Here is a 56170-nt window from a genome sequence, read left to right as displayed (position 1 = left end):
CCACGCGCCTCTTCTTCAAGCAGGGCTATGCGGCCACAACAATGTCCGCGATCGCTGACGCGCTTGGCGGGTCCAAAGCCACGCTTTGGGCCCATTTTGCCGCAAAGGAAGATCTCTTCGCCGCCGTGATCGACAAGCACGTCGAAACATTCTCGCGCGATATCGACGAGGTACTGACCGGGCAGACGTTCTCCCCGGCCTCGCTGCGGCGGGCATGCCTGCGCTTCATCGACTGCCTGCAGAATGAAAATTCGATGCTCCTGTACCGGCTCGTGGTTGCCGAAGGGGAGCGTTTCCCCGAAATCAACGAGATGTTCTATGCGCGGGGGCCTTCGAAAATGCGCGCGTGCATCACCGAGTTCTTCGCCACCCGCTTTCGGCCCCAAGACGCGGAACGGCTGACGCAGGTCACCGTCGCTGCCGTGCTCGGCTACCGCTCGGACCTGCTGATCCGTCCCGGCGGCAGCGGCACGAAAACGCAGCACGAGGCCTTCATCGACAATCTGATGGCGCACCTGTCATTCCCGCCCGAAAAGGACGTGGCAGCAGGCTAGGACGTCTCGGCTCACCATCCGGCTTTCGCCCGGGCGATGCCTCCCGGGCGTTCCCATTCGGGATTGGACGCCCGAACCTCTGATCGGTCATCCTCCCCGGAGCAGGAGAGGACGAAGACCATGAGCGACGGTACATCCGCAGTGATCCGCGAAGCTCGCAAGGACTGGGCAACCGAACACCGCGAGATGTATCTCGCATCGGGCGGCGCGCACGGACACATCATGGACATCACGCCTGTGGGCGGTCGGTCCTTCGCTACGCACTGCCTCATCAAGTACACCGGTCGCAAGAGCGGGAAGGTCTTCATCACGCCCCTTTGCTATGCCGACATCGGCGGCGAGGTGGTGATCTGCGCATCCAAGGGCGGGGCCGACCATCACCCTGCCTGGTATCTTAACCTCCTCGATAGCGACATGGTGGAGTTCCAGATCGCCACTCAGGCTTTCCGCGGCACCTGGCGCGAGCCGCAAGGTACCGAGCGTGACAAGGTCTGGACCTTCATGACAGACTGCCACCCCTTCTACGCTGACTACCAGAAGGCGACGGACAGGGTTATCCCGCTGGTCATGATGAAGGCGCTCGAAGCGATCCCAGTCTTCAAGCTAAGCGATGCCACCGGCACGCGCCAGTACTGACCTTTCCGAAGAACCATGCCGCCCTGTCCGACGCCTTCGGCGCGTTCGACATTGACCAGCACGGCGGCAACCCGATGGACATCTTGCCTTGCGCGAGGCGCTCGCCGCCAGCGACATCCGCCGCCGGGTTCACGCGATGCACCACCTTAACCTCGTTCTCTACGATCCCGAAAGCGCCGCCCCAGTCGCTGGGAAAGCCGGCCTGACCGTCAGGAGAACAGCGCGCCGTCCCTGGAAACGGTTTCCACGCGACCGGCAATCCACACCTCGCCATCCGCTTCCTGCGAGCAGTGCACCAGCCCATTGGCGCCGGTCATGCGGCCTTGCGCGGCGACGTAGCTGCCGCTCGCCAGGTTCTGCGCGAAAAGGTACTGCGCCACTGCCGCATTGAGGCTGCCGGTGACCGGGTCTTCCACCATTCGCCCCGACGCGTCTGCGAAGAATGCCCTTACCTCGAACTGCGCGGTTCCTCCCGGAGCGCATGGCCCCAGAAGCGCGACGTCGGTGCCCGGATCCGCCCGCGAGGCAGGCTGGGCCGCCAGCACGGCATCCGACGACGCGAGGTGAAGCAGCTTCCAGCCCGGTCCGTTCGAGGCATGGACGCCAGCGACCAGCACCGCTTCATCCGCTCCGGTCAGCCGCAGCGTCTCCGTAAGATCGTCGGCATCAAGCGGGCCTGACCGGATCAGCGGCGGTGCACGGAACGCCAGGCGCCTCTCTTCGCGTTCGCGCACTTCAACCAGCCCGACGCCGCATTCCTGCACCACCTGGCCAGCGCGCTTCGGCACTCCGCCCGCGGCAAGCCAGGCATGAGCCGATCCCAGTGTCGGGTGTCCGGCGAACGGCAGTTCCCCCGCTGGTGGCGTTACCAGATCAAACCACGCAGCCAATGAGGGCAGACACACATGCGTAAAGTCATTCTCGCCGCCACTATGATGGCGCTCACCGTCCCGGCCATGACCGCCGTCACCGTTCCCGCCGAAGCGCGCGATCACCGCAAGTATCACCGCACCAGCGACGGCGTGCGTTACTGGCGCGGCAACGACGGCCGCTATCGCTGCAAGAAGAAGAACGGCACCACCGGCCTTCTTATCGGCGGTGTTGCTGGTGCCCTGGCCGGACGTGCGATCGACACCCGCGGCGATCGTACGGTCGGCACGCTTCTCGGTGCCGCGGGCGGCGCGGTGGTCGGCCGTGAGATCGATCGCGGCGGTTCGGGCTCGCGCTGCCGCTGATAGCGGCCTGCGTACTCAAAGTTCCCTGAGCGAAAAGCGCGTCGTCCAAGCGGACGGCGCGCTTTTTTGTGCCGAGGCGGGTCTTGGCAGCGCCTTGCAAGCGATGCCGTCGCCCGGGAGGCCATTGAACAGGCGCGGGTACGATGAACGATCTTGCTCGCAACGAGCCCTTCCATAGATGGCTCGCCTATGCTCCAAGAGGCTGATGTTCCAGCCGCTTGCGCCCCTCCCATCTACTTCCTTCCGGCAGGCACACGCGATCAGCCTTCCGGCTCGCCCCAGACCGCAAGGACTGTCCGGAGGCGAGCGAAGGGCAGCAAGGCAGGGCAAGCGATGAGCGCCATCGCCGCTCGACCTGCGATGCTGGTAACCGGCGGCGCGAAGCGGATCGGCGCGGCCATCGCAAGGGCTTTCGGCGAAGCCGGCTGGCACGTCATCATCCACTACGGCCGCTCGCGCGAGCAGGCGGAGGCGCTGGCGGCGGAACTGCCCAGCGCCGAGATCGTCTCTGCCGACCTCGACGACTGGATCGAAGGGCCCGCGATGGTCGAGGCGCTTGCTGCCAGGCTGGACGACTGGCGGGTTCTGGTGAACTGCGCCGGAGTATTCGACATCGACAGCGCACAGACGCTCGATCCCGATGTCTTCACCTCCGCCATGCGCGTCAATGCCGCCACACCGACAAGGCTGGGGCAGGCTTTCCTGGCGAGCGCCAGAGCGTTGGGCGGACGCCGGCTGATCCACGTCACCGACCAGAAGCTGCTCAACCCCAATCCCGATTTCTTTTCCTATACAATGAGCAAGCATGCGCTGGCCGCGACCATCCCGATGTTGTCGATGGCCCGTCTGGACAGCCGCGACCGTGTCTACGGCATCGCGCCCGGAGCCATTCTCGCCAGCCATGACCAGACCGAGGCGGAAGCCGAAATCTCGCATCGGATGAACCTGCTGCATCGCCGGGCAACGGCACAGGACGTTGCGGGCGCAGCGCTGTTCCTTGCCGGCGGATGGCTAGCAAGCGGCGAGACGCTTTTCGTCGATTCCGGCCAGCATCTGACCGCACAGCCGCGCGACGTGCTGTTCCTCGCCCGCCAGTAGACCCGGCGTGCTGAATGCGGGTTACGCAACCGGCCGGTCCCCAGCTTTGTGCATTTTGCAACACATGCCCCCTTGCGGCAGCCGCCCTACCCCCGCAGAAACCCCCAATGGCTATCCTTGACCGCTTCCTCGAACGTGGGGTTCGCCACGGCGTCCTCGAAGTCCTCCGCCCCGATGGCAGCCTGCGCCGCTTCGGCACCGCGACAGAAGGCTTCCCCCAGGTCCGCATCCGCTTTACCGACAAGTCGGCCGAGCGCCGCATCCTGCACGATCCGCGTCTCGGCGCTGCCGAAGCCTTCATGGACGGGCAGCTCGTGGTGGAGGAAGGCGACATCATGGAGCTCGTCGAGCTCCTGCGCGCCAATGCCCGCTGGGACCGGGGCGGCGAACTGAAGGAGAACTCACCGCTCAAGCGGGTGGGCGGAAAGCTCATCACTCTCGTCGACGGCATCAATCGGGCGGCCAGCGCCAAGAAGAACATCGCCCATCATTACGATGTGGGCAACGATCTCTATCGCCTGTTCCTCGATGCCGAGCACATGCAGTACTCCTGTGCCTACTGGCCCGATCGCGACATGACCCTGGAGCAGGCGCAGACCGCCAAGCTCGCCCACATCGCTGCCAAGCTGGCGCTTGAGCCCGGCCAGACGGTACTCGACATCGGGTGCGGTTGGGGCGGCATGGCGATCTATCTCGCCCGCAACTTCGACGTCAGGGTGAAGGGCATCACTCTCAGCGAGGAGCAGCTGGCGCTTGCCCGCGAGCGGGCGGAGGAGGCCGGGGTCGCCGACCGCATCGACTTCCAGCTGATCGACTACCGCGACCTTGCGGCGCGGGGCGACAAGTTCGACCGCATCGTTTCCGTCGGCATGTTCGAGCACGTTGGCCAGGCGCAGTTCGGTCGCTTCTTCCGTGACTGCGCCACGCTGCTTACGGACGAGGGCGTGATGCTGCTCCACACGATCGGCCGCATGGGCGGACCGGGATCGACGGACGCCTTCACGCGAAAGTACATCTTCCCGGGTGGCTACATTCCCGCGCTCAGCGAAACCCTCGCCGCAAGCGAGAAGGTTCGGCTGATCGCGACCGACGTCGAAACGCTACGGCTTCACTACGCCTTCACTCTGCGCGAATGGTACAAGCGCTGCGTGGCCAACCGTGACGCCATCGTGCGGCTTTATGACGAGCGTTTCTACCGCATGTGGATCTTCTATCTCTCCGGCGCGACGGCTGCGTTCGAGAGCGGGGGCATGTGCAACTACCAGATTCAGTACACCCGCAGCCGGCACGCCCTGCCCCTGGCGCGTGACTACATCGCAGAGAGGGAACGGCAGCTGGGCGGCGGTTGAACCGGCCCATTGCGGAACAGGCACCCCCCTGCTAACCGCCCGCCCGAAAGTTTCCTGGAGCCTGCCCCATGTCCGACAGCATCAAGAAGGTCGTCCTCGCCTACTCCGGCGGGCTCGACACCAGTGTCATTCTCAAGTGGCTGCAGGTCACCTACAACTGCGAAGTGGTGACCTTCACGGCAGACCTGGGCCAGGGCGAGGAACTGGAGCCCGCACGCGCCAAGGCCAAGCTGATGGGCCTGCCGGACGAGAACATCTACATCGACGACCTGCGCGAGGAGTTCGTGCGCGATTTCGTCTTCCCGATGATGCGCGCCAACGCCCGCTATGAAGGCGACTATCTTCTCGGCACGTCCATCGCGCGTCCGCTCATCTCCAAGCGCCTGATCGAGATCGCGCATGAGACCGGCGCCGACGCGGTGGCTCACGGGGCGACCGGCAAGGGCAACGACCAGGTCCGCTTCGAGCTCTCGGCCTATGCGCTCGATCCCAGCATCAAGGTCATCGCGCCCTGGCGCGAGTGGGACCTGACCAGCCGCACCTCGCTCATCGCCTGGGCCGAAGCGCACCAGATCCCCGTCCCCAAGGACAAGCGCGGCGAGAGCCCGTTCTCAACCGATGCCAACCTCCTGCACACCTCCTCCGAGGGCAAGGTGCTTGAAGATCCATGGGAAGAGACCCCCGACTACGTCTACTCGCGCACCGTCAACCCGGAAGACGCTCCCGATGCCCCCGAATACATCACCGTCGACTTCGAAAAGGGTGATGGCGTTGCTCTCAACGGGGTGGCGATGAGCCCGGCCGCGCTTCTTACCGCGCTAAACGAACTCGGCCGCAAGCACGGCATCGGCCGCCTCGACCTGGTCGAGAACCGCTTCGTGGGCCTGAAGTCGCGCGGCATGTACGAGACGCCTGGCGGCGAGATCTACGCCCGCGCCCATCGCGGTATCGAGCAGATCACGCTGGACCGCGGCGCAGCGCATCTCAAGGACGAGCTGATGCCCAAGTATGCCGAGCTCATCTACAACGGCTTCTGGTTCGCGCCCGAGCGCGAGATGCTGCAGGCGGCGATCGACCACTCACAGGCACGAGTGAACGGTACTGTCCGGCTCAAGCTCTACAAGGGCCTCGCCTCTGTCGTCGGGCGCAAGAGCCCCGATTCGCTCTACTCCGAGCGCCACGTCACTTTTGAGGACGATGCCGGCGCCTACGACCAGAAGGACGCCGCAGGCTTCATCAAGCTCAATGCGCTGCGTCTTCGCCTGCTGGCACGGCAGGGACACCACTAAGTCGTTCCCGAAAGCTTAACCGCATCCGGCGGCCCGTTGCCATTACGCGACGGGCCGCTTTCGCGTGGGTAGCGCCCGAGCGAGGTCGAAGGTAGGACGTCCGGCATCGTCAACGACGAAGCGGGGTTTTGCTTGAATATCCGTCGAACCGGCCGACTGGCCGCGCTTGCCGCCGCCATGACCCTCAACCTTGCGGGTCCCGTCCAGGCCGATTCCGGTATTCTCGCGGTGAACGCCGCTATTGCTCCAGAAGTTCCCGCATCCCTGCTTTCCGTTCCGCACGCCGCGCCGACGCTTGATCTGGAGCCGATCGCGGGCGGTATGGCGAGCTACTATGGACGTCACCTCAAGGGTGCACGCACTGCCAGCGGCCAGCGTTTCGATCCCGACGCGCTGACCTGCGCCCACCGGACGCTCCCTTTCGGCACCCAGTTGCAGGTGACCAATCCAGTCAACGGCGAAACCGTCGTTGTTACGGTGAACGACCGCGGTCCCTTTCACGGCAACCGCGTAATCGATTTGTCCGATGCCGCCGCCGAGGAGATCGGTATCCTCGCCCGGGGAAGCGGCAAGGTGGAACTCGCCATCCTCAACGACTGACCAGTAGCTCGGCCAATCCTCTCTGTTTTTGGGAGGTATGTCGGCCGGCGCAGCTCGGGAGGGGTGGGGGAAGCGCCGCGCCGGCCTTCACTCACGATAACCGCGAGAACGCCGATGCGTTCCCCGCATGCTTCCGCTTCGGCTCAGTCGTTTGATCCCGTCGGCGAACAGTTGAGCACAACCATGTGCAGGCCCATAGGGCAGCATTTTCCGGCCGACATTTCAGCCCTCACCTGCAAAAACTGATCGTCGCACCATTGGGCCGTATTTGCCCGGCCGCCTCATGACGGATCCGGGCGATCGCTGCCGCCCGGCCATTCGCTGCCGCCGTTACTTCGCCCAGCTTCCCAGAAGCGGCTTCAGGTACTGACCGGTGAAGCTGCGCGGTTCCTTCACCACCTCCTCCGGCGTCCCTTCCGCCACGATCTGGCCACCGCGCACGCCGCCCTCGGGGCCCATGTCGATGATCCAGTCGGCCGTCTTGATAACGTCGAGGTTGTGTTCGATGACAACCACGGAATTGCCCTGATCCACCAGGCGGTGCAGCACTTCGAGGAGCTTGCGCACGTCCTCGAAGTGGAGGCCGGTGGTCGGCTCGTCCAGGATGTAGAGCGTCTGTCCGGTGGAACGGCGCGCCAGTTCCTTGGCCAGCTTCACACGCTGCGCCTCCCCGCCCGAAAGTGTCGTCGCCTGCTGGCCCACCTTCACATAGCCCAGCCCTACTTCGTTCAGCATGTGCATGCGGTCGCGAATGGGCGGGACGGCCTTGAAGAACTCTTCGGCATCTTCGATCGTCATGTCGAGCACGTCGGCGATGGACAGGCCTTTGAACCTCACCTCCAGCGTCTCGCGGTTGTACCGCTTGCCGTGGCACTCCTCGCACGTGACGTAGACGTCGGGCAGGAAGTGCATCTCGATCTTGATGAGACCGTCACCCTGGCACGCCTCGCACCGGCCGCCCTTCACATTGAAGCTGAAGCGCCCCGGCTTGTAGCCGCGCGCCTGACTTTCGGGCAGGCCTGCAAACCAGTCGCGGATCTGGGTGAAAGCGCCGGTGTAGGTAGCCGGGTTGGAGCGCGGGGTACGGCCGATCGGCGACTGGTCGATCTCGATCACCTTGTCGCACTTCTCAAGACCCGTGATCCTGTCGTGCGCGCCCGCAATCACCCGCGCACCGTTAAGCTGGCGTGAGGCGCCCGCCTGCAGCGTGTCGATGGTAAGCGAGGACTTGCCCGAGCCCGAGACCCCGGTCACGCAGCAGAAAGTGCCGAGCGGGAACTTCGCGGTGACGCCTGTCAGGTTGTTGGCGCGCGCGTTCTCCACGGTCACGAAGTGGCCATTGCCCTTGCGGCGCTCTGCGGGCACCTCGATCCGGCGAGCGCCGTTCAGATACTGCGCGGTGAGGCTCTGCTTGCTTTTGAGCACCTGCTTGAGCGTGCCTTCGGCCACCACTTCGCCGCCGTGCACACCCGCGCCGGGCCCCAGATCGACGATGTGGTCGGCCGTGCGGATCGCGTCCTCATCGTGTTCCACCACGATGACGGTATTGCCCAGATCGCGCAGCCGCTTGAGCGTCTCGAGCAGCATGTCGTTGTCACGCTGGTGAAGGCCGATGCTGGGTTCGTCGAGCACGTAGAGCACGCCCGACAGACCCGAGCCGATCTGGCTGGCAAGGCGGATACGCTGGCTCTCTCCGCCCGAAAGCGTGCCCGATGTACGGTCGAGATTGAGGTAATCGAGCCCAACGTTGTTCAGGAAGCCCAGGCGCTCGTTGATTTCCTTGAGGATGGCGTGCGCGATCTGCTTCTGCTGGTTGCCGAGCCGCTCCTCCAGGCCGCCGAACCATGCAAAGGCATCCGCGACGGACAGGCGCGCGGCGTCGGCGATGTCGCTCCCGCCGACCTTGACGGAAAGCGCCTCGGGCTTGAGGCGCTTGCCACCGCAGGTCTCACAAGGCTGCGCAGTCTGGAACTTCGACAGTTCCTCGCGCATCCAGGCGCTGTCGGTCTGCACCATCCGGCGATTGAGGTTACCGATCACGCCCTCGAACGCCTTGTTGACGGTGTATTCCTTGCGCCCGTCCTTGAAGGTGAGCGGCACCGCCTTGCCACCGGTGCCGTAGAGGATCACCAGCTTGACCTCGCCTGGCAGTTCGTCCCACGGCGTCGTCAGGGCGAAACCGAAGTGCGCAGCCAGACTGGAGAGCACCTGCATGTAATAGGGGCTGGGTGGATTCGACTTGGCCCAGGGCACGATGGCCCCCTGCTTGAGCGTCAGGTGCTCGTTGGGAACGACCAGTTGCGGGTCGAACAGCAGCTTCTCGCCAAGGCCGTCGCAGGCCGGGCACGCTCCCTGAGGCGCGTTGAACGAGAACAGCCGTGGTTCGATCTCCTCGATGGTGAAGCCGCTGACGGGACAGGCGAACTTCTCGGAAAAGACGATGCGATTGGCTGGGAGGCCCGCGCCCTTCAGGTTCTTGCCCTGCTCGTCGTCCTCGCGCCCGGGAACGTTGCCGTCGGCCAGGTCGGCATAGGCCAGCCCTTCCGCCAGCTTGAGGGCCTGTTCGAAGCTGTCGGCAAGGCGGGTCTGGATACCCTCCTTCACCGCGATGCGATCGACCACGACCTCGATGTCGTGCTTGAACTTCTTGTCGAGCGCGGGCGCGTCTTCGATCGGGTAGAACTCGCCGTCGATGCGCACGCGGGTGTAGCCCGCCTTCTGCCACTCGGCCAGTTCCTTGCGGTATTCGCCCTTGCGACCGCGCACCACCGGTGCAAGCAGATAGAGACGCGTGCCCTCCGGCAGGGCCATGACGCGATCGACCATGTTCGACACGGTCTGCGCTTCGATCGGCAGGCCGGTGGCGGGCGAGTACGGGACGCCCACGCGCGCCCAAAGCAGGCGCATGTAGTCCCAGATCTCGGTCACGGTCGCCACGGTGGAGCGCGGATTGCGGCTCGTCGTCTTCTGCTCGATCGAGATGGCAGGCGAAAGGCCGTCGATATGCTCGACATCGGGCTTCTGCATCATCTCGAGGAACTGGCGGGCATAGGCGGAGAGGCTCTCCACATAGCGCCGCTGGCCTTCGGCATAGATCGTATCGAACGCCAGGCTGGACTTGCCCGACCCGGACAGTCCGGTGATGACGATCAACTTCTCGCGCGGGAGCGCGATGTCGAAACCCTTGAGATTGTGCTCGCGCGCACCGCGCACGGTGATGTGGGTAAGGCTCATGGAGGAGACGTGTTCCAGATTTGTTCGCACGCTTCAAGAGGCGCGGCACGGGTTTTGCGGTAGATGGGGTGCGATGTGCCGGAGGCAAGGCTTGCAAGCGCCGGGCGCGCATTGGTTTCCTCAGCATATCCACGCCCGGGCGCGATGGTGCATGGTACGTCGGGCACTTCATCGGGGCGTGCTGAAGGGGACGGGTCGGGGTTTCCGGAAGTCGAACTCGGAAACCTCGGTCGGCTGCTGCACGTTGATCCTGACAAATGCGGCCGCACCTCTGCGCCGCCTAGATCAGGAGAAAGCCATGCGCCCAATCCGAGAATATGCACCTGCCTTCGCTCTTGCCGCAGTTCTGGCGACTGCGCTTCCCGTTCCTTCACAGGCGCAAGACCGGGCGGAAAAGCCGGTGTCCAGCGCTCCCGAGCCCGGCGATCCGGAAACCCGGCGACAAATGCTCAATGCCCGGCAGGCTCAGGCCGCCCGGCAACAGGTTGAAGCCAATCGCGCGAGCCAGGCCCACCATGAGGCTGCGGTCGCGCTCAACGGAATGGCTCAGGAGCGCAACGACGCGCTCTACTCCGATGCCCTCACCGCCAATGCGCAGGCTCGCCAGCAATACCGCGAGACGCGCAAGCAGTGGGAACGCACCAACCCGTACTGCTGGAACGGCGATGCGGCCAAGTGCCCCGCCGATCCGCTTCCACCCGCCAGCGGCAGCTGACGCAAGGCCCGCCGGCCGCGGGGCGCAAGTTCCCCTTGCACCTTGCGGCCTGCGGGCGCCTTCTCATGTCAGGGCCGGCGCCAGTCCCGCCAGGGCGTGCACTATGATGGCGCCGGCGATCAGCACGCCTGCATAGCGGATCGCACGTGCCTGCCCCGGATCGATCCGGCTGCCCTCCGGCTTCTCCAGCCGAGCGGCAGCGGCCCGGATCAGCCGCGGCGCGTCGGCGGAAATACGTGACAGTTCAAGCAACACCGCTTCCATCCGGTCGGGCGCGGCAAGGCGGGTCAGGCGCGATGTCACGAGCCGGGCGCGTAGCGTTCCCAGCGCTTCGGACAGATCGAAGTCCGGCGCGATGCGCGAGAGCACGCCGTCCATCGTCACCATGGCCTTGAAGATAAGTACGAGGTCCGGCGGCAGCACCAGCCCTTCCTTGCGCAGCAGCGGAAAGAAGTCACCCACCATCGCGTTCAGCACCAGCGCTCCGCTGCCGTGGCGAGCGACAAGCCGCTCCGAGGCGACCAGCAGACGCTCGCGCGGCACCTCGCCCGCCTGCGACCACGAAGCCAGCATGTCTGCCACCCCGCCGGGGTCGTTGCTGCGAAGCGAGAGGATGAACGTCAGGAACTCGTGCTGGCGGCGCGGCGACACGAAGCCGACCGAGCCGAGGTCCAGCAGCGCCAGCCGGTCGCGCCCGCCGGGCTCCGCCGGGGGAAGGCACAGCAGGTTGCCCGGGTGCGGATCGGCATGGAACCGCCCGTTGACGAGCACCATCTCGAGGACGAGCTGCGCCCCGAGCTCGGCGATCGCGTCCGGATCAATCCCGCCGGCCCGCAGTGCGGCAGGCTCGCGAGGGGGGATGCCCTCGACATAGTCCATGACCAGAAGGCCGTTCGAAGAATATTCCCAATGGATGCGCGGCACCACCACCCGCCCGATCGGGGCGAGATCGGCGCGCAGCATGTCGGCATTGCGCCCTTCGTTGGTGAAATCCAGCTCGTCCAGGATCTCGCGACCCAGTTGCTCGATCATCGCGGTGGGCGTCATCCGCCGCACCATGTCGCTCCGAGCCTCGGCGAGAGCGGCAAGGTGGCGCAGCAGCCTCAGGTCGGCCTCCATCGCGCGGCGGATGCCGGGGCGGCGGATCTTCACCACAACCTCCGTCCCATCCTTCAGCGCGGCACGGTGAACCTGCGCGATCGAGGCTGCAGCCAGCGGCTCTGGATCGAAGCGGGCGAAGGCGGTCTCGGGTGGCTCCCCCAGAGCTTCCTCTACTGCAGGCCGTAACGCCTCGAAAGGGAGCCGCGGCGCGCTGCTCTGCAGGTGTTCGAAAGCGGTGATCCACTCATCGGCAAGCATGTCACGCCGGGTGGCGAGTATCTGGCCAAGCTTCACGTAAGTCGGCCCCAGCGCTTCGAGCGCGCGGCGCGTGCGGGTGGGCAGGTCGGCATCCTCGCCCACGTGACCGTCCACCCCCTGCACCGGGAGACCCAGCCGCATCAGCAACGAATCCAGGCCGAAGCGGGCGATCACCGCACTCGCCTCGGCAAGGCGCGCCCGGTCGCGCGCGGCAACGGTCATGGTCTGCAGGATCGTGGGCATCGTGACTCCTTGGTTTGGCAGGAGCAACCGGCATGGTCTTGGCCCGGTTCCGGGCGCGCTTGTGGAAAGCCGGCGTTCTCGCATTGGAGAGCCCGCGCGCCGCCCCTAGGCTGGCGCTCATGCCTGCCTTCCGCAATGCCCTTTCGCTCCTGCTCGCCGGAACGCTTGCCGCCTGCGGTGGCGGCACGAAGTATCGACCGGTCAGCGACGTACCGGTGCGTATCGGCGCTCCTTACAAGGTACGCGGGACCACCTTCGTCCCAGCCGCCCAGCCCGGCTATGACATGCTTGGCTATGCGACCTGGTACGGCAGCGAGAGCGGCAACCAGGTCGCGAATGGCGAGCGGTTCCGACCAAAGTGGATCACCGGCGCGCACAAGACCCTGCCGCTCCCCTCCTATGTCGAGGTGACGGCGCTCGACACCGGGCGTCGCATCCTTGTGCGCGTGAACGATCGCGGGCCCTTCGGCGATTCCCGGCGCCTGATAGACCTGTCCAGAGGCGCTGCGGAGCACCTTGGCATCCGCGACAAGGGCAAGGCGGCCGTTCGGGTGCGCGTGGTGGAGCCTGCAGAGAATGACCGTGCGGCACTACGCAAGGGCAAGCCCGCCAAAGAGCTGCAGCCGTTGCCGGACCGCAGCCTCTCCAGCCTAAGGGAACAGTTCGTGCGCGGTGTCGGCGCTCTTTGAGGAACCGCGCCGCGAACCAGAACGTTGTCTCCCGGAGAGGAGACACGACATGAACATCGGAGCCGAGATTCCCTTCCGTCGCAGCCGCCGCGAGCGCGGCACCGGATCGCTTATCCTCGACCACCAACGCGAAGAGCACCTGCGTGAAAACCGGGCACATTCAGGCGAAATGCGGGTCTGGTCCAAGGAACGGTTCGTCCAGGGCTGAACGGCAGCCAGCCGAGGCACCAAGAGAGCCTTTCGCCCTGCCGCCTCGTCGGCTTGCGTTCGGCGACCGGATCTTAACTCCTTAAGCGTACTCCAGTTCGTTGTACCGCAGCGGGACGACGCGGAATGGCCGGGTGCATCCTGCCTGCACCGTCGCTAGGCCCGGTCTGCACCGCTGCGACTCTTTCGGCTGACTGGAACTTCGTGCCTTTGGCTTCTCCCCTTCCTGAACCTGAGATCGCGACCGCGACGCCGGGTGTGCGGGAGAAAGCACGCATCGAGCGCCCGCGCGACTTCACCGCGCGGTTCGCTCGCCGTACACGCGGGATCGGATATGTGCTCATGCGACTGCACCGGCGCTGGGCACTGGCAGCGGCAATGCTGGGAGCAGTGGCCCTTCCCGCCTTTGCGGAACCCGCGGGTTGGAGCCGGTTCGCCATTGCCGATGCCGGCACTGCCGACATAGAGCCCGCCCCCATGCCTTTCGAGCAGACCGGCGCCGGCTTTCCCGGCTCGGCCTTCTATTACCTTGAGAGCGAATCCGCTCCCCTGCGCATCGGCGAGGGTATCCGCTCGGATTCGGACGACGCGGTTTCCGGCCCAGTCGCCCGCTCTCTCCGGGTGGACAATTCAGGCGTCGACCGCAGCCGTGCGCTGCAGTGCCTCACCGCCGCCATCTACTACGAGGCGGCGAGCGAGCCTGACGCCGGTCAGCGCGCAGTGGCGCAGGTCGTGCTCAACCGCGTGGCTCATCCCAGCTATCCCAAGACCGTGTGCGGTGTCGTCTACCAGGGTTCCGAGCGCAGTACCGGCTGCCAGTTCTCGTTTACCTGCGATGGATCGCTGGCGCGGCGTCCGCAGCGCCTGTTCTGGGACCGGGCGCAGGAGGTCGCCCGCGCGGCGCTATCCGGCTACGTATATGCGCCTGCCGGTCTCGCGACGCACTACCATACGGTTCAGGTGCGGCCCTATTGGGCGCCGAGCCTCAACTATCTCGCCACCATCGGCGCGCACCGCTTCTACAGCTTCCGGGGCGGCGCGGGCAGCCCCGCGACGTTCCGATATGCCTATCTGGGCGGAGAGCCGGTTGCTGCTCCCCACCGCCGCGAGGACACCCTCTCGTCTGCCAGCACCCCCGCCGCGCTCGACCCACTGGCCGTGCAGCGCGCCTTCGGCCTCGTGGAGCCTACAGCAGCCGCGCCCACCGTGTCGCGGCCGGGTTCAGCCGCCGGACCCCAGGCGCCCGAGGCTTCTCCGGCATACACCAGCGAGGTGCGCGAACGGGGCGGCGAATCGCTTTACCGCGCGCAGAATTTGCCCGGCGCACAGGGCATTCGGGGCGAGTATGCGAACTCAGGCAGGTGGATCGCCGACCCGCGTAGCTGATGCCTTGCCTTGCAAAGCATTGCTTACGCAAATACCGGAGGACCTCTTGGTCAAGACTTATGAAACCAAGTCTTCTCATGATGGGTTAGCGCCTGCCATGCTAGGCAGAGCGCGTTCGAATGTGACCCGGCAAGCAAGAGGCCCGTACATGACCATCCGCTTCGCCGCCGCCTGGGGCGGGACGACTCCGGCCATCGCACGTGCGCTCTGTCCGGGTGCGCCCTTGAGCGCGGGCAACGACAACCCGCCTGCAACGCGCCGCCAGACCCGCCGCATGGCCCTTGCACGCACCGCGCCAGCCGGAGAGGCCGCGCTGCAGCCTGCGGACCTCGACGCGGCGCTGGCCGCAGCGCTCATGCACTTTGCCCGCCACGGACTGTCCGCCGCCACTCTGGCTCGAGACGAAGCCTTGGCCGCGCATGCCGCAGGGGACGAGTCGGCAGAAATTCGCTGGCTGGAGATTTGCCGCAGGCTCGACCGCCGTATGGCGGCCGCTGCCGAGCGCCGCCTTGGCCACTGACGGCCCCGTCTCTAGCGTCGTGCCGGCCCCGCGAACGCTCACTTGCATCGCGTGTTCGACGAGTCGCGCCTGAAAGGCCTTGCCTCCCATCCGGCCGTGTACGACACCTTGTCAGGCGAAGACAAAACAGGAAAGTGAAGGCGTCGAAGCGGGTCGATCCGCCAGACCGATCACTTATTGCAATTGCGAACTATTATCACTTAAAAGTGCCTCGATCGCCATGACAGCGGCCGTTTGGCGGTTGCAATGTCCTGCTGGGGGGCGTAGGGCGCGGCTTGCAAACCCGGCACCTGCCTTTTGCGGGATGAAAGCAGGCCGCCTTGAAGTCCGGTAATCCCGCCACTGGGAAGGACACGCACGGATCATGGCTCGTAAGAAGATTGCCCTCATTGGCGCCGGCAACATCGGTGGCACCCTCGCTCACCTCGCCGCGCAGAAGGAACTGGGCGACATCGTCCTGTTCGACATCGCCGAGGGCATTCCCCAGGGCAAGGCGCTCGACCTCTCGCAGTGCGGCCCCGTCGAAGGCTTCGACGCGCAGATCACCGGCACCAACGACTATGCGGACATCGCGGGCGCCGACGTCGTCATCGTCACCGCCGGCGTTCCCCGCAAGCCCGGCATGAGCCGCGACGACCTGCTCGGCATCAACCTCAAGGTGATGAAGGCCGTCGGAGAAGGCATCAAGGCCCACGCCCCGGACGCGTTCGTGATCTGCATCACCAACCCGCTCGACGCGATGGTCTGGGCGCTGCGCGAGTTCTCGGGCCTGCCCCACAACAAGGTCGTCGGCATGGCCGGTGTGCTCGACTCGGCCCGCTTCTCGACCTTCCTCGCCTGGGAATTCGGCGTCTCGGTGCGCGATGTCACCAGCTTCGTGCTCGGCGGCCACGGCGACACCATGGTTCCGGTGGTCGAATACTCGACCGTCAAGGGCATCCCCGTTCCCGACCTCATCAAGATGGGCAAGTCCACGCAGGAGCGCATCGACGAGATCGTCAAGCGCACCGCGAACGGCGGCGGCGAGATCGTCGGCCTCCTGAAGACCGGCTCGGCCTTCTACGCACCGGCCGCCTCGGCCATCGCAATGGCTGAATCGTACCTGGGCGACCAGAAGCGCATCCTGCCCTGCGCCGCCTACCTCGAAGGCCAGTACGGCGTCGACGGCCTCTACGTTGGCGTGCCGGTCAAGATCGGCAGCGAAGGCGTCGAGGAAGTGATCGAGATCGCTCTCGACGACAAGGCCAAGGCTGGCCTGCAGGTCTCGATCGACGCGGTCAAGGAACTGCTGGTCGCCTGCAAGGGCATCGACGCCTCGCTCGCCTGATCCACACCAGTCCGCGCTTCCCGTCCTCGTCCGCCTGGGCAAGGATGGGAGCGAGGGACAGGAAACTGACCCCCGACTGGAACGGCCTGTTCAAGTCACCAATTCAACTGGACCCCGGCGCACGCCGGGATCACGAATGAGGTAGGAATCGATGTCGATCCTCGTAGACAAGAATACCAAGGTCATCACGCAGGGAATGACCGGCGCGACCGGCACCTTCCACACCGAGCAGGCGCTTGCCTACGGCACGCAGATGGTCGCGGGCGTCACCCCCGGCAAGGGCGGTACGACCCACATCGGCCTGCCCAACTACGACACCGTCGCCGAAGCCAAGGCCGCGACCGGCGCGACTGCCTCGTGCATCTACGTTCCGCCGCCGTTCGCCGCCGACTCTATCCTCGAGGCGATCGATGCCGAGATGGAACTGATCGTCTGCATCACCGAGGGCATTCCCGTCCTCGACATGGTCCGCGTGAAGCGTGCGCTTTCGGGCTCGAAGTCGCGCCTGATCGGCCCGAACTGCCCCGGCGTGCTGACCCCCGGCGAGTGCAAGATCGGCATCATGCCCGGTTCGATCTTCTCGAAGGGTTCGGTGGGCGTTGTCTCGCGCTCGGGCACGCTTACCTATGAAGCCGTGTTCCAGACCACCAACGCAGGCCTCGGCCAGACCACCGCAGTCGGCATCGGCGGCGACCCGGTCAACGGCACGAACTTCATCGACGTCCTCGAGCTGTTCCTTGCCGACGACGAGACCAAGTCGATCATCATGATCGGCGAGATCGGCGGCAGCGCCGAGGAAGAAGCGGCGCAGTTCCTCAAGGACGAGGCCAAGCGTGGTCGCAAGAAGCCGATGGCCGGCTTCATCGCCGGCCGCACGGCGCCTCCGGGCCGCCGCATGGGCCACGCCGGCGCGATCGTGTCGGGCGGCCAGGGCGGCGCCGAGGACAAGATCGCGGCGATGGAAGAAGCCGGCATCAAGGTGTCGTCCAGCCCCTCGCTGCTCGGCGAAACCCTTGTGGAAGTCCTCAAGGAATACGCCTGATTTGAATACTCCGGCGGCGCGCGGCGGAACCGCGCCGCCGCCGGAGGCTTACAAGACGCGTAGCGGGTCAGTGCGCCCGTTCGCGAAGTACCCGAGCGGTCTTGCGGCCCTTCCTCCCCGGAACCGTCAGCGCCGCCAATACAGGACAACGCCGGGACAGCCCGTCCCGCGTGGCGACAGGTGATTCCTATGGGCGACGAGAGTTTCGATTTCACCCCTGACATGGGACTCGACGAGCCCCAGGCCGGCCCAAGCTGGCAACCCCGCAACTGGCCCCTCGTCGGCGGCGACGCCGAGGACGACTGGACGCAGGGCCTTGACCCGACGGCCCTCAAGGCGGAGATCGCCAAGGCTGCCGCGAAGGGCGGCGCCAAGGTCGATCAGTCCCGCATAGACGAAGCGGCGGCAGACGCCATCCGCGCCATGATGCTGATCCGCACATATCGCGTGCGCGGTCACCTTGCTGCGGATCTTGACCCCCTCGGTCTCAACCAGCGCCAGCTGCCCGCCGATCTCACCCCCGAATACCACGGCTTCGTCGGCGACGCGCAGGACCGGAAGGTCTACGTCGGCGGCACGCTGGGCCTCGAATGGACGACCGTGCGCGAGATCGTGCAGATCCTGCGCGCGAACTACTGCGGCAAGGTCGGCCTCGAGTACATGCACATCGCCGACACCGAGGAGCGCCGCTTCCTCCAGGAGCGCATGGAAGGCGCCAACAAGGAGATCGAATTCACGCCCGAGGGCAAGAAGGCGATCCTTCAGGCCGTCGTGCGCGGTGAGCAGTACGAGAAGTTCCTCGGCAAGAAGTACGTGGGCACCAAGCGTTTCGGCCTCGACGGCGGCGAATCGATGATCCCGGCGCTGGAAGCCGTGATCAAGTACGGCGGCCAGCTCGGCGTGAAGGAGATCGTCTACGGCATGGCCCACCGCGGCCGCCTGAACGTTCTCGCGAACGTGCTCGCCAAGCCCTACAAGGTCATATTCCACGAATTCTCGGGTGGCACCGCCAACCCCGAGGACGTCGGCGGCTCGGGCGACGTGAAGTACCACCTCGGCACCTCCGCCGACCGTGAGTTCGACGGCATCAAGGTCCACATGAGCCTGATGCCCAACCCCTCGCACCTCGAGACGGTAGATCCGGTCGTGCTCGGCAAGGTCCGCGCCTACCAGGTGATCGCCGACGACATCGGCGACGATATCGGCGCGGGCGCCCGCCACAAGCAGGTGCTGCCGGTCCTCATCCACGGTGACGCCGCTTTCGCCGGCCAGGGCATCGTCTGGGAGTGCTTCGGCCTCTCCGGCGTCAAGGGCTACAACACCGGCGGCTGCATCCACTTCGTCATTAACAACCAGATCGGCTTCACGACGAGCCCGCAGTTCGCGCGCAACTCGCCCTACCCCTCGGACGTCGCCAAGGGCGTTCAGGCGCCGATCCTGCACGTCAATGGCGATGACCCGGCCGCGGTGACCTTCGCGTGCAAGCTCGCGATCGACTATCGCCAGAAGTTCGGCCGCGACATCGTGATCGACATGTGGTGCTACCGCCGCTTCGGCCACAACGAGGGCGATGAGCCCGGCTTCACGCAGCCGCTGATGTACGCGAAGATCCGCCAGCACCCGCCGGTCAGCCGGATCTACGCCGATCGCCTGAAGGGCGAGGGCGTGATCGACGACACCTTCCTGCCGCAGACCGAGGAAAGCTTCACCGCCTATCTCGAAGAGCAGTTCGAGGCGGCCAAGACCTACAAGGCCAACCAGGCTGACTGGTTCGCCGGCCAGTGGAGCGGCTTCCACAAGCCCGCCGATCCCGAGACCGCGCGCCGCAACGTCGACACCAAGATCGAGCCCAAGCTGTTCGAGAGCCTTGGCCGCGTCCTCACCACGGTGCCCGAGGACCTGACCGTCCACAAGACGCTCGCCCGCGTGCTTGCCGCCAAAGAAGAGATGTTCAAGTCGGGCGACGGGTTCGACTGGGCGACGGCGGAGGCGCTTGCCTTCGGCAGCCTCGTCACCGAAGGCTACGGCGTTCGTCTGTCCGGTCAGGACTGCGGCCGCGGCACCTTCTCGCAGCGCCACGCCGTCTGGACCGACCAGACCGACGAGCACAAGTACGTCCCCCTCGCCACGCTGCCGCACGGCCGCTTCGAGGTGCTGGACTCGACGCTGTCGGAGTATGGCGTGCTCGGCTTCGAGTACGGCTACGCCAGCGCCGACCCCAAGACCATGGTGCTGTGGGAAGCGCAGTTCGGCGACTTCGCAAACGGTGCGCAGATCATCATCGACCAGTACATCGCCTCGGCCGAATCCAAGTGGCTGCGCGCGAACGGCCTGGTCATGCTGCTGCCGCACGGCTACGAAGGCCAGGGCCCCGAGCACTCCTCGGCCCGCCTGGAACGCTACCTGCAGCTGTGCGCACAGGACAACATCCAGGTCTGCAACATCACCAGCCCGGCCAACTACTTCCACGTGCTGCGCCGGCAGATGCACCGCCCCTTCCGCAAGCCGCTCATCATCATGACGCCCAAGTCGCTGCTGCGCCATCCGTTGGCGAAGTCTTCGGCCAAGGACTTCATCGAAGGCGACTTCAAGCGCATCCTCTCCGATCCCAACCCGGCTTCGGACGCGGAGACGAAGAAGGTCATCCTGTGCTCGGGCAAGGTGTTCTACGACCTGCTCGAAGCCCGCAACGCGGCCGAGATTACCGACACCCAGATCATCCGCCTCGAGCAGCTCTACCCCTTCCCGGGCGAGCCGCTGGCCAAGCGTCTCTCGCAGATGCCGAACCTCGAGGAGATTGTCTGGTGCCAGGAGGAGCCCAAGAACAACGGTTCCTGGTTCTTCGTCGAGCCGCTGATCGAGGAAGCCGCCAACGAGGCGGGCGTTTCCGCGCCCCGCCCGCGTTATGCAGGCCGTTCCGCCTCGGCATCGCCTGCCACCGGCCTCGCCAAGCGCCACACCGCCGAGCAGGCGGCGCTGGTCGCCGATGCCCTGCATCTTTCCGTTCGTTCCGAACTCCGTCGCAAGCAGAAGGCTTGAGATAAATCATGTCCACTGAAGTCAAGGTCCCCACGCTCGGCGAGTCCGTCTCCGAGGCCACCATCGGCCAATGGCTGAAGCAGCCGGGCGAAGCCGTCGCTGCCGACGAGCCCATTGCCAGCCTCGAAACCGACAAGGTCGCGATCGACGTCATGGCGCCCCACGCGGGCGTCATGGGCCAGCACCTCGCCAAGGAAGGCGACACCGTCACCGTCGACGCGCTGATTGCCACGATCGAAGCCGGTTCGGGTGCTCCCACCGCTGCCAAGCCGGCAGCAGCTGCCCCCGCGGCTTCGGCGCCTGCGCCCTCCCCCGCCCCGACGCCGGCTCCCGCCGCCGCTACGGAAGAGGCGTCGGCAGGCTCGTCGGTTCTCTCGCCGGCCGTGCGCCGGGCGATCCTCGAGCACGGCATCGATCCCGCGACCATCAAGGGCACCGGCAAGGACGGCCGCATCACCAAGGACGACGTCCTTGAAGCGGCCAAGAACAAGCCAGCCTCTGCCCCCGCCTCGGGCGCATCGGTTCCGGCCACTGCCGCAGCTCCGGCCGCGCGCAACGAGGAACGCGTCAAGATGACGCGCCTGCGCCAGACGATCGCCAAGCGCCTCAAGTCCGCACAGGACAACGCGGCCCTTCTCACCACCTTCAACGACGTCGACATGTCGGCCGTCATCGAGGCGCGCGAGAAGTACAAGGACATCTTCCAGAAGAAGCACGGCATCAAGCTCGGCTTCATGTCGTTCTTCGCCAAGGCTTCGGTCCTGGCGCTCAAGGACATCCCAGCCGTCAACGCGCAGATCGACGGTGACGAGATCGTCTACCACGACTACGTCGACATCTCGATCGCGGTCTCGGCGCCCACCGGCCTTGTCGTTCCGGTCGTCAAGGACTGCGACAAGCTCGGCTTCGCGGGCATCGAAAAGGCCATCGCGGACTTCGGCAAGAAGGCCAAGGACGGCAAGCTGACCATGGAAGACATGAAGGGCGGCACCTTCACGATCTCCAACGGCGGCGTGTTCGGGGGTCTCATGTCGACCCCGATCATCAACCCGCCGCAGTCGGCTGTGCTGGGCCTTCACCGCATCGAGGATCGCCCGGTTGTTCGCGGCGGCGAGATCGTGATCCGCCCGATGATGTACATCGCGCTGTCCTACGACCACCGCATCATCGACGGCCGCGAGGCGGTCACCGCTCTCAAGACCATCAAGGAAGCGATCGAGGATCCCACCAGGCTCCTGATCGACCTCTGAGACCGACAAGCCCCGCCCGCCGCGAAATTCAGGTCGGGCGGGGTTTTCGCTTGCGCTGAAACGATTCATTACCGCTCGTGTCTGTTGTGTGCGAAGCACGAGCGTGAGGAGGCCTGAACATGGCTGATTACGACTACGACGTTCTTGTCATCGGTGCCGGCCCCGGCGGCTACGTTGCGGCGATCCGCGCCGCGCAGCTGGGCCTGAAGACCGCCTGCGCCGAAGGGCGTGAGACGCTGGGCGGCACCTGCCTCAACGTCGGCTGCATCCCCTCCAAGGCGCTGCTTCATGCTTCGGAGTATTTCGAAGCGGCGAAGGAAGGCGGCTCGATGGCCAAGATGGGCATCAAGGTCACGCCCGAGCTTGACCTTCCCACCATGCAGGGCCAGCGCATCGACGCGGTGAAGGGCCTGACCGGCGGCATCGAATTCCTGTTCAAGAAGAACAAGATCGACTGGCTGAAGGGCTACGCGCAGTTCAAGGACGCGCACAGCGTCGAGGTGGCCGGCAAGACCGTCACCGCCAAGAACATCGTCATCGCCACCGGCTCCTCGGTCACCCCGCTCCCGGGCGTCGAGATCGACAACGCGGGCGGCGTGGTCGTGGACTCGACCGGTGCCCTGGAACTGGCTTCGGTGCCCAAGAAGATGGTCGTCATCGGCGGCGGGGTGATCGGCCTTGAGCTCGGTTCGGTGTGGCGGCGTCTCGGCGCGGAAGTCACCGTCGTCGAATTCCTCGACCAGCTGCTTCCAGGCATGGACGGCGAAGTGCGCCGTGAAGCCGGCAAGATCTTCAAGAAGCAGGGCATGGCCCTGAAGCTCGGCACCAAGGTCACCGGCGTTTCCGTCGAGGGCAAGACCGCCAAGGTCACCGTCGAGCCCGCAGCCGGTGGCGACGCCGAAGTGATCGAGGCCGACGTGGTGCTCGTGTCGATCGGCCGCCGTCCGAACACCGAGGGTCTTGGCCTCGACAAGATCGGACTGGAACTGAACCAGCGCGGCCAGATCGAGACCGACCATGACTTCGCCACCAAGGTGGACGGCGTCTGGGCGATCGGCGACGTTATCCCCGGCCCGATGCTTGCCCACAAGGCCGAGGACGAAGGCATCGCCGTTGCCGAGAACATCGCAGGGATGACCGGGATCGTGAACCACGACGTCATCCCGGGTGTCGTCTACACGCAGCCCGAATTCGCGGGCGTGGGCCTGACGGAAGAGGCCGCCAAGGAGCGTGGCGGGGTGAAAGTCGGCAAGTTCCCGATGCTCGCCAACTCGCGCGCCAAGACCAACCACGAGCCCGACGGCTTCGTGAAGGTGATCGCCGATGCCGAAACCGACCGCGTGCTCGGCGTGTGGTGCATCGCCTCCGTCGCCGGCACCATGATCGCCCAGGCCGCGCAGGCCATGGAGTTCGGTGCCACCAGCGAGGATATCGCCTACACCTGCCATGCTCACCCGACGCACTCCGAGGCGATCAAGGAAGCGGCGATGGCTGTCACCGGCAAGCCGATCCACATCTGATCGGCCGCCAGGCAAGAAAAAGAAAAGGGCCGGTGCGAGGAGCGCCGGCCCTTTTCGCATGCGCGGCGAATCGACCATTGGCGTCCTACAAGGCTCCCGACGAGATCCGAACCTGAGCGAAGTCGAGCAGACGATACGGTGCGATCGTGTGTGCATCCGGAACACATTGCCCGCCGGCGAATTGCAGCCTTTCAATGCGCATACCGGGGCAACACGGCAGATGAGGATTCCGCGACAGATCACCGTAGCAGCCGCTGTCGCTGCCCTGCTCGCGCTTCCCGCCTGTAGCCGCCGCGATGACGAGCCGCCGCGACGTGCGCAGGATACGATCAGGATCGATCCGCAGGCTTCGCTCATCACGGTGCCCATCCATGCCGACCTCGGCGATCTCACAGCGGCGCTGGAGCGCGAAGTTCCCCGTACGCTCTGGACGATCGACAAACCCGGCCAGACCTGCGTGCCGTCAAGAGGCGTTGATATCGGCATCGCGAAGATCAGGACACCCGAGATCAAGTGCCGCATCGTCGGCGAGGTGGCGCGCGGGCCCCTGCGCTTTGCTGGCAAGGGCGAGGAAATCGTGCTGGCCATGCCGCTCCATGCGGTCGTGCGTGCCGAAGACATCGGCGGTGTCCTCAAGCGCGAGACCGCGACCGCCGACGCCATGGCACATGCAGTGGTCCGCCTGACGCTTGCCCAGGACTGGACTCCTAGGGGCACGATAGACATACGCTACGACTGGACCAATCGCCCGCACCTGAACTTCCTGGGTCAGCGGATCGACTTCACCGAGCAGGCCGACGCCAAACTTGCCCCGGTGATCGCCCGCCTGGAGCGCGAGTTGCCGCGCCAGCTCGGGAAGCTCGAAGTGCGCCGGCAGGTGGAGAAAGCCTGGAGTTCAGCGTTCACGACACTTCTGCTCAACCGCGACAACCCGCCGGTGTGGATGCGCATCAGCCCGCGCGAAGTGCAGTACGGCGGCTACCGGCTCGACGGCAAGCGCCTGGTGCTTAACCTTGGCGTCAAAGCCCTAACCGAAACACATGTCGGCCAGCGCCCGGCCGATCCCAGTCCGACCCCGCTGCCCGCAGTTCGCCCGCTGGAGGCTGATGCGGGGCGCCTGGCCTTCTTTATCCCGGTCATCGCCGACTACGCACAGCTGGAACCTGTGCTGACAAAGGCTTTGCACAAGCGCTCCAGGCGTCCCTTCCAAGTGCCGGGTGTCGGCCCGGTGCGCGCCGACTTCCGAAAAGTGACGATCTACGGCACCACCGGCGGACGGATCGCCGTAGGGGTCGAATTCACCGCCACGGACCTTGCCGGAAGGGTTGATCCGACAAAAGGAACGGTCTGGATGACGGGCGTGCCCCTCAACGCCGACAACTCCCGCCGTGTGGGGTTCGAGAACTTCGAAGTCAGTGGCACCACCGACATGACGGGCGGCAACCTCATCCTGCGACTTGCCAACGCGCCGGGCATGGGCCGGACCATCGCCGCCGCTCTCGCGCAGAACTTCGAAAAGGACTACAACGAACTGCTCGGGAAAATCGATCGCGCTATCGAGGACAAACGAGAGGGCGACCTGGTGATCCGGGCGAAGGTGTTGCGCACCCGTACCGGGCGCATCAAGGCGGCGGGACAAGGCCTCTACCTTCCGGTGTGGGCCGATGGCACCGCCTCGATCACAGTCGACAAGTAACACACGGACCAGCACTGCGGCCGGGGCTATTCCGTGAGACCAGGGCGCGGCCCGTGGTCAGGGCCGCCCTCGGCTGCTCCACGCAATGAGGTCAACCGATCACCACCTGCACTCCCCGTACGGCTACTCCTGGCGCCCTCGGAAGGAGGCAAGGACGGCACTGGGCCACTCCCGCAGTTCATTGCAGCCTTCGGAATCGTGCGGGAGCCGCCAAGGAGAGAAAGAGCGCCCGCCGCCGATGTCCGCCCGACATCCTCTTTCTGGTCCATCGGGAGCAAAGATCATCACACTGCGGCAACAGATGGGAAGCAATCGACACTTAACTCGCCTTTGCACAAGTAATGTGCAGATGTGCCTGGTTTTTAGGCACTCCATCGATAAAGGGAGACGATATGAGCCTGCTTGCCCTCACCGCCTTTGCTGCCGCTGCGACTGCCAGCGTGCCAGTCCACAGCGTGGCGCTCGATCATCGGGGCGGAACCTACAAGGTGGACTACCGCGCCGCTGTGGAAACGCGCGCGCGCACGATCGGGATGTCCGCAGGAACCCGCCCTTCCACGCAGCGCTGCATCATGACGGCGACCGTCTCGGTCGATCGCATCATCGCCGACGGCGGGCATGAACTCCATGCCCGGGTACCCGGCGAGAAGACCTTCACCCGCAACCTTCCCGGCGACTGCCGCGGCCGCGCTGAGCAGTTGACCGCGCTTGTTGAGGATAGGCAGCCGGCTATCGGCGCGCATCTTGCCGCGGCGGCAGCCAGCGATCGCCAGCATGCCCTCGCCGCGATCGACGCGGCACACAACCTTGCCTCCAACTGACGGATACGTTTTCCCCATATGACGCGACCCTTCCGGACGACCGGTGCCTGCTGCGGTGCCATTCTGCTCGCCACCGCCTGGGTTGCTCCGGCAGCCGCGCAGTCCGCGCCGTCGATCTCCTTCGAGGCGGAAACCGATCACCGCGAGCGCGGCCTTGGATGGAGCGACGGCAAGGCCGCGCTCGGCATCGGCGCTACCGTGCCCGTCACCTATGACCTCGCACTCGACATGGACGCCGTGACGCTGCGCGAAAGCGCTCGTCATGGCGGCGCGGACATCGGTGTCGGCATCGCGCCGCGCTACAGCATGCAGGCCGCCGGTTGGGAGTTCGACGTCGGAGTGCGCGGCAACCTGTTTATCGGACGCTCGGGCACCAGCTATGTCGAGGTGACGGGACAGGTCTCGCGCACGCTCGGCCTGGCGCAACTCTCGGTCGGAGCGGCCTTTGCCCCATCGCAGGACGCGATCGGGGGGAGCAACCTCTACGTCGACGCCCGGCTCTCCGCGGGCATTCCCGGCACACCCCTGACCCTCTACGGCGGTGTGGGCCACACCAGCGGGTCAACGAAGGACGGCGACCCACGCTCGGCTCGCCTGCGACCGGGCGGCGATTATCTCGATCATCACCTCGGCGCCGAATACGCTGAATCCAGCTTCGCGGCCGGTGTGCGCTATTCCGGCACTTCCATCGGCGCCAGCGAGGTGGACCGATCCTCCCCCTGGACCGACCGGCATTACGGCTCGCGCCTGGTCGCATACTTCCGCTTCACGCCTTGACCGTCGCCGGCCTGTTCAACTGAACGGACACGTACACACCCTCAGGAGGGGTGCGTACCGAGGAAAGCCGATGCCGATGGCGCACGGGACACCCCGCGCGCCACCGGCAAGGTATCTTGCCGGAGCGGCGGGCCTTTTCAGATCGCGTCGGGATAGATGGGGCGAACATCCACGGGAAGCGAACTCATGGCAGCGATGGCGCTCTCCGCCTCGGCGTCGAGCCGCGCCCATTTGCCCATGAAGGCCTTGGTCCCCTCGTAGTCTCCCGTTGCCTGCAGCATCAGGATGTCATGCAGCAGCGCCTTCAGACCAGCCTCCATACGCGCGTCGTCGACTACATAGCGGCGCGCCGCGGCATCGTAGGAGAAGGCTCCGTGTGCGCGAAGGTAGGCGTACTGCAGCGCCGCGCCCTGTCCATGCGCTTCCACCGCGCCAAAGCGAACCGCACGGAAGATGCCGGTGAAGTAGGTTGCGAACAGCTCCGGCCGCTCGGCTGCAGGAAGTTCGCCCTTCCGCATCATCAGCAGGATGTTCCACACGCCAGCCACGTCGGCCTTGGCCTCCTCCAGCGCCGAGTTCTGCTCCTTCAGCGCCTTGTCGACGGTTGTCTTCGTGCCGTTCACGGTGATCGAGCCCGGACCCAGGCTATGCGACAGTTCGTGGAACAGCGTCTCGTACTGCATATAGCTTTTCGCCACGAGCGCAGCCTGGTCGGGCTTCAGCACGAGCGGCGCCATGGGCTTGAGGATGCGGTCGAACTTGGCGCCGAGTACGTTCGAAAGGATGACCTTCTTCGCGCCCTTGGCCTCGCGCACGCGCTCGTCGTTGGGAAGGTTGAAGGCGATCGTCTGCGAGCCGGGCACGTTGTCTCCCCCTCCGCGCACCTGCTCGGCGACGGCGATCGGGCTTTCGAAGCCGCGCTGGAAGTTCTTGTACCGCTCCTCGATCGGAAGATTTGCTTCCATGTCCTTCAGATGGTTCTTGTACTTCGCCAGGGCCGCCGACTCTTCGGGGTTCTTGAGCGTGACGAAGCTCTCGAAAGAGGTCTTCGCTCCCATCAGGCGATCGGTGTAGACCTCATAAGGCCCGATCGCGACTTCGATCGGCGTGCCCGCAAGGTCCATCCAGGCCAGCTCGCTCTCGTAGTAGTCATCGGTGCGGAACGCCTTGGCACGCAGGGCAAGAAAGCGCTTCAGGCTTGCGTTGCTCGTCCGCGCGGCGGCCTGTTCAAGCAGCTTCGCCGCAGGCTCCAGCCACTCGCGGTAAGCGACGGAGTAGGGGACCGCCACGAGCTTTGCGCCGTTCCGCCGCACGACAGTGTAGGGACTGAGCAGCGCTGCCTTCTGATCGGGATGGGCTGCAACGTAAGCCTCAAGCTCAGCGCGGGTGAGATCCTCCGGGTAGAAGCCGGCGCCCTCGGGCATGGGGGTCGTGCCCCAGAACGGGCGAAGGTCCGCCATTTCGTCCCAAGGACCGAAGTTGCGGTCGAACATCTCGACCAGCAGGTCCCGGTCCGCGCGGCGGTTCATCGAGATCACCCGCCGCACCTCCGGGTTCTTCTCGTAGCGCTGGCGAAGGTAGATCTCGCTCATCAGGTCGGAGGCCTTGATGAGCAGGTTCACCACGTCGCGCTCCTCGGCGCTCAGGAAGGCGGTGTCGACCTCCATCGGGATCGTCGCCAGCTTTTCCTTTTGCGCGGCAAGGTCGTAGTCGGGCTCTCCGGTCCCCGCAGGAAGAGGGACAGCCGCCGGGGGAGCGGGCGCGGCTCCTTCGAGCCCGGTGGGCGACTGGGCCGTGGTGCAGGCGGCACTCGCCAGCAGAAGGGCGGCCGGGGTTACGCGCTTGAAGAAAGTCATGAACTCGTCCGTCGGATGAAGGTCTGCCCGCAAACTAGAACCCCGGGCGCAGGGTGCAAGCCCGCTTGCCCGATCAATCCATAGAACGTTCGCCAATCGCCCAAGGCAGCGGCGGGGGAAGTGCAGCCGTAGGTGCCGATGCGATCGTGCGCGCCGCGCATTTTCACAGAGCCCCAAACGCGCTGGCCATGCTAGGGCCGGGGCATGACGCCGCCCCTCACCCCTGCCCTTCCCCCTGCCCTCGACCTCGTCGGCATCGCCGTCTTCGCTCTCACCGGTGCACTGGCAGCCGCGCGGCTGCGCCAGACTTTCGTCACGGTGGCCTTCTTCGCGCTCATAACCGGGGTGGGCGGAGGCTCGCTGCGCGACCTCCTCATCGGCGCGCCTGTCTTCTGGGCGCGCGACCCCTTCGTCGCTCCGGTGTGCCTCGCCGTGGCTGTCGTCGCCTGGTTCACGCCGGTCCGGTGGTGGGCGGGACGCTTGCTGGAGTGGGCCGATGCGCTGGGCCTCGCGATCTACTCGGTATTCGGGACGATCAAGGCACTGTCGTGGGGCGTGCCGCCGGCACCCGCTATCCTGATGGGCGTGGTGACAGGCTGCACCGGAGGCATCATCCGCGACGTCCTTGCCGGACAACCCTCTATCCTGATGCGCCCCGAACTCTATGTGACCGCCGCAGCGCTCGCCGCGGGCCTCAGCGGCGCAGGCATCGCGCTGGGCGTCTCGCCCGAGCTTACGTGGGTGCTTGCCGTGGCGGCAGGCTTCACGCTGCGCGGCGCGGCGATCCACTGGTCGCTGGGGCTACCGCCGCACCGGGGCGACGACTGAGCGCGGGTGGCACCCACAGCGTCAGCCGCACCCCCTCAGATCATCGCGCGGCCATCTACGGCAACCGAACGGATATGCCCCGCGTCGTCGACACTGCAGGCATAGCCCGGACCATCCTCGAGCCGTCCTTCGACGCTATAGCGTTCGCCCATGCGGCGCACGCCATCGACCGATGCGATCCGCTTGCCGCCGCGCTCCAGCTCGGCGGAGCAGGCGTCCACCGCTTCGCCGAACCGGCCTTGTGAAACGGCTGCAGGCTCACGGTCGCCAAGGCCGGCATCGTCAGGGGGGTCGCCATAGCCCGCCTCACCGTCCGCAGGGCCGCCCGGATAGCGATATGGCGCAGGTTCATCATCGGGCGTACCGGCGCGATCGGTGTTCGAGTTCCTGTTTGCCGACGTCGCGATCGCCACCGCCGCACCGCCCACGAGAAGGCCCGCCAACAGACTACCGGCATCGATGCCGCCGCGATGGCGATGGTGCCGCCCCCAATCGTGACGGTCGCGCGCGGAGGCGGGCGACGCACTCAGCGAGAGCGTGGCGATGATGGCGAGTGCTGCAGCGCCGCGAGAACGAAAGACCTTCATGGATGAACTGTCCGCTTACCGGCGCGCACGTTCGCGCCGCCTCGTGGGGAAGTGCTAGGCCGCGCATGCTGTCGGGCGGCTTAACCACAGGCTCATGGCCGCTCCACGGGCGCTTCCTCTCGGTTCTGGGCCCCCGATGTGCCTTGCGCAAGTTCCAGGCCTGTCCAGCGCGCCACGAACGCGAGGATGTCGGCTCCCTCCTCGATCGCCTTGTCGGTTGGCTTGCCCGACCCGTGGCCCGCCCTCGTCTCGATACGGATGAGCCGCGGCTTGTCCCCGAGTTCGGCATGCTGGAGCGCGGCTGTGTACTTGAACGAGTGACCGGGCACGACCCGATCATCGGTGTCGGCGGTGGTAACCAGGATCGCGGGATAGTCCGCTCCCTCGCGGATGTTATGGTACGGCGAATAGGCGCGAAGCACCTTGAAGTCGGCCTCCCGGTCGGGGTGGCCATAATCGTCGACCCAGTAGCGTCCGGCGGTGAACCGATCGAAGCGCAGCATGTCCATGACGCCCACCTGGGCTACTGCCGCGGCAAAAAGGTCCGGGCGCTGGTTCACGACGGCCCCCACCAGCAAGCCGCCGTTTGAGCCTCCCTGGATGGCGAGGCCGTCGTTGGTGGTGATACCTTCCTTCTTAAGGAACTCGCCCGCTGCGATGAAATCGTCGAAGACGTTCTGCTTGTTCCGCCCTCGTCCCGCGTCGTGCCACTCGCGTCCGTACTCGCCTCCACCACGCAGGTTGGCGAGCGCGAAGGCCCCGCCCGCCTCCAACCAGGCCATGCGCACAGCCGAAAAGCCGGGCGTCAGCGAGACATCGAAGCCGCCGTAGCCATAGAGCAGCGTGGGCACCGCCTTGTCGGCGCGGGCAATGGCCTGCTTGCGCACGATGAACATCGGCACCCTTGTCCCGTCCTTCGAGACATAGAAACGCTGCTCCACCGCATAATCCTTGGCGTCATAGCAGATCTTGGGCGTGGCGAAGGGAGTGGTCGCCCCGGTCGCCAGGTCCATGCGATAAATCGAAGCCGGGCAGTTGAAGCTGGTAAACGCGTAGAACGTCTCCGGATCGCCCGGGCGCCCCCTGAAGCCGGAAGCCGTGCCGATGCCAGCAAGGCTGATCGTTCGGCCGGTCTTACCGTCGAGCGAGAGTATCTCGGCGTGGCTTGCGGCATCGCGCATGTAGTTCAACACGAGCCGGTCGCCTACGATGCCCGCACGCTCCAGAATGTCCTGACGCTCGCTTACGACCTGCGTCCAGGCAGGGCGGGGTGTATCAAGATCGATCGCGACAAGGCGGTAGCGCGGTGCCTCCCAGTTGGTGACGTACCACAGCCGCCGACCCGATCCCTCGACAAGCTTCCAGTCATCCGTGAAACCGGTGACTAGCGGCACGGCTTTCCAGCCCTCGCGCTTGCGCCGCGCAAGATCGATCACCCGCACCTCGTAGCGGGCGTCTGTGCCCACATGGCTGGTGACGACGGCGAGGCGACCGTCATGCGTGACATCGGCGGTATGGCCGTATTCGGGATGATCGGGCGTTGAATAGACAAGCTCGTCCTGTGACTGGCTTGTACCGATGCGATGGAAATAGACCGCCTGGTCGAAGTTGCGCCCTTGGAACGCGGTGCCTTCCTCCGGCGCCGGAAAGCGCGAATAGAGGAAGCCTTCCTCCCCCACCCACGCAAGGCCGGTGAACTTGGCCCAGCGGATCTCGTCCGCCAAGGGCTTGCCGCTCTTCACGTCGAGGATGCGCAGGATCCTCCAGTCGGTGCCGCCATCCTGCACGCTGTACAGAAGGAAATTGCCCTTGTGCGACGGCTCCCAGGCATCGAGCGCGGTCGCCCCGTCAGCCGCCCAGGCGTTGGGATCGAGCAGCAGGCGCGGCTCTCCCGAAAGCCCCTTGCGCACGAAAAGCTGCGCCTGGTTCTGCAGCCCGGCATTGCGCGTGTAGAAGTAGTTCCCGCCCGCCTTCACCGGAAGGCCGAAGCGCTCGTAGTCCATGAAGTGCCTGATGCGCTCTGCGAACCGCTCTCGCTGCGGCAAGCCGGCCATGTAGCGCTCGGTGACGGCATTTTCCTCCCGAACCCACTCGGCCACCTCGGGCGAATGGCGCACATCGCCTTCAAGCCAGCGATAGGGATCGGCGATCACTTCACCGAACTGCGTTTCGACGATCTGCTCGCGGCGGGCTTCGGGATAAGTCAGGTCTGGCATGGTGCCCGCCAAGATGGGCGCAGCCGAGGAAAGCAGCAAGCCCACGACGAGGGCGCGCACGCGGCACATGTCTTGTCTCTCCTGCTTGACGAAAGAACCGGCGGGGTCCGACCGGGTCGACCTCGATAGGATTCCTCCCGCGCCGGCACAACGAAAAGCGGCCGCGAACCGAAGTCCGCGACCGCTCCCTTGTTCCGTCGAAACGCCGTGGCTCAGGCCTCGGCGTACTCCTCCTCGTCAGCCATCACCGGACCGGAGTCCTGGCCCTTGGCTTCCACGTCGCGATCGACCAGTTCGATGATCGCGATCGGGGCAGCGTCCGATGCGCGGATGCCGGCCTTGATGATGCGGGTGTAGCCACCCTCGCGACCGGCGTAGCGCTCAGCGAGAACTTCGAACAGCTTCTTCTCCTGCGTCTCGTCGAGCAGACGAGCGTGCGCCAGGCGACGGTTCGACAGGCCACCCTTCTTCGCCAGGGTGATCAGCTTTTCGATGTAAGGACGCAGTTCCTTCGCCTTAGGCGTGGTGGTCTGGATCTGCTCGTGCTTGATAAGCGCGGCAGCCATGTTGCGCAGCAGGGCGGCGCGGTGACCCGAGGTGCGCTGCAGCTTGCGCTGGCCGTACTTGTGACGCATTTCTTTTCTTCCTGTTCGTCAGGCAGCCGTTCAAGGTACTGCCTGCCGGGCATGTGTGGTGCGGCCACAGCCCAAAGCCGGTTCACTCGCGTGTGAAGCGCGCCCTCAATACGAAAACAGGTTGCGAGTCAAGGGTGGATACTCTCGCCCTTGCCTCACGTAGCTTACGATGCCCAAATTTCCGTTTCGCCGGGCGCTTACTGGAGCATCCATTTCGCAGCGCTCGGCGCAGATCAGAAGAAAAAGGCCCCGCGGTTTCCCGCGAGGCCCTCTTCATTCCAGCATCGGAAGGTCCGATCAGCCGAGCAGTTCCTGCTCCAGCTTCTTGGCCATCTCCTCGATGTTCTCGGGCGGCCAGCCCGGGATGTCCATGCCGAGGCGCAGACCCATCGACGAAAGCACTTCCTTGATCTCGTTGAGCGACTTGCGGCCGAAGTTCGGCGTGCGCAGCATCTCGGCTTCGGTCTTCTGGACCAGGTCGCCGATATAGATGATGTTGTCGTTCTTGAGGCAGTTGGCCGAACGCACCGAAAGCTCCAGCTCGTCCACCTTCTTGAGCAGGTAGCGGTTGAGCTGGTTGGTGTCGCTCTCCTCCGAAGTGGCGGTGCCACCTGCGGCCATGCCGATCATCGGCGACTGTCCAACGGGAGCGATGTCCTCGAAGTGGACGAACAGAGCCAGCTGGTCCTGGAGGATGCGCGCAGCGTAGGCCACCGCGTCTTCCGGGGTGACGGTGCCGTCGGTCTCGACCGTCAGGTTGAGCTTGTCGAAATCAAGCTCCTGACCGATGCGGGCATTGTCCACCTTGTAGCTGACCTGGCGAACCGGCGAGTAGAGCGAGTCGACCGGGATGAGACCGATCGGGGCGTCCACCGGACGGTTGGACACGGCGGGGACGTAGCCCTTGCCGGTGTCAGCCGTCAGTTCCATGTTGAGCGTCGCACCTTCGTCGAGGTGGCAGATCACGAGGTCCTTGTTCATGACCTCGATGTCACCCGAGACGGCGATGTCGCCAGCCTTCACCGCGGCCGGGCCGGTGGCGGAAAGCTGGAGACGCTTGGGCCCCTCACCGGTCATCTTGAGCGCGATCTGCTTGACGTTCAGGACGATGTCCGTGACGTCCTCGCGCACGCCGGCAAGCGACGAGAATTCGTGAAGCACGTTCTCGATCTTGATCGAGGTGATCGCGGCGCCCTGCAGCGAGGAGAGCAGCACGCGACGAAGCGCGTTGCCGAGCGTCAGGCCGAAGCCGCGCTCGAGAGGTTCGGCAACGAAAGTCGCCTTGAGCTTGGGGTCGGGTCCCGGCTTGATCTCAAGGCTGTTCGGCTTCTTGAGTTCCTGCCAGTTCTTGATGTTGACAGTCATGGACTTCCCCTGGGAGTGATGGCGGTTACGCCCCGAAGGCCTGGTGGAAAGGCCCGGGACGTTCCGAAGACGGGCGGCGACCGGTCACCGCCCGCATTAGCTCGATCAGACGCGGCGGCGCTTCGAGGGACGTACGCCGTTATGCGGAATCGGCGTGACGTCGCGGATCGAGGTAATCGTGAAGCCCACGGCCTGAAGAGCGCGAAGCGCGCTTTCGCGGCCCGAGCCGGGTCCCTTGACTTCGACTTCGAGGGTGCGCACGCCGTGCTCGGCGGCCTTCTTGCCGGCATCGTCCGCGGCCACCTGAGCGGCATACGGGGTCGACTTGCGGCTGCCCTTGAAGCCCATCATTCCGGCCGAGGACCAGCTGATCGCATTGCCCTGGGCGTCGGTGATGGTCACCATGGTGTTGTTGAAGCTTGCGTTCACGTGCGCGATGCCGCTCGTGATGTTCTTGCGCTCGCGGCGCTTAATGCGCTGGGGTTCGCGTGCCATGATCGTGGTTCCTGTCGATTAATCGCGTGGGAAAACCGGGGGCCGGATGCCGGCCCGCCCGGCTTACTTCTTCTTGCCGGCGATCGGCTTGGCCTTGCCCTTGCGGGTGCGCGCATTGGTGTGCGTGCGCTGGCCACGAACCGGAAGGCCCTTGCGATGACGCAGGCCACGGTAGCATGCGAGATCCATCAGGCGCTTGATGTTCATCGCGGTCTCGCGACGAAGGTCACCCTCGACCGTGTGGTCGGCGTCGATGGTTTCGCGGATCTGGAGGACTTCGGCGTCCGACAGGTCCTGCACGCGGCGGGTATGGTCGATACCGAGCTTGTCGGCGATCTCGACGGCCTTGGTGCGGCCGATACCATGAATATAGGTCAGCGCGATGATCACGCGCTTGTTGGTGGGGAGATTGACCCCGGCAATACGTGCCACTTAAAAACTCCTGCTCCACAGGGACCGATGGCGGACCCTATCTCAACGCTGCAAACACCCTTCAGAACCAATGGCAAAAGGTCCGGCTGGCGAAACTCGCGGGTGCTGTTAACACTGCGGTCTGGGCCTTCCGGACTTGCCGTTGCTTTCGAGTGAAGGGCGCGCTTAGCTCGATTCGAGCAGGCTGTCAACGCTTGCAGCGTCCACAAGCGTCCGAGGCCCGCCGATGCACGGCGCGCGCTGGGGCCTGGTCGCAATTGTTTAACGCAAACGGCAGCGACAGTCAAAGTGCCGTTGCGAACTGGCGTCCGCGCTTGACGGTCAGCGCCCACGCATGCTGCCATCGCTCGGCAGGGGAACGTCGGACAGGGGAACGATGCCGTTTCCTTCGGAGATCGGCGCAGCCGGCTCCGCCTCGGCGCCCGCTGTCGGATCCACCGAGGCAGATGGAGGAGCGGCAGCGCCCTCCCCTTCGGCCGCACCATGCGGGAAAGCGGCGGCAAAGGCACCTCCAAGCTTCTGCGAAAGCCTGCGCATCTGCTCGGCAAGCATCGCATCGACAGCGGGAGCGAGCTTCTCGAAAGCGGTGCGGGAAAAACCGCCGACCACATACTCGAGAAGAAGCTGCGTGCCGCCCTTCTTGTCCGCGTTTATCTGGATCGTCAGTGTCGCGGTGACGGCATCCGCCTGAAGCGGCCCGAGTGCGCCGGACATGCGGATCGCACGCGGCCGCTCCGAATAGACGACCCGCATGTGCTCGACGCTGCCACGAGGGGAAGCGCCCGGCGACGAACCACCAGGCAGAACTTCGCAGAAGCAGCCGCCCGCGCGCGCATCGATCGACAGGTTCGCCGCGCTGCCCGACCATGTATGGTCAGGCGCCCACCAGACCGAGGGCTTCACCAGTACCGCCCAGGCTTCCTCAGGCGTCGCGGGGAGGCCAACCACATGGCGGATGACAAAGCCGTTCGCCGAAACCTGCGCCACCTTGGCAGACGCCGGAACCGACACGAGCACAGCTGCCCCGGACAGCATGAGAGCGGCGCTCGAAAGCAGCGGCCTGCCGATCTTCATCGAAGCGCTCCCCATCTGCCCTGCACGGTGCCTGGCCTCGATCGCCTCAGTCAGGCGAAGCGAGAATGGCCTCGATCATTGCCGTCACATCGTCCATGTCCGCCATGCCGTCGACCTTGCTCACGATGCCGCGAGCCTCGTAGATCGGCAGGATCGGCGCGGTCTTGGCGCGGTACTCCGCCATGCGGGTGCGAACGGTTTCGGCATTGTCGTCGGGCCGGCGCTTGAACTTGTGCCCGCCGCACTTGTCGCAGGTCTGCTCCACCTTCGGCTTCTCGAACGTGTCGTGATAGCCCTTCCCGCATGTGGCGCAGGTGAAGCGGCCCGTGATGCGCTCGACAAGCGCGTCCTCGTTCACCTCGAGCTCGATGACATGATCGAGCTGGCGGCCACGCACTTGCAGGATCTCGTCGAGCGAGGATGCCTGTGCCTCGGTCCGCGGATAGCCGTCGAAAATGGCGCCTGTTTCTGCGCCCATCGCGTCAAGCTCGTCTCCGATCAGAGCGGAGACGATCGCGTCGGAAACCAGTTCGCCGCGATCCATCACGGCCTTGGCTTCCAGGCCCGTCGGCGTGCCCGCCTTGACAGCCGCGCGAAGCATGTCGCCTGTCGAAAGCTGGCGCATGCCGTGCTTGTCGACCAGTCGCTGCGCCTGCGTCCCTTTGCCTGCTCCCGGCGGCCCCAGAAGGATGATATTCACGCCTTTACCCCCTCAAATTCACTTCCGCGCGTTTCGATGCGCGAAATGCCTTCAGCGCAGGCGACCCTTCAGCTTCGCCTTCTTGATGAGATCGCCGTACTGATGCGCCAGCAGGTGCGACTGGATCTGGGTGATCGTATCGACAGTGACGTTCACGACAATCAGCAGACTCGTGCCACCCATGAACAGCAGCGGCAAGCCCGTCATCGACAGGAAGTACTCAGGCACCGTACATACGATGGTCAGGTAGATCGCGCCGATGACCGTGATCCGCGTGAGAACATAGTCCAGATAAGTGGCCGTGTTCTTGCCCGGACGAATGCCCGGGATGAAGCCGCCATTCTTCTTCAGGTTCTCCGAGGTTTCTTCCGGGTTGAACACCACGGCGGTGTAGAAGAAACAGAAGAATACGATGCCTGCCGCGTAAAGCAGCATGTAGAGCGGCTTCCCGTGGCCGAGGTACTGGTTGAGCGTGACGACGACCTTGCCCATCGTCGAGTCCGGCGTCAGCGAATTGCCGGCGAACTGGGTGATGGTGAGCGGCAGCAGCAGCAGCGAGCTCGCGAAGATCGGGGGAATTACGCCCGCGGTGTTGATCTTGAGCGGCAGGTGGCTGCGATCGGCCTGCATCATGCCGCGTTGGGTCGCGCGCTTGGGATACTGGATCAGCAGGCGGCGGGTGGCGCGCTCGCAGAAGCAGATCATCAGGATCATGGCGATCAGCAGAGCGATCAGGCCGATGATCAGGATCGTGCCCGTGTCCCCTGCGGAGTAGGCCTGGCCCAGGTTGCTGGCGAAGGTCGGCATCTGCGCGACGATGCCCGCCATGATGATGAGCGAGACGCCGTTGCCGATGCCGCGCGACGTAATCTGCTCGCCCAGCCACAGCAGGAACATCGTGCCGCCCACCAGGCTGATGACCGCGCCGATGCGGAACAGGATGCCCGGATCGACCACGGCCTGCAGCCCGCTCGACGCTCCATAGGCTTCGAGGCTGACCGCCAGGAAGTAGCCCTGCAGCGCACAGAGGCCGACCGTGCCGTAGCGGGTGTACTGGTTCAGCTTCTTGCGACCGGCTTCGCCTTCCTTCTTCAGCGCCACGAGAGCGGGGTGAAGCGAGGCGGCAAGCTGCACTACGATCGAGGCGGTGATGTAGGGCATCACGCCAAGAGCGATGAGGCTCATGCGCGAAAGCGAACCGCCCGAGAAGGTGTTGAACAGGTCGAGGATGCCACCCTGCGTCTGGCTGTAGAGCGATTCGAGGATCAGCGGGTTCACGCCCGGCAGCGGCACGAAGCTCAGGAAGCGGAACACGATCAGCGCGCCGATAGTGAACCAGATGCGGTTCTTCAGCTCGGTCGCCTTGGAGAAATTGGCCAGGCTCAGCGTACTGGCAATGTTGTCGGCGCGGGAAGCCATGACTGTGTGGAAGCCTCGAATGATCTAATCGGATTCGCCCTTAGCGGCTGTGGCCTGCCTTGTCGAACCTTGGAAGGAAACTGGCCATATAGACATTGCAGCGATGTCTGAAAGGCCTTCGCGTTCCGAATTGGGCGCCCATGTGTCACGCGGGCACCACTGGGTGCGCGGCGAGAAGCCGGCTCCGATAGCAAGAGAGGGCGAAGCGCCTGGCGCCCGCCCTCTCCGTTTGGCTTGGAACTGTCGCCCGGCCTCAGGCCGCAGCTTCTTCCTTTGCGGGAAGAATGACCGAGCCACCGGCCTTCTCGACGGCGGCGACTGCACCGCCCGATGCGCCGGCGACGTTGAAAGTCACCTTGGCGGTCAGTTCACCCTTGCCCAGCAGGCGCACGCCGTCCTTGCCGCCACGGGCAAGACCAGCAGCCTTCAGGGCCGAATGGTCGATGACGCCAGCAGCGTCGAGCTTGCCGGCCTCAATGGCCTTCTGAACGAGGCCGAGGTTCACTTCCGCGTAGTCCTTGGCGAACTTCTTGTTCGAGAAGCCGCGCTTGGGAAGACGCATGTGAAGCGGCATCTGGCCGCCTTCGAAGCCGTTGATCGAGACGCCGGAACGTGCCTTGGCGCCCTTCTGGCCGCGACCGGCAGTCTTGCCCTTGCCCGAGCCGATGCCGCGTCCGACGCGGATACGGCGGTGACGGGCGCCGGAGTTGTCGCGGATGTCATTCAGTTTCATGTCTTGCACTCGCTTTCGCTTTTGTCGCGCTGATAGGAAGCGGCGCCGTTAGACGAACGTGGCCGCAATGTCACGCATGGAATCGGCGACCGCCCGGAAATTCAGTTTCCGCCGCCAAAGCCCACCAGAAGCCGCGCGCTCTCCGGCACGCGAGTGCCAAAGGCGTCGCGAGCCGGCGTCCAGCGTACGATTTCCACCGCCAGACCGCACAGTTCCTTGTCGAAGCCCGGCGAAACGGAGGCAGGCTCCATGCGGCATTCGGTCGTGTTGCCCTGCTCGTCCACCTGGAACAGGAGGTCGTGGCGAGAGAAATTCTGCCGGCGCAGGATCGCCCGATAGCGCTCCTTCAACTCGGTGAGAGCATGATTGAATTCTGAAAGGCTCGCATCGTCCCATCTCGGTTTCTGGCGCAGCGCCGCAAACTCGTCCTCGGTAACGAGCGGCCGCATGCGTCGGATCATCCCGTACCAGCGCATGATACGCGCCACCTGCAGGGGCGATTCGCGGTCGATCACCGACTGGCAGGTTGCGCCTGTCGGGCTTGCCTTGGCACGCAGCAGCGCTTCGGCGGCGGGCCAGCGATGATAGGCAACGGCCCAGGCGAGCGGCGTAAGCCCGAACAGGTCAGGCGTGTTCACGGCCTGCCTCTCACGCTCGATCAGCACCCCGATGTCGGACACCGATCCCCGCCGGGCCGCCGCACCCAGCCCGTGCGCCATTCGCGCCGTGCCAAGTTCCGCAAAGCCGTAGGGCTGCTCGATCCCGGCGTCCTGGTTGTCGGGCAGCGCGGGCATCGGTCCCGCCTTGTCGAGAGCACGGCAGACGTCGCCATAAGGATAGCGGGGGTCTGCCAGCATCGCGGCGTTGTACCGCCGCCCGAATCCCGTCACCGTGTCGTCAGGCACGACCTTCCCGGGGGCTGCCGCCTCATCGGCAACGAAGGCGATTGCGCGGATGCTCCAGGGAGAAAGCCCTCCCAGCACCCGGCATTGCACACCGTAGGGTTCAGTGGAAATGCCTGTTGCCGTGGTCGCTCCCACGAGCCTGAAGTCGCCAGCATCGAGCGCCTTGTTTGCCTCCGCCACGGCGTTGGCGCTGCCTTCCGCCAGGCCCTTGCGCACGGCTGCGTCGCTCTCCCGCATGGCGGCGAGAAACGTGGTGTCCGCCCGGCCATCGTTGCACGCGGAAACCGACGTCCCCTCGACCAGAACATCGCCTTCCGGCTTACCCTGCGTGCAGGCCGCAACCCCGAGCACTGCCAGGGTCAGACACGAGGCTGCCAGTAGTCGCTTGCGGTTCAAGAAAAGTCCTCGGATGTAAATGTGCGTTCCCAGACCTAGACCCGGGGGGGAACTGCCCGCGAATAGCACAGCGACCGACGGTGGGAAGCCCTTGTGCACCCCCTTAGATCGCGCTGCTTCAAACGGAAAAGGCCCCGGTGTTTCCACCGAGGCCCTGTCCGGCATCGCTGCCGATCCCTAAGAAGGATCAGTCGACGATCTTCACCATGTGCGGCAGCTTGGCAATGGCGCCACGCACTTCGGGAGTGTCTTCACGCTCCACGATGCGGTGCATCTTGCCAAGGCCCAGACCGATGAGGATCTTCTTCTGGCTCTCGGGACGACGGATCGGCGAGCCGATCTGCTGGATCTTGATCTTGGCCATGTCGCTTACTCCACGATGGCTTCTGCGGCGGCCTCGGCCTCCACTTCGGAAGCACCACCGCGGCCGAGCAGGTCCGCGATCTTCTTGCCACGACGCTGCGCGACCGACTTCGGCGAAGTCTGGTTGGTCAGCGCGTCGAAGGTGGCGCGGATCATGTTGTACGGGTTCGAAGTGCCGACCGACTTGGTCACGACGTCGGCGACGCCCAGGCTCTCGAACACGGCACGCATCGGACCACCGGCGATGATGCCCGTACCGGCCGGAGCCGTGCGCACGTTCACCTTGCCTGCGCCGAAGTGGCCCTTGCCGTCGTGATGGAGGGTGCGACCCTCCTTCAGCGCGACGCGGATCATCTTCTTCTTGGCCGAAGCAGTCGCCTTGGTGATCGCTTCCGGCACTTCGCGAGCCTTCGAGTGACCGAAGCCAACGCGACCCTTGCCGTCACCGACGACGACCAGAGCTGCGAAGCCGAAGCGCTTGCCGCCCTTCACGGTCTTCGAAACGCGGTTGATGTGGACGAGCTTCTCGATGAGCTCCTCGCCCTGCTCTTCCTCGTTGCGCGGACCGCCACGGCGATCGTCACGGCGACCGCCACGGCCACCACGTTCGCCGCGGTCGTTGCCACCACGGCCACGGCCGCCACGACCACGACCGCCTTCGCGACCGCCGCCGTCGTGCGGAACGCCGCCCTGGGGCGCGTCAGCCGCGATGGGCTGTTCGTTGTTGATTTCGTCTGCCATGATCAGAACTCCAGCCCGCCTTCACGGGCGGCTTCGGCCAGCGCCTTGACGCGACCGTGGTACAGGAAGCCGCCGCGATCGAACACGACCGAGGTGATGCCAGCGTTCTTGGCGGCCTCGGCGAGTTCCTTGCCAACGCGGGTGGCGGCATCGATGTCAGTGCCCTTGGCGCCCAGCGTGTTGGCTGCGGCGACCGTGCGGCCCTGTGCATCGTCGATGATCTGCGCGTAGATGTGACGGCCGGTGCGATGCACCGACAGACGCGGACGGCCGCCCGAGCGGGCCTTGAGCGCAGTGCGTACGCGGCGAGCGCGGCGTGCGAAGAGAGACAGCTTTGCCATTACTTCTTCTTCCCTTCCTTACGGAAGATGAACTCGCCACGATACGCGATACCCTTGCCCTTGTAAGGCTCGGGCTTGCGCCAGCGACGGATCTCGGCCGCGATCTGGCCGACCTTCTGCTTGTCGATGCCCGAAATCTCGACCGTCGTGTTGTCCGGGGTCTTGATCTCGATGCCTTCCGGCACGGCGATGTCAACGTCATGCGAGTAGCCGAGCTGCAGCTTCAGGTTCTTGCCCTGAGCCGTCGCACGGTAGCCGACGCCCTTGATGTCGAGGACCTTGGTGAAGCCGTTGGTCACGCCTTCCATCAGGTTCGACACGAGAGTGCGCTGCATGCCCCAGTGGCTGCGGGCCTGCTTCGACTGGTTGATCGGCTGCACGGCGACGGTTGCCTCGTCGACGGAGTAGGTGACCTGGTCGGACAGACCCATGGTCAGGGTGCCCTTGGGACCCTTTACGGACAGGACGCCGTTCTCGATCTTGGCCGTGACCCCGCCAGGGATCGCGACCGGCTTCTTACCGATGCGGCTCATCAGAAGACCTCCGCCAGCACTTCGCCGCCGACGTTCTGCGTGCGGGCTTCGGCATCCGAAAGCACGCCGCGGGGCGTCGAGACGATGGTGATGCCAAGGCCGTTGCGCACGATCGGAAGTTCCTTGGAACCCGAGTAGACGCGGCGGCCCGGCTTGGAGACGCGAGCGATGTGCTTGATGGCGGGTTCGCCCTCGAAGTACTTGAGCTCGATGCGAAGCTGCGGGTGCGCACCGGTGGCGTCGTCGGAGAAGCCACGGATGTAGCCCTCGCGCTGAAGCACTTCCAGGACGCGCGCACGCAGCTTCGAGGCCGGCGACAGGACGGAGTCCTTCTTCGCCTGCTGGCCGTTGCGGATGCGGGTGAGCATATCACCCAGGGGATCGGTCAATGCCATTGCTTCTAACCCTTACCAGCTCGACTTCGTCACGCCGGGGATCATGCCCTTGTTGGCAAGATCACGCAGCTCGATGCGGCAAAGGCCGAACTTGCGGTAGTAACCACGCGGACGGCCGGTCGTCGCGCAACGGTTGCGAATCCGGGTGGGATTGGCGTTGCGCGGGATCTCCGCCAGCTTCAGGCGAGCGATAAGGCGCTCGGTTTCTTCGAGCGACTCGTCGGCAGCGACCGCCTTGAGGCGCTCGTACTTGCCTGCGTACTTCTTCACGAGCTTCTTGCGACGCTCGTTCTTGTTCACGGAACTCAGTTTCGCCATGGACTTAAGCTCTCTTCCTCAGCGGCTCACGCCGCTTCCTTCTGTTCCGACTCTTCAGCCGGGAACGGGAAACCGAACAGGCGCAGCAGCTCGCGCGCTTCCTCGTCGGTCTTCGCGGTGGTGGTGACGATGATATCCATGCCACGTACCTTGTCGATCTTGTCGTAGCTGATCTCCGGGAAGATGATCTGCTCCTTCAGGCCCATGGCGTAGTTGCCACGGCCGTCGAACGACTTGGGATTGAGGCCACGGAAGTCGCGGATGCGGGGCATCGCGATCGTCACGAGACGGTCGAGGAACTCGTACATGCGCTCGCGACGGAGCGTCACCTTGCAGCCGATCGGCATGCCTTCACGCAGCTTGAACTGCGCGATCGACTTGCGGGCCTTGGTGATGACGGGCTTCTGGCCGGCGATGGCTTCCATCTCGGCAGCGGCGGTCTGGACCTTCTTCTTGTCCTGGCTCGCCTCGCCGACGCCCATGTTGAGCGTGATCTTCTCGATCTTGGGAACTTCCATCACGTTCTTGTAACCGAACTTCTCGGTCATAGCCTTCGCGATTTCGGCGTCGTACTTCGAGCGCAGACGCGGAGTGTACTGCTCAGCCATCGATCGTCTCCCCGGACTTCACGGCCACGCGGACCTTCTTGCCGTCCTTGGTTTCAAAGCGCACGCGGGTGGGCTTGCCGTCCTTGTCCGCCACGGCGACCTTGCTGATCGCCATCGGCGCGGCAACGCGGTCGATGCCGCCCTGCGGGTTCGCCTGGGTCGGCTTGCGGTGCTTGGTGGCGACGTTCACGCCCTCGACCACGACCTTGCCGTCCTTGGGAAGGACCTGGAGCACGGTGCCGGTGCGGCCCTTGTCCTTGCCGGACAGGACGACGACGGCATCACCCTTCTTGATCTTCGCGGCAGCCATTACAGCACCTCCGGAGCGAGCGAGATGATCTTCATGAAACCCTTGCCGCGCAGCTCGCGCACGACGGGGCCGAAGATACGGGTGCCGATCGGCTCCTCGTTCTTGTTGATCAGCACGGCGGCGTTGCCGTCGAAGCGGATGACGCTGCCATCGGCACGACGTACGTCCTTGCGGGTACGCACGATCACGGCGCGATGCACGTCGCCCTTCTTGACGCGGGCACGGGGCTGCGCTTCCTTCACCGACACCACGATGATGTCGCCGACGCCTGCGAACCGACGCTTCGAGCCACCCAGCACCTTGATGCACTGGACGCGCTTCGCGCCGCTGTTGTCCGCCACGTCGAGATTGGATTGCATCTGGATCATCGATCCGGGTCCTTCTCATCTGGCTTGCCGGAACCAGTCCGGCAGTTCCTAAAAATACAGGCCCCCGAAGAGGCCCGAGTCGCCCTGCGCGGGCGAAGGCGGCCCTTTGCCGCATTCACCCGCGAAGGTCAACACTCGTGTCAGGCAAGGCCAGAGCCGGAGACATCAGCCCCCGGCCCCGATCTCGACCGGGGTCTCAGACCTCGGCCTCGAACGCCGTACCCTTGCTCGCCTGAAGACGGTCAAGAACCTTCCAGGTCTTGGTCTTCGAGTAGGGAGCGGTCTCCTCGATCCGGACACGCTCGCCGGTCTTGAAGACGTTTTCCTCGTCGTGAGCGTGGTACTTCTTCGAGCGGCGGATGATCTTCCCGTAGAGGGGGTGCTTCACCTTGCGCTCGACGAGCACGGTCACGGTCTTGTCCGTCTTGTCGGAGACGACGGTCCCGGTCAGAATACGCTTGGGCATCGTTGCTTCTCCTTACGCCTTCGCCGCGGCGGAACGCTCGGCCTGGAGCGTCTTGATGCGGGCGATGTCGCGACGGACTTCCTTGATACGTGCCGGGGCCTCGAGCTGGCTCGTGGCGGCCTGGAAACGCAGGTTGAACTGCTCGCGCTTCAGATCGACCAGATCAGCGGTGAGCTGGTCGTCGGTCTTGGCGCGAAGGTCCTCGATCTTGTTTGCCATGATGGACTTCCTTACTCGGCGCCAAGGTGCGAGGTGTCGCCGAGACGGGCAACGACCTTGGTCTTGATCGGCAGCTTCATCGCAGCGCGGCTGAAGGCCTCGGCCGCGAGCGGACCGGCAACGCCGTCGAGCTCGAACAGGATGCGGCCGGGCTTAACGCGGGCCGCCCAGTATTCGACCGAACCCTTGCCCTTGCCCTGACGGACTTCTGCAGGCTTCTTCGAAACCGGCACGTCGGGGAAGACGCGGATCCAGAGGCGGCCCTGGCGCTTGATGTGACGCGTGATCGCGCGGCGAGCCGCTTCGATCTGGCGGGCGGTGATCCGCTCGGGCTCCATGGCCTTGAGGCCATACGAGCCGAAGTTCAGGTCGGTGCCACCCTTGGCATCGCCCTTGATCCGGCCCTTGAAGGCCTTGCGGAACTTGGTCTTTTTCGGTTGCAGCATGGTGCTTCTCTATCCTGGGCTCAACGGGCCGGACGGACGCCGGAGGTCTGAGCCTCCATCATCAGTCGGTCCTGCGCCGTCGGGTCGTGGCCCAGGATCTCACCCTTGAAGACCCAGACCTTGATGCCGATGATGCCGTACGCGGTCAGCGCCTCGGCTTCAGCGTAGTCGATGTTCGCACGCAGCGTGTGAAGCGGCACGCGGCCTTCACGGTACTGCTCGACGCGGGCGATCTCGGCGCCGCCGAGACGACCGCCGCACATGATCTTGATGCCCTCGGCGCCAAGACGGATGGCGGACTGCATCGCGCGCTTCATCGCACGGCGGAACGCCACGCGGCGGATCAGCTGGTCCGCGATGCCCTGGGCGATGAGCTTGGCGTCGACTTCCGGCTTGCGGATCTCGACGATGTTCAGCTTCACCTCGCTCGAGGTCATCGACGACAGCTGCTTGCGCAGCTTCTCGATGTCCGCACCCTTCTTGCCGATGATCACACCGGGACGGGCCGCGTAGATCGAGATGCGGCACAGCTTGGCCGGACGCTCGATGACGACCTTGGAGATCGCAGCCTGCGGCAGGCTCTCCATGATCGACTTGCGGATCTTGAGGTCTTCCTCAAGCAGCTTGCCGTAGTCCCGGCCTTCCGCGAACCAGCGGCTGTCCCAGGTACGGTTGATCTGCAGGCGCAGACCGATCGGATTGCTCTTATGACCCATGGATCAGGCCTCCTCGACTTCGCGAACGACGATCCGCAGGCGCGAAAACGGCTTGAGGATGCGGGTGGACTTGCCGCGGCCACGAGCGTGGAAACGCTTCATGGTGATCGACTTGCCGACCGACGCCTCGGCGACGACGAGAGCGTCGACGTCGAGGTTGTGGTTGTTCTCCGCGTTGGCGATCGCCGAGGCGAGCACCTTGCGGGCATCCACGGCCATCGCCTTGGTCGAGAACGCGAGGATGTTCATCGCGTCTTCGGCGCGGCGGCCACGGATCAGGGCAGCGACCAGGTTGAGCTTCTGGGCCGAACCACGAATGTTCGTGTTGACCGCGAGAGCCTCCTTGTCACCTACGCGACGGGGTGCTGCTGGCTTGCTCACTTGCGCTTGCCCTTCTTGTCGGCGGCATGACCCGGGAACGAGCGGGTGGGAGCGAACTCACCCAGCTTGTGACCGACCATGTCCTCGTTGACCGCAACGGGGATGAACTTGTGCCCGTTGTAGACCTGGAAGGTCAGACCAACGAACTGCGGGAGAATGGTGGAGCGACGCGACCAGGTCTTGATCGGACCAGCGCGGCTGCCGGCATCCTGCGCGACTTCGGCCTTCTTGAGAAGGTAGAGGTCGACGAAGGGGCCTTTCCAGACGGAACGTGCCATCGTGACTTACCTCTTCTTCTTGGCGTGACGCGAACGGATGATGAGCTTGTCCGTCTGCTTGTTGTTGCGGGTGCGCGCACCCTTGGTCGGCTTGCCCCACGGAGTGACCGGGTGACGGCCGCCCGAGGTACGGCCTTCACCACCGCCGTGCGGGTGGTCGACCGGGTTCTTGGCGACACCGCGGGTCAGCGGACGACGGCCCAGCCAGCGCTTGCGGCCGGCCTTCGCGAGGGTCTGGTTCGAGTTGTCGGGGTTCGAGACCGCGCCAACCGTGCCCATGCAGTCACCACGCAGGTAGCGCTGCTCGCCCGAGTTCAGACGAACGATGACCATGCCGCGGTCGCGGCCGACGACCTGCACGTAGGTGCCTGCCGAACGCGCGATCTGGCCGCCCTTGCCGGGCTTCATCTCGACGTTGTGGCAGATCGTGCCGACCGGCATCTGCGCGAGCAACATGGCGTTGCCCGGCTTCACGTCGGTCTTCTCGCCTGCGACGATCACGTCGCCGACGGCCAGACGCTGCGGCGCGATGATGTAGGTCAGCTCGCCGTCGGTGTACTTCACCAGAGCAATGAAGGCCGTGCGATTGGGATCGTACTCGATCCGCTCGACGGTCGCTTCCATGTCCCACTTACGACGCTTGAAGTCGATGAAGCGGTACTTCTGCTTGTGACCGCCGGCGATGCCGCGCGAGGTCACATGACCCTTGTTGTTACGGCCGCCGGTCTTGCTCTTGCCTTCGGTCAGCGCCTTGACGGGCTTGCCCTTCCAGAGCGACGACTTGTCGACGAGGACCAGGCCACGGCGTGCCGGGCTGGTCGGGTTGTAGTTCTTGAGTGCCATCGGAATTAACCCCGCACGCCTTCGGTGACGTCGATCGACTGGCCTTCGGCCAGCGTGACAATCGCCTTCTTCACGTCGCTGCGACGGTAAGCCTTACCGCGCCAGCGCTTGGTCTTGCCCTTGGTCACGAGCGTGTTCACGCCGGTCACCTTGACATCGAAGAGCGCCTCGACGGCGGCCTTGATCTCGGGCTTGGTCGCCTTGTCGGCAACCTTGAAGACGACTGCATTGTGCTCCGAAAGGAGAGTCGACTTCTCGGTGATGTGCGGCGACAGGATCACGTCGTAATGACGGATGTCCACGGTCTTAGCCATTGAAACGCGCCTCCAGCTTCTCGACAGCGGCGCGCGTCAGCACCAGCGTATCATGCTTCAGGATGTCGTAGACATTGGCGCCGACAGCAGGAAGCACGTTGACGCCGATGATGTTGCGGGCCGCGAGCGCGAAGCCCTCGTTGACCTGCTCACCGTCCATGACGAGAACCTTCTTGCCGAAGTTCGCCTTGGCGAGCTGACCGGCAAGCGCCTTGGTCTTGGCATCGGCGACGTCAAGCGAGTCGACGATCACGAGACCGTTCTGGGCCTTGGCCGAGAGAGCCATCTTCAGACCGAGTGCGCGGATCTTCTTGTTCAGCGAGACGTTGAACTCGCGGCGACGGGCACCGTGAGCCTTACCACCGCCGATGAAGACCGGAGCTGCGCGGTCGCCGTGGCGAGCCGTGCCGCCGCCCTTCTGGCGACCGAACTTCTTGCCCGTGCGGGCAACTTCCGAACGCTCGCGGGTCGCACGGGCGATGCCGCGACGGTTCTCGAGCTGCCAGGTGACGACGCGGTGCAGGATGTCCGCGCGCGGCTCGAGGCCGAACACGTCGTCCGAAAGCTCGATGTCGCCGTTGCCGGCCGAACCATCGATGTTGAGGACCTGAACCTTCACGACTTAGCCCTCCTGGCCTTCGGTCGCCTCGGGAGCCGCCACGTCTGCGGGGGTCTCGGCAGCGGCCGGTTCATTGGTGTTGGCAGCAGCCTTGAGCCCTGCCGGGTACGGAGCCTCGGCGTGACGGTCGACCTTGACGGCGTCCGAAACGGTGAGCCAGGCGTTCTTCGAGCCCGGGACCGAGCCCTTCACGAAGATCAGGCCACGCTCGTCGTCCACGCGGACGACTTCGAGGTTCTGCTGGGTGCGCTGGCGGTCGCCCATGTGGCCGGCCATCTTCTTGTTCTTGAAGACCTTGCCCGGATCCTGGCGGTTACCCGTCGAACCGTGTGCACGGTGCGAGATCGAGACGCCGTGAGTGGCGCGCATACCGCCGAAGCCCCAGCGCTTCATCGCGCCCTGGAAGCCCTTGCCCTGCGTGTGGCCGCCCACGTCGACCAGCTGGCCGGGCACGAAGTGCGAGGCTGCGATCGTGGCGCCAACCTCGAGGAGGGCGTCGTCGGCGACGCGGAATTCCGCGACGCGCATCTTGAGGGGAACCTGAGCCTTGGCGAAGTGCTCGCGCTGCGGCTTGGCGACGTTCTTCTGCTTGGCTTCGCCTGCACCGAGCTGAACCGCGACGTAACCGTCACGATCTGCGGTGCGAACCGAAACCACCTGGCAATCCTCCAGGGCCAGGACAGTGACGGGCACATGGCGACCGTCCTCCTGGAACAGGCGGGTCATCCCGACTTTCTTTGCGATCACGCCGGTACGCATGACCTTACTCCTTACAGAGGCGTACGCAGGACCTTCCCCGCACGCATGTCCAACCCTGTGTGTGATACGTACCCCGTCCGGGTCAGGTGTCCCCTGCGAACCCACATGGGCCGCGGAAACGAGACGGGGGACGCATTCCCGGCATTTCCCGTAGGCCATGCCGAAGGTATCCCTTGTGTCCCCTCCGGTTTCCCTTCGGGGCGCTGTCTCTGCGGGTTTCTCCCCGCAAAGCCGGCTTTAGGAGCCGACAAGAAAAAGCCTCGATCGTTTAAGGTCCGATCGGAAAGGACCAGCGGGGCGACCTTCTCAGGCCACCCCTGAAACCGGCTCAGGCCAGCTTGATCTCGACGTTCACGCCGGCCGCGAGGTCCAGCTTCATCAGAGCGTCGACGGTAGCGGCGTTCGGCTGCACGATGTCAAGCAGGCGCTTGTAGGTGCGGACTTCGAACTGCTCACGCGACTTCTTGTCGATGTGCGGACCACGGTTGACCGTGAACTTCTCGATCTTCGTCGGCAGAGGAATGGGGCCCCGGATCAGAGCGCCGGTGCGGCGGGCCGTGTCGGCGATTTCGCCAGTGGCCTGGTCGAGCACGCGATGGTCGAACGCCTTCAGGCGGATACGGATGTTCTGAGCTTCCATTACCTACTACCGATGAGAAAGAGCCAAAGGACCGAAGTCCCGTCAAATTCGAGCCGCGCCCCTACACCGTGCCAACGAGTCGGGCAAGGGGTAGTTTCAGGAAAACTGCGGCACCGCTCATTAAACGCGAAAGGCCCGGGCTCCTGGAGGAGCCCGGGCCGATCACTTTCAGCCGAAGCCGACGATCAGCGAATTACTTCGTGATCGTGGCAACAACGCCCGAACCGACGGTGCGGCCGCCTTCGCGGATTGCGAAGCGCAGACCTTCGTCCATGGCAATCGGAGCGATCAGCTTGACCGAGATGGTCACGTTGTCGCCCGGCATCACCATCTCGGTGCCCTCGGGAAGGATCACTTCGCCGGTCACGTCGGTGGTGCGGAAGTAGAACTGCGGACGGTAGTTCGCGAAGAACGGCGTGTGACGGCCACCCTCGTCCTTCGACAGGACGTAGACTTCTGCCGAGAACTCGGTGTGCGGGGTCACGGTGCCCGGCTTGGCGAGAACCTGGCCACGCTCGACGTCGTCGCGCTTCAGGCCGCGGACCAGCGCGCCGATGTTGTCGCCTGCTTCACCCTGGTCGAGCAGCTTGCGGAACATTTCGACGCCGGTGACGGTGGTCTTCTGCGTGTCGCGGATACCGACGACTTCCACTTCCTCGCCGACCTTGACGATACCGGTCTCGACGCGGCCGGTGACGACCGTACCACGACCCGAGATCGAGAACACGTCCTCGACGGGCATCAGGAAGGGCTTGTCGGTCGGGCGCGGGGGCTGCGGGATGAAGTCGTCGACGGCCTTCATCAGAGCGAGGATCGATTCCTTGCCGATGTTGTCGTCGCGACCTTCGAGAGCGGCCAGAGCCGAACCCTTGACGATCGGAATGTTGTCGCCGTCGAAGTCGTACGACGAGAGCAGCTCGCGCACTTCCAGTTCGACGAGCTCGAGGAGCTCCTCGTCATCGACCTGGTCGACCTTGTTCATGTACACGACCAGAGCCGGAACGCCGACCTGGCGAGCCAGCAGGATGTGCTCGCGGGTCTGCGGCATCGGGCCGTCAGCAGCGTTCACGACCAGGATCGCGCCGTCCATCTGGGCAGCACCGGTGATCATGTTCTTCACGTAGTCGGCGTGGCCCGGGCAGTCGACGTGCGCGTAGTGACGTGCGTCGGTCTCGTACTCGACGTGCGCGGTCGAGATGGTGATGCCGCGCTCGCGCTCTTCGGGAGCCTTGTCGATGTTGGCGAAGTCAACGGCTTCACCGCCGAACGCCTCGGCCATCACCTTGGTGATCGCGGCGGTCAGGGTGGTCTTGCCGTGGTCGACGTGACCGATGGTGCCGATGTTGCAGTGCGGCTTGTTCCGCTCAAATTTAGCCTTGGCCATCTTTCAAACCTTCTTTCGTCTTGATTTCGAATCTGCGGGTATCGGAGCGGAGCCCGCGGATGCAGGCGCCGCCCCTAGAACCAATCCTGCCGTCAGGCAAGCTTCTCCTTGACTTCCGCGGCGACGTTGGCCGGAACCTCGTCGTAGTGCGAGAAGATCATGGTGTACTGCGCACGACCCTGGGTGAACGAACGCAGCGTGTTCACGTAGCCGAACATGTTCGCGAGCGGCACATTGGCCTCCACGACCTGCGCGTTGCCACGGCTGTCGGTGCCCTGGATCTGGCCACGACGCGAGTTGAGGTCGCCGATGACGTCGCCCATGAACTCTTCCGGGGTCACGACCTCGACCTTCATGATCGGCTCGAGCAGCTTAATGCCTGCCTTCTGCGCCACTTCGCGCATCGCACCGCGGCCGGCGATTTCGAACGCCAGGGCGGACGAGTCGACGTCGTGGTACGAACCGTCATACAGGGTGATGTCGAAGTCGATGATCGGAAAGCCGACGAGCGAGCCCGAGGCTGCCGTCTCACGCATGCCCTTCTCGATCGCGGGGATATATTCCTTCGGAATGTTACCGCCCTTGATCTCGTCCTTGAAGGTGATGCCCGAACCGCGCTCACCCGGCGTGACCTTGACCTTCACGCGGCCGAACTGACCCGTACCGCCCGACTGCTTCTTGTGGGTGTAGTCGATGTCGACCGGCTTGCCCAGGTACTCGCGGTAAGCCACCTGCGGCGCACCGACGTTGGCCTCAACCTTGAACTCGCGGCGCATGCGATCGACAATGATGTCGAGGTGAAGCTCGCCCATGCCCTTGATGATGGTCTGGCCCGACTCGTGGTCGGTGGTGACGCGGAACGAGGGATCCTCGGCCGAGAGACGATTGAGCGCAACGCCCATCTTCTCCTGGTCGGCCTTAGTCTTCGGTTCGACCGAGAGCTCGATGACCGGCTCGGGGAACTCCATGCGCTCGAGCACGATCGGCGCCTTTTCAGCGCAGAGCGTGTCGCCCGTGGTGGTTTCCTTCATGCCGGCCAGCGCGACGATGTCGCCGGCGTAAGCCTCTTCGATGTCCTTGCGGTCGTTGGCGTGCATCTCGAGGATGCGGCCGACCTTCTCCTTCTTGCCCTTCACCGAGTTCAGGTACGAACCCTTGGAAAGGGTACCCGAATAGATGCGGCAGAAGGTGAGCGAGCCCACGAACGGGTCGTTCATGACCTTGAAGGCAAGCGCCGAGAACGGTGCGCTGTCTTCCGGCGGACGGCTGTCGGGCTCGTCGGAATCGACCTTGACACCCTGGACGTCTTCGATGTCGAGCGGCGAAGGCAGGTAATCGACGACGGCGTCGAGCAAGGGCTGCACGCCCTTGTTCTTAAACGCCGAGCCGCAGACGACCGGAACGAAGGCGTGGCCCAGCGTGCCCTTGCGGATCAGCGCCTTGAGGGTGTCGACGTCGGGCTCGTTGCCTTCGAGGTACGCTTCCATCGCCTCGTCGTCCTGCTCGACGGCGAGCTCGATGAGCTTGGTGCGGTACTCGGCGGCTTCGTCAGCCAGATCGGCCGGGATTTCCTCGTAAAAGAACTCGGCGCCCAGCGACTCGTCCTTCCAGACGATCGCGCGGTTGTGGACGAGGTCGACCAGGCCCTTCAGGTCGGCTTCGAGGCCGATCGGGATGTAGAGCACGGCAGGCGTCGCACCGAGGCGGTCGATGATCGACTGCACGCAGTACTTGAAGTTCGCGCCGGTGCGGTCGAGCTTGTTGATGAAGCACATGCGCGGCACGCCGTACTTGTCGGCCTGACGCCACACGGTTTCCGACTGCGGCTCAACGCCGGCAACGCCGTCGAAGCATGCAACCGCACCGTCGAGCACGCGCAGCGAACGCTCGACTTCGATGGTGAAGTCGACGTGCCCGGGGGTGTCGATGATGTTGATGCGGTATTCCTGGCCCTCGGAAGTCCAGAAGCAGGTGGTCGCTGCCGAGGTGATGGTGATGCCGCGTTCCTGCTCCTGCTCCATCCAGTCCATGGTCGCAGCGCCGTCGTGCACTTCGCCGATCTTGTAGGACTTGCCGGTGTAGTAGAGGATGCGCTCGGTCGTCGTGGTCTTGCCAGCGTCGATGTGCGCCATAATACCGATGTTGCGGTACATATTCAGCGGATGGCTGCGTGCCATGGGAGAATCCTTAGCGAGGGTTTCGGGAGCGGAAAGCGGCCTTCAGATAAGACCTTGCCCCCTGAAATAAAAGTGTGACGCCCGGATGACCAGTTCACCCGGGCGCAACACCGTGCATTACCAGCGGTAGTGCGAGAAGGCGCGGTTCGCGTCCGCCATGCGGTGCGTGTCTTCGCGCTTCTTGACCGCGTTGCCGCGGTTGTTGGCGGCATCGAGCAGCTCGCCCGAGAGGCGCGCGGCCATGGTGGTCTCGGGACGGTTGCGCGCCGCGCCGATCAGCCAGCGGATGGCGAGAGCCTGCGAGCGCTCGGGACGCACTTCCACGGGGACCTGGTAGGTCGCACCGCCGACACGGCGCGAGCGCACTTCGATCTGCGGCTTCACGTTGTTCAGCGCGTCGTGGAACAGCTGGACCGGATCGGTCTTAGCGCGGGCTTCCATGGTTTCCATGGCGCCGTAGACGATCGCTTCGGCGACCGACTTCTTGCCGTCGTACATGAGGTTGTTCATGAACTTCGACAGGATGAGATCTCCGAACTTGGGATCGGGCAGGATTTCCCGCTTCTCGGGACGACGACGACGTGACATCGTTGGTATTCCTTGTTCTTTCGGCCGGGCGCCTGGCGCTCACCGTCCGGTAAATCCGTATCGCGCGGCGTTCTTCACGCCGCCAGCGACTTACTTCGGACGCTTGGCGCCGTATTTCGAGCGGCTCTGCTTGCGATCCTTGACGCCCTGCGTGTCGAGCACGCCGCGAAGGATGTGGTAGCGAACGCCGGGAAGGTCGCGGACGCGGCCGCCGCGGATGAGCACGACCGAGTGCTCCTGCAGGTTGTGGCCTTCACCCGGGATGTACGAGATGACTTCGCGGCTGTTGGTCAGGCGCACCTTGGCGACCTTGCGGAGAGCCGAGTTCGGCTTCTTCGGGGTCGTGGTGTACACGCGGGTGCAGACGCCGCGCTTCTGCGGGTTCTGCTCCATCGCAGGGACCTTCGACTTGGCCTTCTGCGGCTCGCGACCCTTGCGGATCAGCTGGTTGATAGTGGGCATCTATACTCTTCTTTCAAATGGGAGTGCGATGGATGCGCGCCGAACGAGATCGACGCGGACCGATCGCACCCCGGCTTTGGATACCGGGCCCGGCCATGCCTGCGAAAGGAAGAGTGTGAAGAAGGGTCACGCCGGAGGAGCGAAGGAATGCGCGAACCGCGATCACCGGCAAGGACCGGGACCGCCAGGGTCCTGCGCGAGCCATTCGAAGGCCGCAGGCGTGAGCCGAAAAACACTCCACCCGGCGCAAGGCGCAACCGGATTACTCTGCCACCCGACCGCCCTTCCCCGAATCGGAGGAAGGAACCTGTCCCGCAAGACCGACAGCGGCGAAACCGCTGCAAACCCTGATAAAACCGCCGGAATGGCAATGTTCAGCTCTATGTCGTCCACCGCGAGCAGACCCGCGAGGGATGCGCGCCTGTAGGGGATTGGCGGGGCTGGGTCAAGGATTGAGGCGCGTTGGCAGCTTTGCGCCCAACTCGGTCATTTGAAGCAGCAAGTGCCGATCCTGAAAGCTGCCGCGGGCGCTGATTAGCCTCTGTGGCGCTCGGCCAGGTATCCAAATGGCGCTTCGGGGCGGCACGATCCAAAGACCGCCATCCACCTCGCAACTGGTCGCGACATTCAGCTACAAGGTCGATCTATAACTCATCGTCGGTACAGCACATACCGTATTTAGCGGATTGAGAATCCTGCCAAATTGTATCTCGCGGGGCAGCGGGCGACCCGCACAGACCTTCGACTTCGCTAAAAACCGCGTCATAATGGCACATTATCTCCACTGGTGATAAGCGATCTTGCGGCATTCTCGGTTGGCCTCTAGCTAGGTTTGGCGATGGTAGCTCACACTGAACCCGTCAGAAGCTGGGGCGAGAACAAGCCCTGTGAGAGGATTGTCCTCTCAACCATGACCTGTGTCTCGAGGGGGGGGGCGGCGAGCCGCGCCCGTCCGGGACCGGACGCGGCATGCCCGAGGTAAAAGCGCTCCGGAACATAGCTCCTACCTGTGCCGACGGGCGCCGATCAGTTGGATCGGTGTGGCCGAACAAGGAGCGCCAAATGAGCAACAAAGACCCTCGCACGCAGCGGCACCAGCCGCCCGCCCCATCAAAATGGCTCCTTCTTGCGAAGGTAGTTATCGCGGTTGGCCGGGTGGTTTCCTTTCTGGCGCTTTTATCAAAGCATCACGAATAGGCGGTGACCTCGGGACAGCCCGCGTACCTGAGAGAAATGATATGACGAAACGACCTACAATTAATGAAGCACTGCGATTGCTTCGTTTGTATTGTCGGTACTCGCAAGCTGAGATGGCTGCTAAGCTCGGGGTTGCACAATCCTTGGTTTCGGACATCGAGAACGCCAACAAGTCCGTAAGTATGGACCTTTTGGCGGCTTACAGCGAGGCAATGGACATTAAAATGTCTCAACTTCTCTTCTTTGCCGAAGAGATAGAAGGACAACCCATTGCACGGAGAGGACAGCTAATCATAGCTGAGAAGGTTTTGCAGCTTCTAGAAAACCTTCGTCCGGCTGAACGTGACAAAGCCTAACAGCGCGTTGACGAAGTCGGTGTGATCTGATTCAGCCTGGATACGGAAAGAAGGCGGTCAGCGACGATGGCGATGCGACGTGATGGTGATGTGCAGGCGGATCTGATCGTGTCGTGGTCAG

Annotated in this window: 61 protein-coding genes (1 of these 61 cut by a window edge); 22 read left to right on the top strand and 39 right to left on the bottom strand. The window is 64.7% G+C overall.

Annotation, left to right across the window (positions count from 1 at the left end):
* Window positions 1-554, top strand: the 3' portion of a protein-coding gene (locus GR702_RS14505; RefSeq protein WP_160986614.1) for a TetR/AcrR family transcriptional regulator. Its footprint begins 55 nt before the window's first position; only the last 554 of its 609 coding nucleotides appear in the window; the start codon falls outside the window, past its left edge; it ends in the stop codon at window positions 552-554.
* Between the two features lie 120 nt (window positions 555-674).
* Window positions 675-1190: a nitroreductase/quinone reductase family protein gene (locus tag GR702_RS14500; protein ID WP_160986613.1), complete on the top strand. Its 516-nt coding sequence runs from the start codon at window positions 675-677 to the stop codon at window positions 1188-1190.
* A gap of 209 nt (window positions 1191-1399) precedes the next feature.
* Here the strand turns inward: GR702_RS14500 and GR702_RS14495 are convergent, their stop codons facing one another.
* On the bottom strand, window positions 1400-2095 hold the full coding sequence (locus GR702_RS14495; protein ID WP_337192612.1) for a PhzF family phenazine biosynthesis protein: 696 nt from the start codon (window positions 2093-2095) through the stop codon (window positions 1400-1402).
* On the opposite strand from GR702_RS14495, the gene GR702_RS14490 reads away from it, so the two are divergent.
* The 5 genes from GR702_RS14490 (at window position 2096) to GR702_RS14470 (ending at window position 6761) form a co-directional block, all read left to right on the top strand.
* Entirely contained in the window at window positions 2096-2425 is a 330-nt protein-coding gene (locus GR702_RS14490) for a glycine zipper 2TM domain-containing protein (RefSeq protein ID WP_160986611.1), read from the top strand.
* Window positions 2426-2758: 333 nt separating this feature from the next.
* Window positions 2759-3523: an SDR family oxidoreductase gene (locus GR702_RS14485; protein WP_160986610.1), complete on the top strand. Its 765-nt coding sequence runs from the start codon at window positions 2759-2761 to the stop codon at window positions 3521-3523.
* Window positions 3524-3630: 107 nt separating this feature from the next.
* Window positions 3631-4872 carry an SAM-dependent methyltransferase gene (locus tag GR702_RS14480; protein WP_160986609.1) on the top strand — a complete coding sequence of 414 codons (1242 nt, stop codon included), beginning with the start codon at window positions 3631-3633 and terminating at the stop codon, window positions 4870-4872.
* A gap of 68 nt (window positions 4873-4940) precedes the next feature.
* Window positions 4941-6161 carry an argininosuccinate synthase gene (locus GR702_RS14475; RefSeq protein WP_160986608.1) on the top strand — a complete coding sequence of 407 codons (1221 nt, stop codon included), beginning with the start codon at window positions 4941-4943 and terminating at the stop codon, window positions 6159-6161.
* Window positions 6162-6293: 132 nt separating this feature from the next.
* Window positions 6294-6761, top strand: coding sequence for a septal ring lytic transglycosylase RlpA family protein (locus tag GR702_RS14470; RefSeq protein WP_237449717.1), 468 nt, complete (start codon window positions 6294-6296; stop codon window positions 6759-6761).
* 330 nt (window positions 6762-7091) lie between these two features.
* On the opposite strand, the gene uvrA is transcribed toward GR702_RS14470, so the two are convergent.
* The gene (gene uvrA / locus GR702_RS14465; RefSeq protein ID WP_160986607.1) at window positions 7092-9995 is read right to left on the bottom strand and encodes an excinuclease ABC subunit UvrA; all 2904 of its coding nucleotides are present in this window, start codon (window positions 9993-9995) and stop codon (window positions 7092-7094) included.
* Between the two features lie 298 nt (window positions 9996-10293).
* Between uvrA and GR702_RS14460 the strand changes: the two genes are divergently transcribed.
* Window positions 10294-10710 carry a hypothetical protein gene (locus GR702_RS14460; protein WP_160986606.1) on the top strand — a complete coding sequence of 139 codons (417 nt, stop codon included), beginning with the start codon at window positions 10294-10296 and terminating at the stop codon, window positions 10708-10710.
* Between the two features lie 63 nt (window positions 10711-10773).
* On the opposite strand, the gene GR702_RS14455 is transcribed toward GR702_RS14460, so the two are convergent.
* Window positions 10774-12312, bottom strand: a complete 1539-nt coding sequence (locus GR702_RS14455; protein WP_202408282.1) for an ABC1 kinase family protein — start codon at window positions 12310-12312, stop codon at window positions 10774-10776.
* Window positions 12313-12431: 119 nt separating this feature from the next.
* Between GR702_RS14455 and GR702_RS14450 the strand changes: the two genes are divergently transcribed.
* The 12 genes from GR702_RS14450 (at window position 12432) to GR702_RS14400 (ending at window position 26586) form a co-directional block, all read left to right on the top strand.
* Window positions 12432-13001, top strand: a complete 570-nt coding sequence (locus GR702_RS14450; RefSeq protein WP_160986687.1) for a septal ring lytic transglycosylase RlpA family protein — start codon at window positions 12432-12434, stop codon at window positions 12999-13001.
* A 49-nt stretch (window positions 13002-13050) separates the two neighbouring features.
* Window positions 13051-13209 (top strand): hypothetical protein, encoded by a 159-nt coding sequence (locus GR702_RS22095; RefSeq protein WP_202408281.1) that lies wholly within the window; start codon window positions 13051-13053, stop codon window positions 13207-13209.
* A gap of 203 nt (window positions 13210-13412) precedes the next feature.
* Entirely contained in the window at window positions 13413-14594 is a 1182-nt protein-coding gene (locus GR702_RS14445) for a cell wall hydrolase (protein WP_419880305.1), read from the top strand.
* Between the two features lie 148 nt (window positions 14595-14742).
* Complete coding sequence (locus GR702_RS14440; protein WP_160986605.1) at window positions 14743-15114, top strand: hypothetical protein; 372 nt, start codon at window positions 14743-14745, stop codon at window positions 15112-15114.
* Window positions 15115-15478: 364 nt separating this feature from the next.
* Window positions 15479-16441, top strand: a complete 963-nt coding sequence (mdh, locus tag GR702_RS14435) for a malate dehydrogenase (RefSeq protein ID WP_160986604.1) — start codon at window positions 15479-15481, stop codon at window positions 16439-16441.
* Between the two features lie 151 nt (window positions 16442-16592).
* The gene (gene sucD / locus GR702_RS14430) at window positions 16593-17483 is read left to right on the top strand and encodes a succinate--CoA ligase subunit alpha (protein WP_160986603.1); all 891 of its coding nucleotides are present in this window, start codon (window positions 16593-16595) and stop codon (window positions 17481-17483) included.
* A gap of 189 nt (window positions 17484-17672) precedes the next feature.
* Complete coding sequence (locus GR702_RS14425) at window positions 17673-20522, top strand: 2-oxoglutarate dehydrogenase E1 component (RefSeq protein ID WP_160986602.1); 2850 nt, start codon at window positions 17673-17675, stop codon at window positions 20520-20522.
* Window positions 20523-20530: 8 nt separating this feature from the next.
* A complete protein-coding gene (gene odhB, locus GR702_RS14420; RefSeq protein WP_160986601.1) occupies window positions 20531-21772 on the top strand; it encodes a 2-oxoglutarate dehydrogenase complex dihydrolipoyllysine-residue succinyltransferase in 1242 nt (413 codons plus the stop codon).
* Between the two features lie 119 nt (window positions 21773-21891).
* Window positions 21892-23292, top strand: coding sequence for a dihydrolipoyl dehydrogenase (gene lpdA, locus GR702_RS14415; protein ID WP_160986600.1), 1401 nt, complete (start codon window positions 21892-21894; stop codon window positions 23290-23292).
* 220 nt (window positions 23293-23512) lie between these two features.
* Window positions 23513-24988, top strand: coding sequence for a DUF4403 family protein (locus GR702_RS14410; RefSeq protein WP_160986599.1), 1476 nt, complete (start codon window positions 23513-23515; stop codon window positions 24986-24988).
* Between the two features lie 392 nt (window positions 24989-25380).
* Window positions 25381-25809, top strand: coding sequence for a hypothetical protein (locus GR702_RS14405; RefSeq protein WP_160986598.1), 429 nt, complete (start codon window positions 25381-25383; stop codon window positions 25807-25809).
* 18 nt (window positions 25810-25827) lie between these two features.
* Window positions 25828-26586 (top strand): TorF family putative porin, encoded by a 759-nt coding sequence (locus GR702_RS14400; protein ID WP_160986597.1) that lies wholly within the window; start codon window positions 25828-25830, stop codon window positions 26584-26586.
* A gap of 137 nt (window positions 26587-26723) precedes the next feature.
* Here GR702_RS14400 and GR702_RS14395 read toward each other — a convergent pair whose 3' ends face one another.
* The gene (locus GR702_RS14395) at window positions 26724-28442 is read right to left on the bottom strand and encodes a dipeptidyl-peptidase 3 family protein (protein ID WP_160986596.1); all 1719 of its coding nucleotides are present in this window, start codon (window positions 28440-28442) and stop codon (window positions 26724-26726) included.
* Between the two features lie 204 nt (window positions 28443-28646).
* Here GR702_RS14395 and GR702_RS14390 point away from each other — a divergent pair, with 204 nt between their 5' ends.
* Window positions 28647-29270: a trimeric intracellular cation channel family protein gene (locus GR702_RS14390; RefSeq protein ID WP_160986595.1), complete on the top strand. Its 624-nt coding sequence runs from the start codon at window positions 28647-28649 to the stop codon at window positions 29268-29270.
* 35 nt (window positions 29271-29305) lie between these two features.
* On the opposite strand, the gene GR702_RS14385 is transcribed toward GR702_RS14390, so the two are convergent.
* The 35 genes from GR702_RS14385 to rpsL form a co-directional block, all read right to left on the bottom strand.
* On the bottom strand, window positions 29306-29857 hold the full coding sequence (locus GR702_RS14385) for a hypothetical protein (RefSeq protein ID WP_202408280.1): 552 nt from the start codon (window positions 29855-29857) through the stop codon (window positions 29306-29308).
* A 92-nt stretch (window positions 29858-29949) separates the two neighbouring features.
* On the bottom strand, window positions 29950-32142 hold the full coding sequence (locus tag GR702_RS14380) for a prolyl oligopeptidase family serine peptidase (protein WP_160986594.1): 2193 nt from the start codon (window positions 32140-32142) through the stop codon (window positions 29950-29952).
* A gap of 143 nt (window positions 32143-32285) precedes the next feature.
* Window positions 32286-32708 (bottom strand): 50S ribosomal protein L17, encoded by a 423-nt coding sequence (gene rplQ / locus GR702_RS14375; RefSeq protein ID WP_160986593.1) that lies wholly within the window; start codon window positions 32706-32708, stop codon window positions 32286-32288.
* Between the two features lie 297 nt (window positions 32709-33005).
* Window positions 33006-34073, bottom strand: coding sequence for a DNA-directed RNA polymerase subunit alpha (locus GR702_RS14370; RefSeq protein WP_160986592.1), 1068 nt, complete (start codon window positions 34071-34073; stop codon window positions 33006-33008).
* 105 nt (window positions 34074-34178) lie between these two features.
* Window positions 34179-34568, bottom strand: coding sequence for a 30S ribosomal protein S11 (rpsK, locus tag GR702_RS14365; RefSeq protein ID WP_007011846.1), 390 nt, complete (start codon window positions 34566-34568; stop codon window positions 34179-34181).
* A 63-nt stretch (window positions 34569-34631) separates the two neighbouring features.
* Entirely contained in the window at window positions 34632-35000 is a 369-nt protein-coding gene (rpsM, locus tag GR702_RS14360; protein WP_103728322.1) for a 30S ribosomal protein S13, read from the bottom strand.
* A 321-nt stretch (window positions 35001-35321) separates the two neighbouring features.
* Window positions 35322-36074: an SRPBCC family protein gene (locus tag GR702_RS14355; protein ID WP_237449715.1), complete on the bottom strand. Its 753-nt coding sequence runs from the start codon at window positions 36072-36074 to the stop codon at window positions 35322-35324.
* A 46-nt stretch (window positions 36075-36120) separates the two neighbouring features.
* Entirely contained in the window at window positions 36121-36774 is a 654-nt protein-coding gene (locus tag GR702_RS14350) for an adenylate kinase (protein WP_160986591.1), read from the bottom strand.
* A gap of 51 nt (window positions 36775-36825) precedes the next feature.
* Window positions 36826-38193 (bottom strand): preprotein translocase subunit SecY, encoded by a 1368-nt coding sequence (gene secY / locus GR702_RS14345; protein ID WP_160986590.1) that lies wholly within the window; start codon window positions 38191-38193, stop codon window positions 36826-36828.
* A 253-nt stretch (window positions 38194-38446) separates the two neighbouring features.
* Entirely contained in the window at window positions 38447-38926 is a 480-nt protein-coding gene (rplO, locus tag GR702_RS14340; RefSeq protein ID WP_160986589.1) for a 50S ribosomal protein L15, read from the bottom strand.
* A gap of 101 nt (window positions 38927-39027) precedes the next feature.
* The gene (locus GR702_RS14335) at window positions 39028-40227 is read right to left on the bottom strand and encodes an ankyrin repeat domain-containing protein (protein ID WP_160986588.1); all 1200 of its coding nucleotides are present in this window, start codon (window positions 40225-40227) and stop codon (window positions 39028-39030) included.
* Between the two features lie 187 nt (window positions 40228-40414).
* Entirely contained in the window at window positions 40415-40591 is a 177-nt protein-coding gene (gene rpmD, locus GR702_RS14330) for a 50S ribosomal protein L30 (protein ID WP_160986587.1), read from the bottom strand.
* Between the two features lie 5 nt (window positions 40592-40596).
* On the bottom strand, window positions 40597-41331 hold the full coding sequence (rpsE, locus tag GR702_RS14325; protein ID WP_160986586.1) for a 30S ribosomal protein S5: 735 nt from the start codon (window positions 41329-41331) through the stop codon (window positions 40597-40599).
* A gap of 2 nt (window positions 41332-41333) precedes the next feature.
* The gene (gene rplR, locus GR702_RS14320) at window positions 41334-41672 is read right to left on the bottom strand and encodes a 50S ribosomal protein L18 (protein ID WP_160986585.1); all 339 of its coding nucleotides are present in this window, start codon (window positions 41670-41672) and stop codon (window positions 41334-41336) included.
* On the bottom strand, window positions 41672-42205 hold the full coding sequence (gene rplF / locus GR702_RS14315; RefSeq protein ID WP_160986584.1) for a 50S ribosomal protein L6: 534 nt from the start codon (window positions 42203-42205) through the stop codon (window positions 41672-41674). Before rplF ends, rplR begins: the two co-directional genes overlap by 1 nt.
* A complete protein-coding gene (rpsH, locus tag GR702_RS14310) occupies window positions 42205-42600 on the bottom strand; it encodes a 30S ribosomal protein S8 (protein ID WP_160986583.1) in 396 nt (131 codons plus the stop codon). Before rpsH ends, rplF begins: the two co-directional genes overlap by 1 nt.
* Before the next feature lie 12 nt (window positions 42601-42612).
* Window positions 42613-42918 (bottom strand): 30S ribosomal protein S14, encoded by a 306-nt coding sequence (gene rpsN, locus GR702_RS14305; RefSeq protein WP_160986582.1) that lies wholly within the window; start codon window positions 42916-42918, stop codon window positions 42613-42615.
* A 26-nt stretch (window positions 42919-42944) separates the two neighbouring features.
* The gene (rplE, locus tag GR702_RS14300) at window positions 42945-43526 is read right to left on the bottom strand and encodes a 50S ribosomal protein L5 (RefSeq protein WP_160986581.1); all 582 of its coding nucleotides are present in this window, start codon (window positions 43524-43526) and stop codon (window positions 42945-42947) included.
* Complete coding sequence (rplX, locus tag GR702_RS14295; protein ID WP_160986580.1) at window positions 43519-43836, bottom strand: 50S ribosomal protein L24; 318 nt, start codon at window positions 43834-43836, stop codon at window positions 43519-43521. Before rplX ends, rplE begins: the two co-directional genes overlap by 8 nt.
* Complete coding sequence (rplN, locus tag GR702_RS14290; RefSeq protein ID WP_132386851.1) at window positions 43836-44204, bottom strand: 50S ribosomal protein L14; 369 nt, start codon at window positions 44202-44204, stop codon at window positions 43836-43838. The genes rplX and rplN overlap by 1 nt, the downstream gene beginning before the upstream one ends.
* 196 nt (window positions 44205-44400) lie before the next feature.
* Complete coding sequence (gene rpsQ, locus GR702_RS14285; RefSeq protein WP_160986579.1) at window positions 44401-44670, bottom strand: 30S ribosomal protein S17; 270 nt, start codon at window positions 44668-44670, stop codon at window positions 44401-44403.
* A 12-nt stretch (window positions 44671-44682) separates the two neighbouring features.
* A complete protein-coding gene (gene rpmC, locus GR702_RS14280; RefSeq protein WP_160986578.1) occupies window positions 44683-44889 on the bottom strand; it encodes a 50S ribosomal protein L29 in 207 nt (68 codons plus the stop codon).
* A gap of 11 nt (window positions 44890-44900) precedes the next feature.
* Window positions 44901-45335 (bottom strand): 50S ribosomal protein L16, encoded by a 435-nt coding sequence (gene rplP, locus GR702_RS14275; RefSeq protein ID WP_160986577.1) that lies wholly within the window; start codon window positions 45333-45335, stop codon window positions 44901-44903.
* A gap of 20 nt (window positions 45336-45355) precedes the next feature.
* Complete coding sequence (rpsC, locus tag GR702_RS14270; RefSeq protein WP_160986576.1) at window positions 45356-46051, bottom strand: 30S ribosomal protein S3; 696 nt, start codon at window positions 46049-46051, stop codon at window positions 45356-45358.
* A gap of 3 nt (window positions 46052-46054) precedes the next feature.
* Window positions 46055-46432 (bottom strand): 50S ribosomal protein L22, encoded by a 378-nt coding sequence (rplV, locus tag GR702_RS14265; protein WP_160986575.1) that lies wholly within the window; start codon window positions 46430-46432, stop codon window positions 46055-46057.
* The gene (rpsS, locus tag GR702_RS14260) at window positions 46429-46710 is read right to left on the bottom strand and encodes a 30S ribosomal protein S19 (RefSeq protein ID WP_008828234.1); all 282 of its coding nucleotides are present in this window, start codon (window positions 46708-46710) and stop codon (window positions 46429-46431) included. Before rpsS ends, rplV begins: the two co-directional genes overlap by 4 nt.
* A gap of 6 nt (window positions 46711-46716) precedes the next feature.
* Window positions 46717-47553: a 50S ribosomal protein L2 gene (gene rplB / locus GR702_RS14255; RefSeq protein ID WP_160986574.1), complete on the bottom strand. Its 837-nt coding sequence runs from the start codon at window positions 47551-47553 to the stop codon at window positions 46717-46719.
* 5 nt (window positions 47554-47558) lie between these two features.
* Window positions 47559-47867, bottom strand: a complete 309-nt coding sequence (locus GR702_RS14250) for a 50S ribosomal protein L23 (RefSeq protein WP_160986573.1) — start codon at window positions 47865-47867, stop codon at window positions 47559-47561.
* A complete protein-coding gene (gene rplD, locus GR702_RS14245; RefSeq protein ID WP_160986572.1) occupies window positions 47860-48486 on the bottom strand; it encodes a 50S ribosomal protein L4 in 627 nt (208 codons plus the stop codon). Before rplD ends, GR702_RS14250 begins: the two co-directional genes overlap by 8 nt.
* A 3-nt stretch (window positions 48487-48489) precedes the next feature.
* Window positions 48490-49245, bottom strand: coding sequence for a 50S ribosomal protein L3 (rplC, locus tag GR702_RS14240; protein WP_160986571.1), 756 nt, complete (start codon window positions 49243-49245; stop codon window positions 48490-48492).
* 328 nt (window positions 49246-49573) lie between these two features.
* Window positions 49574-49885: a 30S ribosomal protein S10 gene (gene rpsJ, locus GR702_RS14235; protein WP_007011873.1), complete on the bottom strand. Its 312-nt coding sequence runs from the start codon at window positions 49883-49885 to the stop codon at window positions 49574-49576.
* Between the two features lie 193 nt (window positions 49886-50078).
* Window positions 50079-51269, bottom strand: coding sequence for an elongation factor Tu (gene tuf, locus GR702_RS14230; protein ID WP_160986570.1), 1191 nt, complete (start codon window positions 51267-51269; stop codon window positions 50079-50081).
* 92 nt (window positions 51270-51361) lie between these two features.
* Entirely contained in the window at window positions 51362-53446 is a 2085-nt protein-coding gene (fusA, locus tag GR702_RS14225; protein ID WP_160986569.1) for an elongation factor G, read from the bottom strand.
* Window positions 53447-53563: 117 nt separating this feature from the next.
* Entirely contained in the window at window positions 53564-54034 is a 471-nt protein-coding gene (gene rpsG, locus GR702_RS14220; protein WP_160986568.1) for a 30S ribosomal protein S7, read from the bottom strand.
* A gap of 90 nt (window positions 54035-54124) precedes the next feature.
* The gene (gene rpsL, locus GR702_RS14215; RefSeq protein ID WP_007682177.1) at window positions 54125-54496 is read right to left on the bottom strand and encodes a 30S ribosomal protein S12; all 372 of its coding nucleotides are present in this window, start codon (window positions 54494-54496) and stop codon (window positions 54125-54127) included.
* 1040 nt (window positions 54497-55536) lie between these two features.
* On the opposite strand from rpsL, the gene GR702_RS22685 reads away from it, so the two are divergent.
* Complete coding sequence (locus GR702_RS22685; RefSeq protein ID WP_337192611.1) at window positions 55537-56049, top strand: helix-turn-helix domain-containing protein; 513 nt, start codon at window positions 55537-55539, stop codon at window positions 56047-56049.
* The last annotated feature ends 121 nt before the right edge of the window (window positions 56050-56170 follow it).

It is taken from the genome of Novosphingobium silvae, from assembly GCF_009856825.1.
GTDB classification, from domain to species: domain Bacteria; phylum Pseudomonadota; class Alphaproteobacteria; order Sphingomonadales; family Sphingomonadaceae; genus Novosphingobium; species Novosphingobium silvae.
Note: the sequence above shows the minus strand (reverse complement) of the source record. Positions and strands in the feature narration are given on the sequence as shown.

Coding starts and splice junctions, on each gene's coding strand:
- GR702_RS14500 (WP_160986613.1), top strand. CDS start 675: ATGAGCGACGGTACATCCGCAGTGATCCGCGAAGCTCGCAAGGACTGG.
- GR702_RS14490 (WP_160986611.1), top strand. CDS start 2,096: ATGCGTAAAGTCATTCTCGCCGCCACTATGATGGCGCTCACCGTCCCG.
- GR702_RS14485 (WP_160986610.1), top strand. CDS start 2,759: ATGAGCGCCATCGCCGCTCGACCTGCGATGCTGGTAACCGGCGGCGCG.
- GR702_RS14480 (WP_160986609.1), top strand. CDS start 3,631: ATGGCTATCCTTGACCGCTTCCTCGAACGTGGGGTTCGCCACGGCGTC.
- GR702_RS14475 (WP_160986608.1), top strand. CDS start 4,941: ATGTCCGACAGCATCAAGAAGGTCGTCCTCGCCTACTCCGGCGGGCTC.
- uvrA (WP_160986607.1), bottom strand. CDS start 9,995: ATGAGCCTTACCCACATCACCGTGCGCGGTGCGCGCGAGCACAATCTC.
- GR702_RS14460 (WP_160986606.1), top strand. CDS start 10,294: ATGCGCCCAATCCGAGAATATGCACCTGCCTTCGCTCTTGCCGCAGTT.
- GR702_RS14455 (WP_202408282.1), bottom strand. CDS start 12,312: ATGCCCACGATCCTGCAGACCATGACCGTTGCCGCGCGCGACCGGGCG.
- GR702_RS14450 (WP_160986687.1), top strand. CDS start 12,432: ATGCCTGCCTTCCGCAATGCCCTTTCGCTCCTGCTCGCCGGAACGCTT.
- GR702_RS22095 (WP_202408281.1), top strand. CDS start 13,051: ATGAACATCGGAGCCGAGATTCCCTTCCGTCGCAGCCGCCGCGAGCGC.
- GR702_RS14440 (WP_160986605.1), top strand. CDS start 14,743: ATGACCATCCGCTTCGCCGCCGCCTGGGGCGGGACGACTCCGGCCATC.
- mdh (WP_160986604.1), top strand. CDS start 15,479: ATGGCTCGTAAGAAGATTGCCCTCATTGGCGCCGGCAACATCGGTGGC.
- sucD (WP_160986603.1), top strand. CDS start 16,593: ATGTCGATCCTCGTAGACAAGAATACCAAGGTCATCACGCAGGGAATG.
- GR702_RS14425 (WP_160986602.1), top strand. CDS start 17,673: ATGGGCGACGAGAGTTTCGATTTCACCCCTGACATGGGACTCGACGAG.
- odhB (WP_160986601.1), top strand. CDS start 20,531: ATGTCCACTGAAGTCAAGGTCCCCACGCTCGGCGAGTCCGTCTCCGAG.
- lpdA (WP_160986600.1), top strand. CDS start 21,892: ATGGCTGATTACGACTACGACGTTCTTGTCATCGGTGCCGGCCCCGGC.
- GR702_RS14410 (WP_160986599.1), top strand. CDS start 23,513: ATGAGGATTCCGCGACAGATCACCGTAGCAGCCGCTGTCGCTGCCCTG.
- GR702_RS14405 (WP_160986598.1), top strand. CDS start 25,381: ATGAGCCTGCTTGCCCTCACCGCCTTTGCTGCCGCTGCGACTGCCAGC.
- GR702_RS14400 (WP_160986597.1), top strand. CDS start 25,828: ATGACGCGACCCTTCCGGACGACCGGTGCCTGCTGCGGTGCCATTCTG.
- GR702_RS14395 (WP_160986596.1), bottom strand. CDS start 28,442: ATGACTTTCTTCAAGCGCGTAACCCCGGCCGCCCTTCTGCTGGCGAGT.
- GR702_RS14390 (WP_160986595.1), top strand. CDS start 28,647: ATGACGCCGCCCCTCACCCCTGCCCTTCCCCCTGCCCTCGACCTCGTC.
- GR702_RS14385 (WP_202408280.1), bottom strand. CDS start 29,857: ATGAAGGTCTTTCGTTCTCGCGGCGCTGCAGCACTCGCCATCATCGCC.
- GR702_RS14380 (WP_160986594.1), bottom strand. CDS start 32,142: ATGTGCCGCGTGCGCGCCCTCGTCGTGGGCTTGCTGCTTTCCTCGGCT.
- rplQ (WP_160986593.1), bottom strand. CDS start 32,708: ATGCGTCACAAGTACGGCCAGCGCAAGCTGCAGCGCACCTCGGGTCAC.
- GR702_RS14370 (WP_160986592.1), bottom strand. CDS start 34,073: ATGACTGTCAACATCAAGAACTGGCAGGAACTCAAGAAGCCGAACAGC.
- rpsK (WP_007011846.1), bottom strand. CDS start 34,568: ATGGCACGCGAACCCCAGCGCATTAAGCGCCGCGAGCGCAAGAACATC.
- GR702_RS14355 (WP_237449715.1), bottom strand. CDS start 36,074: ATGAAGATCGGCAGGCCGCTGCTTTCGAGCGCCGCTCTCATGCTGTCC.
- secY (WP_160986590.1), bottom strand. CDS start 38,193: ATGGCTTCCCGCGCCGACAACATTGCCAGTACGCTGAGCCTGGCCAAT.
- rplO (WP_160986589.1), bottom strand. CDS start 38,926: ATGAAACTGAATGACATCCGCGACAACTCCGGCGCCCGTCACCGCCGT.
- rpmD (WP_160986587.1), bottom strand. CDS start 40,591: ATGGCCAAGATCAAGATCCAGCAGATCGGCTCGCCGATCCGTCGTCCC.
- rpsE (WP_160986586.1), bottom strand. CDS start 41,331: ATGGCAGACGAAATCAACAACGAACAGCCCATCGCGGCTGACGCGCCC.
- rplR (WP_160986585.1), bottom strand. CDS start 41,672: ATGGCAAAGCTGTCTCTCTTCGCACGCCGCGCTCGCCGCGTACGCACT.
- rplF (WP_160986584.1), bottom strand. CDS start 42,205: ATGAGCCGCATCGGTAAGAAGCCGGTCGCGATCCCTGGCGGGGTCACG.
- rpsH (WP_160986583.1), bottom strand. CDS start 42,600: ATGGCATTGACCGATCCCCTGGGTGATATGCTCACCCGCATCCGCAAC.
- rpsN (WP_160986582.1), bottom strand. CDS start 42,918: ATGGCGAAACTGAGTTCCGTGAACAAGAACGAGCGTCGCAAGAAGCTC.
- rplE (WP_160986581.1), bottom strand. CDS start 43,526: ATGGCTGAGCAGTACACTCCGCGTCTGCGCTCGAAGTACGACGCCGAA.
- rplX (WP_160986580.1), bottom strand. CDS start 43,836: ATGGCTGCCGCGAAGATCAAGAAGGGTGATGCCGTCGTCGTCCTGTCC.
- rplN (WP_132386851.1), bottom strand. CDS start 44,204: ATGATCCAGATGCAATCCAATCTCGACGTGGCGGACAACAGCGGCGCG.
- rpsQ (WP_160986579.1), bottom strand. CDS start 44,670: ATGCCCAAGCGTATTCTGACCGGGACCGTCGTCTCCGACAAGACGGAC.
- rpmC (WP_160986578.1), bottom strand. CDS start 44,889: ATGGCAAACAAGATCGAGGACCTTCGCGCCAAGACCGACGACCAGCTC.
- rplP (WP_160986577.1), bottom strand. CDS start 45,335: ATGCTGCAACCGAAAAAGACCAAGTTCCGCAAGGCCTTCAAGGGCCGG.
- rpsC (WP_160986576.1), bottom strand. CDS start 46,051: ATGGGTCATAAGAGCAATCCGATCGGTCTGCGCCTGCAGATCAACCGT.
- rpsS (WP_008828234.1), bottom strand. CDS start 46,710: ATGGCACGTTCCGTCTGGAAAGGCCCCTTCGTCGACCTCTACCTTCTC.
- rplB (WP_160986574.1), bottom strand. CDS start 47,553: ATGGCACTCAAGAACTACAACCCGACCAGCCCGGCACGCCGTGGCCTG.
- GR702_RS14250 (WP_160986573.1), bottom strand. CDS start 47,867: ATGGCTAAGACCGTGGACATCCGTCATTACGACGTGATCCTGTCGCCG.
- rplC (WP_160986571.1), bottom strand. CDS start 49,245: ATGCGTACCGGCGTGATCGCAAAGAAAGTCGGGATGACCCGCCTGTTC.
- rpsJ (WP_007011873.1), bottom strand. CDS start 49,885: ATGGAAGCTCAGAACATCCGTATCCGCCTGAAGGCGTTCGACCATCGC.
- tuf (WP_160986570.1), bottom strand. CDS start 51,269: ATGGCCAAGGCTAAATTTGAGCGGAACAAGCCGCACTGCAACATCGGC.
- fusA (WP_160986569.1), bottom strand. CDS start 53,446: ATGGCACGCAGCCATCCGCTGAATATGTACCGCAACATCGGTATTATG.
- rpsG (WP_160986568.1), bottom strand. CDS start 54,034: ATGTCACGTCGTCGTCGTCCCGAGAAGCGGGAAATCCTGCCCGATCCC.
- rpsL (WP_007682177.1), bottom strand. CDS start 54,496: ATGCCCACTATCAACCAGCTGATCCGCAAGGGTCGCGAGCCGCAGAAG.